Below are 54,895 nucleotides of genomic sequence, written 5' to 3' on the forward strand. Positions count from 1 at the left end.
GGTTCCGGTGGGTGCCCATGCTTCGAGACGGCCGCGTGCGCGGCCTCCTCGGCGTGAGGAGCCTTCGGATCGGCGAGGGCAAGATGACAATAACGATGGCTCTGGGGCTCGGCGTCCTGATGGTGTTCACGGCCTTCCTGTCCGGCATCTTCGGGATGGCGGGCGGCATGGTTCTCATCGGGGTGCTGCTGTTCGTGCTGCCGCTGCCCATGGCCATGGTGCTGCATGCGGTGACGCAGATGGCGTCCAACGGCTGGCGCGCCTTCCTGTGGTGGCGGCACATCCAGTGGCGGATCACCGTCTTCTACGTGATGGGCTGCTTCATCGCCGTCGGCCTCTGGTCGCTCACGCTCTACGTGCCGGAGAAGGCCATCGCGTTGCTGATGCTGGGCATCTCGCCCTTCCTCCTGCGCATCGTGCCCGCAAGGCTCATGCCCGCGACCCTGGGCCCGGTGCAGGCGCTGGGCGGCGGCGTGGCCTGCATGGCGCTGATGCTGCTCACCGGCGTCACCGGGCCGCTGATGGACCAGCTCTTCCTGCGTTCGGCCCTGAACCGGCATCAGATCGTGGCGACCAAGGCCTCGTGCCAGGTGTTCGGCCACGGTTCGAAGCTGCTCTACTTCGGCGCGCTGATCGAGGGCGCGGGCTCGGTCGAGCCCTGGGTGCTGGCGATGGCCGTCGGCGCCTCGATGCTGGGCACGTCGCTCGGCAAGACGATCCTGGAACGACTGTCCGACGGCCAGTTCCGCACCTGGGCCGGGCGACTCATCACCGTGCTGGGCCTCTACTATGTCGGCTATGGCTTGGTGCTGCTGGCCGGGATTGCCTAAGATGGCGCGTGGACATTCCGGCAGGATTTAGAGAACTCACCGAGGCGACCGGTTTCACTGCGGCCAATGGACCGTGGTTCGAGAAGGTCGAGGGCAACAGGGTCTGGCGCGGCTTCATGCCGGGCCCGCAACATGCCAATGCGCTCGGCATCGTGCATGGCGGCATGATGGCCGCCTTCATCGATGCCGCGCTGGGCTCGGTGGTCTATCGCGCCATCGACCGGCGCTGCGTCACCCTGAAGCTCACGCTCGACTATCTGACGCCGGCACGGGTCGGCGACTGGCTGGAGGCGACCGGCGAACTGCTGGGCCATGACGAGCATGTGGCGCAGGTGAGGGGCCGACTCTATGGTCCGCGCCACGATGTTCTGGCCGGGCTGGGCGATTTCGCGCTGCTGCGGCCGGGACGCCCCCTCAAAGTCCGGAGCTAGCGTGTCTTCCGAAATACCCGACAGTCCGCCCGAAGGTTTCAAGCTCGTCGATTTCGCGCGCGGCCGGCCCGAGCCGACCTTCAACACCCATGTCGGCAACATGTACGCCAAGCGCGGCGAGAAGGGCACGCGCGACGAGTTCGTGCTGGCGATCCGCGTCCAGCAGAACATGTGCAACCCGGCCGGCGGCCTGCACGGCGGCATGATGATGACGGTCGCCGACCTGGTCGGCACGATGGGTGGCGGCTATCTCGCGGGCCTGCGCAAGTTCCTGCCGACCGTCAGCATGACGTTCGACTTCGTGGCGCCCGCCCTCGTCGGCGACTGGGTGGAGGGCCGCGCAGAGCTGATCCGCCAGACGCGCACGCTTCTCTTCACCAACATCTACCTGACCGTGGGCGACCAGAAGATCCTGCGCGCCTCCTCGATCGCCAAGATCTCCTCCGGCGACGGCACCGGCTACACGAAGACCTAGACTCTTTGCGCGTCGAGTTCACCAATCCACCTCATCCTGAGGAGGCGCGCAAAGCGCGCCGTCTCGAAGGATGGGCTGCAGACGTGGTGCTCGTGCCCACCCTTCGAGACGCTCACTGCGTTCGCTCCTCAGGGTGAGGCGTTGTTTGGATGCCTGCCGTGTTCAGTTCTCGCCTGGAAAGTCGCTAGCGTCCCGGCGGCTGCGACCTGAGGGACGATTTCAGGAAGTCGACGAAGGACGTGACGCGGGCCGAGATGCCGCGTCGCGCTGGCACCAGCGCCAGGATGTCGGCGCCCTCGAACGACCACGGCGCCAGCACGCGCCTGAGCTCGCCCCGCTTCACGAAGGGCGCGGCGTCCCACTGCGAGCGCAGCATGAGGCCGAGGCCGGCCAGCGCCCAGTTGCGCACGACCTCGCCATCGTTGCTGGTGAGCGTCGGCGTGACGCGCACGGCGCCGGCGCGGCTGCCGCGGCGATGGCGCCAGAGCGTCACGTCCTCGTTGTTCTCGCGCACGCAGAGGCAGTCGTGCTGCAGCAGGTCGCGCGGATCGGCCGGAATGCCGCGCCGCTCGAGATAGGCCGGCGCGGCGCAGACCCAGCGATCGTTGCGCGCCAGCACATGCGCGACCCAGGTCGAATCGCGCACCGCGCCGATATGCACGACGACATCGGCGTCCTCGCTGTCGGTCCACGGCCGTTCGGAGAGATCGAGCGTGACGCGGATCGCCTTGTGGCGTTCGGCGAAGCGGGCGACGAGCGGTGCGACGTGCAGCCGGCCGAAGCCGAAGGGCGCCACGATCCGCAGCGGCCCCGACAGCGCGCCGCCCTCCTGTCCCAGCAGGTCGGTGAGCGCGCCGATGCGGGTCAGCATCGCCTGCGCCTCGCTCACCAGATGCTCGCCCTCACCGGTGAAGCGCACGCGGCGCGAGCTGCGCACGACGAGGCTGACGCCCAGCGCCTGTTCGAGCTTCTTGAGGCGCAGCGACAGCGCCGGCGGCGTGACGTTGAGCGACCGGGCGGCCCCGCTCAGCGAGCCGGTCCGCGCCAGGGCTTCCATGAACTGCAGGTCGGCAAGCGAGATCATTCAGTTTTCCTTAACTGAACTATTGGTTCTATTTAAGCACCGATGGCCTGCCGCCTGCTACCGTACCGGCATGACGACGACCTTTCCCAAAGCCGTGCTGTTCGACCTGCTGACGGCGCTTCTGGATTCCTGGACCCTGTGGAACGACGTGGCGGGTTCCGAGGAACGCGGTCGCGCGTGGCGGGCGGAGTATCTGCGGCTCACCTATGGCTGCGGCAGCTACGTGCCCTATGAGCAGCTGGTGCAGGAAGCGGCGGTGGCGACCGGCCTGCCGGCAGCGGCGGCCGACACGCTGGAAGCGCGCTGGCTGGAGCTGCCGCCCTGGAGCGGCGCGCAGAACGCCCTCGACGCGCTGGCCGGCCGCACCAAGCTGGCCGTCGTCACCAACTGCTCGATCCGGCTGGGCCGGCAGGCGGCAAGTCGCCTGAAGGTACGCTGGGACTGCATCGTCACGGCCGAGGAAGCGGGCTGCTACAAGCCCGATCCGCGCCCCTACCGGCTGGCGCTGGCGACGCTGGGCGTCGCGTCGGAAGAGGCTGCCTTCGTTGCGGGCTCCGGCTACGACCTGTTCGGCACCTCTGCCGTCGGCCTCAGGACCTACTGGCACAACCGCGTCGGCCTCTCGCGCCCCGCCGGCGCGCCGGTCGCTTCCCTCGAGCGGTCGACGCTCGACGATCTTCTCCCCTGGCTGGAAGGACGTCCGTCATGATCATGCGCCGACTGTTGCTCACCCTCGCGCCGCTGTTGCTGGCGGCCACCGCCGCCACGGCCCAGGGCTTTCCCGCCAAGCCACTGACGCTGATCGTGCCGTTTCCGGCCGGCGGCCCGAGCGACGCGCTGGCCCGCGCGCTGGCGCAGGGCATGGCCGCGGATCTCAAGCAGACCGTGGTGGTCGAGAATATCGGCGGCGCCAGCGGCACAATCGGGCTCGCGAAGCTGATGGCCGCCGCGCCCGACGGCTATACGATCGGCTTCGGCACGATCGGCACGCACGTCGCCAATGCCGCGCTCTTCAAGAAGCTGCCCTACGATCCGCTGACGGGCTTCGAGCCGATCGGCCTTGCCGGCACGGCGCCGCTGCTGCTGGTTGCCAAGGCGGGCCTGCCGGTCGCCAACCTCAAGGAATTCATCGCCTATGCCGAGCAGCACAAGGCCGGCATGACCTATGGCAGCGCCGGAGTCGGCTCGATCTCCCACTACGCCTGCGTCGTGCTGCTGTCGGCGCTCAAGCTCAACATCACCCACGTGCCCTATCGCGGCGTGGCGCCGGCGATGAACGACCTGATGGGCGGCCATATCGATTTCATGTGCGACCAGACGACGACGGCGCTGCCGCAGATCGCGGGCGGCAAGATCAAGGCGCTCTCGGTGCTGAGCGACCAGGCGCTGCCGCAGCTTCCGGACGTCGCCACGGCGGCGAGCCAGGGCTACGACGTCAACCTCCGCTCGTGGAACGCGCTGTTCGCGCCGAAGGGCACGCCGCAGCCCGCGATGGCCCGCCTGAACCAGGCGCTGCGGGCGGCGGTGGCCGATCCGGCGCTGGTGAAGCAGATGACCGCCGTCGGCGTCGATCTGCCGTCGCCCGAGGCGCTGCAGCCGGCTACCGTGATGGCGTTGATCGCGCGCGGGCTGGAGAAGGACGTGCCGGCGCTGAAGGCGCGCGGCGAGTATCTCGACTGAAGGGTGAACTCTTGAAGCTGATGGACATCGAGACCCCGGCGGCGCTCATCGACGAGCGCCGCATGGCGGGCAACATCGCGCGCATGCAAGACCATCTCGCCGCGCTCGGCGTGCGCCTGCGGCCGCACGTGAAGACGTCGAAGTGCGTCGAGGTCGCACGGGCGCAGCAGAAGGCGGGCGCCGCGGGCATCACGGTCTCGACCCTCAAGGAGGCCGAGCAGTTCTTCGCCGCCGGCTTCTCCGACGTGCTCTATGCGGTCTGCATCGCGCCGGACAAGCTCGACCGCGCCGTTGCGCTCGTCGCCAAGGGCTGCGCGCTCACGCTGCTCGTCGATTCGGTGACCGCCGCCCAGGCCGTCGTCGCCAAGGGCAAGGCCGCGGGCCTGACCTTCGCCGTGATGATCGAGATCGATTCCGACGGCCATCGTTCGGGCGTGCAGCCCGGAGCGCCGGAACTGCTCGACATCGGCAGGGTCCTGCAGGCGGGCGGCGCGACGGTGAAGGGCGTGCTGACCCATGCCGGCAGCTCCTACGATCTCGACACGCCGCAGGCGCTGCAGGCGCTGGCCGAGCAGGAGCGGGCGCTGTGCGTGCGCGCAGCCGAGCGGCTGCGGGCCGTAGGCATCGCTTCTCCGGAAGTCAGCATCGGCTCGACGCCGACGGCGATTGCGGCGCAGAACCTGGAAGGCGTCACAGAGGTGCGCGCGGGCGTCTATGTCTTCTTCGATCTGGTGATGTCCAATGTCGGCGTCTGCACGCCGCAGGACGTGGCGCTCTCGGTCCTGACCACGGTGATCGGCCATCAGCCCGAGAAGGGCTGGGTGATCGTCGATGCCGGCTGGATGGCGATGAGCCGCGACCGCGGCACGCAGCGCCAGAAGATCGACTATGGTTACGGCGCGGTGTGCGACGTCGCGGGAAACGTGATCGACGGGCTGATCGTGTCGGGTGCGAACCAGGAGCACGGCATCGTCTCGCGGCGCGACGGCACGGCCGACACGGGCCTCGTCGAGCGCTTCCCGATCGGCGCACGGCTGCGCATCCTGCCCAACCACGCCTGCGCGACCGGCGCGCAATACCCGTCCTACGTCGCGGTAACGCCGGCCGGCGACGCGGCGCCGTGGCCGCGCTTCCAAGGTTGGTGAGCTAGACCGTCGCGCCGAAGTGGCTGCCGAGAGCGCGGCGGCCGGAATCGGTGAGGCGCACAGTGCGGCTGCGCCGCAGTCGCTCGGCCCAGCCGCGCTTGAAGAACGTGTCGGCGATGGCCGCGCCCAGCGCGCCGGAGATGTGCGGCCGGCGTTCGCTCCAGTCGAGGCACTGGCGGGCGAAGTGGCGCGAACTCGTCCTGCGTGCCGTGTCGAGATCGACGCCCAGCCGCTCGCAGAACAGCTCGCCCGAGTTTGTCAGCTGCCAGTCGCGCGGGCCCTTGGGTTCGAGATGGCCATGCCGGGTCAGCGAATCGGTGACGGCGATGCCGACCTGCCCGGCGAGATGGTCGTAGCAGGTGCGGCAGAAGCGGAGATCCGGATCGCGCCGCCACGCCGCAGCCTTGGACGCCGGCGCCGCGCGCGTGCCGGCCAGCGCCATCAGCGATTCGATGGCGTGCGCCACGTCCGCCGATGCCAGGCGATAGAAGCGGTTGCGGCCCTCGGCGCGGGCGGCCAGCAGGTTGGCCTCGACCATGCGTGCGAGATGCCCGCTCGCGGTCTGCGCGGTGATACCGGCATTGTGCGCGAGGTCCGACGCGGTATGCGCGCGACCGTCCATCAGCAGCGACAGCATGGAGGCACGCGCCGGGTCGCCCATCAGGGCGGCGATCTCGGAAAGGGCGTTCACGGTGGTCATGGACGGAAATCTAGGCCTGCGTCCGGTGTCCCGCCACGGTCAATGGTTCGGCCAAGACCGAAGTATTAGGTGTCATCCTGAGCGCAGCGAAGGATCCTTCGCTGCGCTCAGGATGACACGGACTTAACGCCACTTCGGGTTGGCGATGGCGATCTTGTCGGCGATGGTTGCGTCGAGATGCGCCATCAGCGCCGCGTCGCTCTCGTCGCGTTCTCCGGTGCGCAACTGGCGCGCCAGCTCCTTGTTCAGTTCGTCGAGCGTCGCTTCGTGTCCAAGCAATTTGACGAGGCGCTCGTGCTCGCGTGCGTCGGCTGCCGGGCCGAGACGCACCTCGCGTTCGAGAATGGCGAGCGAGTTCACGGCAACGCGCATCTGGAAGCCGAGACGCGGCTCGGCCTTGTCGAGCGCCGGCGTCGCCTCCTCGCGCAGGAAGTCGGCGATGGCGGTCAGCAGCTCGGCGGCAGTGGGGCGGTCCTGGGCCACGGTCAGGCTCCCTGCTTCAGCAATTGCAGGAGGTCGACTTCGGTCTCGACGGCGCGGCGGCCGATGGAGGCGTGCTCCATCGACCTGATCGAACCCGAGAGATGCTTCCAGGCCTGGTTGAGGCAGATGATGCCCCAGTGGACCGTGCCGAAGACTTCCCACCAGTGCGCCCGGACCGGATCGACCTTGCCGCCGCCGGCGCGCTCGTAGGCGGCCCACAGTTCCTCCCGGGTGCCGAAGCCGCCAGCCGGCTTGTCGACCGCGCCGAAGCGCCAGCTCTTCACGCAAAGCCAGCCGAGGTCTTCGACCGGGTCGCCGAGATGGGCGAGTTCCCAATCAAGGATCGTCGTCACGCCCGTCTCGTCGACGAGATAGTTGCCGGTGCGATAGTCGCCATGCACCAGCACCGGCCGCGCGAGCGGGGCGGGCTTGCGGCGGTCGAGCCACGACAGCGCCAGCTCGAACACCGGCTGCGGGCGGCCCAGCATGTCGAGCGAGCGGCGCAGCTCGGCGATATGGTCGGCGGCTTCGCGACGCACGAGGTTCGGCAGGGTGGCGGTATCGGTCGCATGGATGCGCGCCAGGATCTCGCCGAGCTGGGATGCGATTTTGCCGCGCGCCGTCTCGTAGGGCGCGTCGCGCAGCAGCTTGCGGGCGATGGCGATGCCGCCGATGCGGCGCATCACATAGGCCTCGCCCAAGGCGTCCTGGGCGGTCAGCTCGAACAGGGGTTCGGGCGAGCGCACGCCGGCCGCATGGGCGGCCTGCAGCACGCGGAACTCGGTGGCACGGTCGATGGCGACGGCACGCTCGCGGTCTGTCTTGCCCTGGGTCGGCGGATCGCGGCGCAGGATCAGCGCGTGGCGTTCGCCGTCGACCAGCGCGTCGAAACTCCAGGTCTGGCGCGAGGCGCCGCCGGACTGGCGACTCAGTCTTTCGATTGTGGCGGGGGCGGCGAAATGGCGGCTGGTCGCTTCGGCGAGCACGCGGGCGACGTTTTCAGTCTCGGACGGCATGTGAACGGTCATTTACCGGGACTGTGGCACAGGCTCCGGCGCGTGGTAAGAGGACCGCGCCAACTGGGGAGATCAATCACGTGTCGAGCGCCTTCGCGGCCATGAATGGCCTGTTCCTGGAAGACCTCAAGCCGGGCATGTCGGCGATGTTCGGCAAGACCGTGACCGAGGCCGACATCATGGCCTTCGCGGGCGTGTCGGGCGACACCAACCCGATCCACCTGCATGACGGCTTCGCGCGCACCACGCGCTTCGGCCAACGCATCGCCCACGGCATGCTGAGCGGCAGCTTCATCTCGACCGTGGTCGGCACCAAGCTGCCCGGGCCCGGCGCCGTCTATATCTCGCAGACCATGAACTTCATGGCGCCGGTCATCATCGGCGACACGATTACGGCGGTGGCGACCATCACCGCGATCGACGACAAGCGCCGCCGCGTCACGCTCAAGACCCAGTGCCTGAACGGCGACAAGGTCGTGATCGACGGCGAGGCCGTCGTGCTGGTGCCGCGGCGCGACGCGGCCTGAGTTTTCGCATGATCCCGGTGTTCGACGCCTGGCGTTCCGTGCCGCCCGAATGGAAGGGCGGGGTGGTGGCGCTCGGCAATTTCGACGGCGTGCATCGCGGCCATCAGGCCCTGCTGGCGCGGGCGCGCGAGCAGGCGGCATCGCTGGGCGCGCCCGTGGTCGCCTTCACCTTCGAGCCGCACCCGCGCGGCTTCTTCGTGCCTGACACCGGACCGTTCCGCCTCACTCTGCTGCCGGCCAAGACGCGCCTGCTGGCCGGGCATGGCGTGCAGGCGGTGCTGGCACAGCGCTTCGACGAATCCTTCGCGGCGCTGCCTGCCGCGTCGTTCATCGAGGACGTGCTGCGGAAGGGCCTCGGCGCACGCCATGTCGTGTGCGGTTACGACTTCACCTTCGGCGCTCGGCGCAGCGGCAATGTCGAGATGCTGCGTGCCGAGGGCAAGGCGCATGGCTTCGGCGTCACGGTGCTCGACCCGGTGACGCACGAGGGCGAGATCTATTCTTCCACGCGCATCCGCGAGGCGCTGCGGCACGGCTGGGCGCGCGACGCCGCCGGTCTGCTGGGCCATGACTGGGAGATCGAAGGCACGGTCGAACTGGGCGACCAGCGCGGCCGCACGATCGGCTTCCCGACCGCCAACGTGGCGCTCGGCGAACATCTGCGCCCGCGCTTCGGCGTCTACGCGGTGCGTGCGCTGGTCGACGGGGTGTGGCGGAATGGGGTGGCGAACCTCGGCAAGCGCCCGACCTTCGGCAAGCTGCAGGAGAATTTCGAGGTCCACCTGTTCGACTTCGCGGGTGACCTCTACGGCAAGGTCCTGCGGGTCGCTCTGGTCGATTTCATCCGGGCCGAGATGAAGTTCGCGGGCCTCGATGCACTGAAGGCCCAGATCGCGGCGGACGGGCAGGCGGCGCGGCAGATACTTGCCGCAGCGCCTTGAGTCAGTCCCGCGGCGATGGCAGGTGTGCCAACAGCTCCGCGCCGGACTCGGCCAGTAATGATCTGAAAGCCGGTGAAGTCGGCCCGCGGATAAGCCACTCCGCATAGGCCTGCCAGACCTTGGCGCCTCGTCGCCGCGCGACGGCGGCGGCTTCTTCGGCCGTCTCCCGCGCACGGTCGGCGAGGCCCGCCCGCAGCTGGACATAGGCGAGGTCGCACAGGATTCGGGCTTCGTTTTCGAGGCCCGCCTGGCGCTCGCGAGCGAGACGCAGCGTGTTGCTCAGCGTCGTGGTCGCTTCGGAATATTCGCCGCGCATGGCCTGGCCGAGGCCGGCGTAGGCTCGCCCATAGACCATGAGATAGGGATTGCCGCTCTTCTCGCCCAGGCGATGGGCGGCCGCGCTGTGCTCGGTGGCGAGGGTCACGTCGCCCGTCCCCCAGGCGATATCGGCCATCGTGGCATGGGCCTGCAGCCGATGCAGAACATCGACCTGCGATTCATCACTCGCGATCAGTTCGGTGGCGAGCGCGCGGGCCTCGTCATATCTGCCCATCATGGCCAGCGTCTGGCCGCGCATGCCCTTGACCCAGACGTCGACGCGGAAACCCAGCGTCTGCTGATCCTGCTCCTCGACCTTGTCGACATTGGCGAGCGCCAGATCGTTGTCCGCGAGAGCCACGTGTAAATCGCCGGCAAGACGCAGCGCATGGCATCGGATGGTCGTCAGCACCGCGGCCAGTCCGGCATGCTTTTGTGGGTCGAGCAGGTCGCGCGCCTCGCTCACCTTGGCAACATAATCCATCGCCGAGCCGGTGCTGCCCAGCGCGCGGCCGTAGGCGGCGGTGACCAGCGTGATGGCGCGCATGTCGCCGAGCGAGCGTGCGATCTCCAGCGCCTCGTTATAGTAGGGCTCGACGTCGGCCGCAGTGAGACCTTCGCGCCACGCGAAGTTCACGATCTGGCCGCTCGCCATCAACAGAGGATAGCGCGCGGGGCCTTCCAGCGGCAGGCTGAGCAGCAAACGGCGGACGCGCTTCCAGGCTTCGAGCGCCTGCGCCGGATCGCGCGTGCCGTGCCACATCGCGGCCTTCATGTTGTACGACGCCGCCTGCGGGATGTTCCCCGCCTCCTCGAGGTGGTAGGCGATGAAGCCCGCCTGGGCGCCCCCCGGATCCGGCAGGGTCTTCTCCAGTTCGGCGGCGACCGCCGCATGCAGCGCACGCCGCTTGTCCGAGACGAGCGAGCGATAGATGACCTCCTGAAGCATCGGGTGCTTGAAGGCGAAGGTTCCGGGCGATGACCCACCGGTCTCATAGACGAGTCCGGCCGACGACAGGCGGTGCAGGGCCATGCTCACGACCGTTTCCGCCAGTCCCGCGACGTGCTCCAGGATCGGCGCCATGAATTCGCGACCGATGACCGCGGCCGTCTGGAGCAGCGTGCGCTCCATCTCCGGGCGGCTGTCGACGCGTGCCGCCACGATCGCCTGCACATTGTCCGGGACCGTTTTCAAGTCCGGCATCCGGAGGAGGCGGTAGGCACCGGCCTCGCCGGCAAGGTGGCCGCCGTCGGCGAACTTTCGCACCAGCTCCTCGATGAAGAACGGATTGCCGCGCGCCCGGTCGGCGATCAGTGGCAGCAACGGCACGACCGACTGATCGTCGCCCAGCAGATGGGACGCCAATTCATCGGCGGCGTTCTTGCGCAGCGGGGCCAGGGAGACCTGATCGTAATGGTCGCCGCGCATCCACGGCGCGGCATAGCCGGGCCGGAAGTTCACCAGCAGCAGGAGGCGGGTGCCGACCATGGCCTCCGCCAGAACCTCGATCAGCGATTCGCTGCCCGAGTCCATGAAGTGGAGGTCCTCGAGCAGGATGACGGCGGGCGTGGTCGCGCCGGCCGCGCGGACCAGGCGCCGGAAGAGCAATTCGAGCCGGTCCCGGCGGGTCCCCGGATCCATCCTCGGAAGGGGCGGAGCACCGGACCCAAGACCCAGGAAATCCACGAGCAGCGGCAGTTCGGTGCCCAACGCCGGATCGATGAGATCCAGGACTTCGGCCGCCTTGGCCCGGCCGCGCTCGGGGCTATCGTCCGGGGCGATTTCGAAGAACGCCTTGAGGATATCGATGACCGGCTCGAACGGCGTCGCGCGACTGTGCGCGAGGGCGCGACCTTCGAGCACGCGGATACCCCGCGCGCGGCAACGTTCCGCAAACTCGAATGCAAGGCGACTCTTGCCGACGCCCGCTTCCGCGACCACGCCGACGGCGCAGCCATCGCCTTCGGTCGCGCGCTCGAGGTTGCGCTCGAGAAGCGCCAGCTCCGCCTCGCGTCCCACGAAACCCGAGCGCTCCCGTTCGAGACTGAAGCGCTGGCTGGTCGGCCCGCGGCGCAGGCCGGTCAGCAGGAACACTTCCATTGGCGCCGACAGGCCGCGCACCTCCCGGTCGCCCATCGAGTCCACCGATACGAACTGGCGGGCGCCTCTCAGCGTGGCCGGCGAGATCGCGATCCCCCCCGACGGCGCCAGGCCTTCCAGGCGGCTCGCGATGTGGACGGTGATGCCGGTGGCGTCGAAGTCGGTGGAGAAATCTGTGGCGACGGTGCGGGCCAGCACTTCGCCCGAATGAATGCCGACGCGGATCGGCAACGCCTCGCCTGGCAAGGCCTTGACCGAGGCCTGCATGGCGAGGGCCGCGCAACAGGCGCGCACCGCATGATCCTCCTGTGGGGTGGGCGCCCCGAACAGCGCCATGACACCGTCGCCCTGGACCTTGACGACCGACCCCTCGAAACGCCGCACGGCCTCGTGCATGGCCTCGATGGCGGGCGAAAGGCGCCTGGCAGCCTCTTCCGGATCGAGCCGCTCGATCAGCTCGGTCGATCCGGATACGTCAGCGAACAGAACGGTGATCTGCTTCAGTTCGCCGTCGCTGGCTGGTGATTTGCTGGCGACGGTCTTCGTTGAGAGCGCCGTGCCGCACTGGCCGCAGAAGCGGGCAGCAGGCGGATTGCTCGAATGGCAAGAAAGACAGGGCTGTCCCAGCGCCGTGCCGCAGTCGATGCAGAAGCGTGCGTCAGGAGCGTTGTTCGTGTTGCAATTTGAACAGCGCAAGACAAGACCTGCTCAATTTGGAGCTATAGGGCGCCGCCTCTCAATCCTTCTTGTTCTTCGCCCTGCGTCTCGCGATGGCTTCTTGTCGCTTTTTGATTGCGGCTCTTACGGCCTTGGCTGTGGGAGTGTGTATGTAAACAGTCAAAGCATATCCGCCAGGAACGCTAACCGGTGGCTCAGTACGAATCGCAATGGGCATGCCGGCACTTAGGACCGGCACAAAATTCAGCTCTTTGCACTTTGAGGATGGATCAAGGTTTTCGAAAAAGATGTCTCTCATTCGATCGCCAGTGTCGCGTTCAAGGTCCTTAAGCCATTGCATCCAGCGCTTTTTTGCATTGGCGTCGTCCGGCTCTAATCTGACCTGAGCTGCTATGGCATGGAGCGGCTTGCCTTCGGCACCCCGTCGGAAGTGTTTTCTTTGAGCAAAGTCCTTCCAAAAATCGATCGGCGCGCCGGTGAATTGCTCATTCACCTTTTCTTGCATCGTCCGAGTCGTCTTCGTGTTGAAGTAAAGTCCCATCTCCACACTCCCCCTCGACAACAGACTTCCTAAGTATAAAAAATTATCACACAGCGTGCTTAAAGCAAGCTACTCGCATGTGCCGAGTGCTTGCAATTGCTTGCAGCCAGACGAAGCGATCCGCTGTGCCGTCCTGATGCCGAACACGGTTGGAAGGCCGATGCTTAACGCCCACTCCGTTGCGCGCTCCTCGCTGCTCAACGATCTGTTGGTTGGAAGATGTGGAGGGCCTCCGAGATGATGACCTGTCTCGTGTGCGAGTACGGTAGCGAGGCCGGCCGATCCGATGTTCCGATGACGCACTAGACCGCCATAAAGGCGCACGCGCTTTCTTCCTCCTTCAACAAAAGCTTGAGCATTTGCGACATCAACACCCAGCTCTAGGTCGTAGAGTATTCCTGGAAATGTTGCTTGAAACCGTCTCAGCACGACGAGAACTCGGCGACGCGGCCAGCGTGCCGACTTGGGCCAGAGAAGATTCTTCGAGACAGGCGGATCGAATAAGGGCAAAGCCAACACATCATCGCAGTACCTGCCTGCAATAAGCAATCTGCTAGCTGGGCGCTCCGCCTTGACCCCCCCGACCCCCATCCCTAGATTGCCCGCCCTATGTTTATCGGGGCCTTCCAGGAGCGAATTATCCGCCCGGTCCGCTGACTGCGGCCGGGTTTGTCCTGTCTGTTCGCGGCTGTTTCCGGACGGCCGCCATCGCTCCTCTCAGTGCCGGGTTTCTTGTGACAACTGATTATAAATCCAGCGTTTTTCTGCCGAAGACCGACTTCCCCATGCGCGCCGGGCTGCCCAAGAAGGAGCCCGAGCTCCTGAAGCGCTGGGCCGAGATGAAGCTCTGGGACCGGCTCAGGGCCGAGAGCCGGGGCCGGCCGAAGTTCGTGCTGCACGACGGCCCTCCCTACGCCAACGGCAACCTCCATATCGGGCACGCACTCAACAAGATCCTGAAGGACCTCGTCTCGCGCACCCAGCAGATGCTGGGCAAGGACAGCCACTACGTGCCGGGCTGGGACTGCCACGGCCTGCCGATCGAATGGAAGATCGAGGAACAGTACCGCGCCAAGAAGCAGGACAAGGACCAGGTTCCGATCGTCGAGTTCCGGCGCGAGTGCCGCGCCTTCGCCGATCACTGGATCACGGTGCAGCGCGAGGAGTTCAAGCGGCTCGGCGTCGACGGCGACTGGGAGAACTACTACTCGACGATGAAGTACGAGTCCGAGGCTGTCATCGTGAGGGAACTGGGCAAGTTCCTGATGAACGGCGGCCTCTACAAGGGCTCCAAGGCGGTGCTGTGGTCGGTGGTCGAGAAGACCGCGCTGGCCGAGGCCGAAATCGAGTATCACGACCACACGTCGGACACGATCCACGTGCGTTTCCCGGTCGTGAAGTCGAACGGCGGCAAGCTCGACGGCACCTCGATCGTGATCTGGACGACGACGCCGTGGACCATGCCGGGCAACCGCGCGCTCGCCTACGGCCGGGATATCGCCTACGCGCTGGTCGAGGTCGCGGCCGTCGGTGAGGGCAGCAAGGCCCGCGTCGGCGAGAAGCTGGTACTGGCGCGCGACTTGGTCGACGCGGTCGCGGCGGAAACGAAGTTCACGCCGAAGATCGTGGCCGAGGTGTCGGCTGAAGATCTCGACGGGCTGATCGCGGCGCATCCGTTCCGCGGCAAGGGCTTCGAGTTCGACGTGCGCCTGCTGCCCGGAGAGTTCGTGACGGCCGATGCCGGCACGGGCTTCGTGCACATCGCGCCGGGCCATGGCGCCGACGACTACGAGCTGGGTGTCGCCAACGGCGTGGAAGTGCCGGACACGGTCGCCGAGGACGGCACCTACTATCCACACGTGCCGCTGTTCGCGGGCAAGCGCGTCTATACGCAGGACGGCAAGAAGGGCGACGCCAACCGCACCGCCATCGCGCTGCTCGACGAGATGGGCAAGCTGCTCGCCTCGGGCCGCATCACGCACAGCTATCCGCATTCCTGGCGCTCCAAGGCGCCGGTCATCTTCCGCAACGCGCCACAATGGTTCATCGCCATGGACAAGCCGATCCCCGAGATCGGCGGGACCCTGCGCGAAAAGGCGCTGGCGGCGATCGACGTCACGCGCTTCGTGCCGCGCGCTGGCTACAACCGCCTGCGCTCGATGATCGAGACGCGGCCCGACTGGAACGTCTCGCGCCAGCGCGCCTGGGGCGTGCCGATCGCGGTGTTCGTCGACAAGAAGACCGGCGAGCCGCTGCGCGACGCCGAGGTGATGGGCCGCATCGTCGAGGCGTTCCGCACCGAGGGCGCCGATGCCTGGTTCGAGAGCCCGCCCGAGCGCTTCCTCGGCAACAAGTACGATGCCGCCGATTTCGAGCAGGTGACCGACATCCTCGACGTCTGGTTCGACTCGGGCTGCACGCATGCCTTCACGCTCGAAGGCAACGACCGGCTGAAGTGGCCGGCCGACCTTTATCTCGAAGGCTCGGACCAGCATCGTGGCTGGTTCCATTCCTCGCTGCTCGAGAGCTGCGGCACGCGCGGCCGCGCGCCCTATGACGGCGTGCTGACGCACGGCTTCACGCTCGACGAGCAGGGCCGCAAGATGTCGAAGTCGCTGGGCAACATCACGGCGCCCCAGTCGGTCTGCGACCAGTACGGCGCCGACATCCTGCGCCTCTGGGTGGTCGGCACCGACTACACAGAGGACCAGCGCATCGGTCCGGAGATCCTGAAGCACCAGGCTGAAGCCTATCGCCGGCTGCGCAACACGCTGCGCTACCTGCTGGGCAGCCTCGACGGCTATTCGTCGGACGAGACGGTGAGCCATGCCGAGATGCCCGAGCTGGAGCGCTGGGTGCTGCATCGCCTGGCCGAGCTGGACGGCGTGCTGCGCCGCGCGGTCGACGATTACGACTTCCACACGATCGCGACGGAGCTGCACAATTTCTGCGCCGTCGACCTCTCGGCCTTCTACTTCGACATCCGCAAGGACTCGATCTACTGCGACGCGTCCGGCACGCCGCGCCGTCGCGCCGCGCGCACCGTCATGGCCGAGGTCTTTTCGTTCCTGACGGCGTGGCTGGCGCCGATCACCTGCTTCACGGCCGAAGAGGCCTGGCTCGCGCGGCCGAACGACATTCCGGACGGCAAGGCCGATAGCGTCCATCTGCGCCTCTATCCCATCATCCCCCCCGCATGGCTCGATGCGGCGCTGGGAGAGAAGTGGAAGACCGTTCGCGCCCTGCGCCGCGTCGTCACTGGCGCGCTGGAACTGGAGCGAGCGGAGAAACGTATCGGCTCGAGCCTGCAGGCCGGGCCGCACGTCCATGTCGCGCCGGAATACCTGAAGGCGCTGGAAGGTCTCGACCTCAGCGAGATCTGCATCACGTCGGGTGGCCATCTCGTCGAGGGCGAGGCGCCGGCTGGGGCCTTCACCCTGCCGGACGTGGCCGGCGTCGCCGTCGTGCCGAGCGCGGCCGAAGGCACCAAGTGCGCGCGCTGCTGGCAGGTGCTGGAAGAGGTGGGCAAGTCGACCGCCCATCCGCTGCTCTGCCTGCGCTGCGAGGATGCAGTTTCAGCATGAGGCCCATCGATCGGCAGGCCATGGTGCTTCTGGCCGTCACGCTCGTGGCGGACCAGGCTTCCAAGCAGCTGCTGCTGGGGTTCCTGCTCAAGGCCGGCGCCATCGTGCCGGTGATCGACGGTTTCTTCCGGCTGGTGATCGTGTGGAACCGGGGGATCAGCTTCGGTCTGCTGGGCGGCGACCAGGCGGTGCCGCCCTGGGTTCTTTCCGGCGTGGCGATTGCCGTCTGCATCGGGCTTTTCGTCTGGCTGCGGCGCACCGACCGTCCCCTGACAGGATGGGGCATCGGCCTTGTCATGGGGGGAGCCATCGGCAATGTTATCGACCGTGCCCGATGGGGAGCGGTATTCGATTTCGCCGATTTCCACATAGGGCGCTGGCACTGGCCGGCGTTCAACGTGGCCGACGCGGCGATTGTCGTCGGCGTTGGACTCATGCTCGTCGACTCGCTGCTCGTCGAGAAGAAGCAGGCGCCCTGAAGCGGCCATGATCGGCGCACAAAAGCTCATTACCAAGGACGGACGATGAAACCGATTCTCCTCCCGATTCCATTGGCCCTCATGGCCTGCAGCGCGCTCGCCCTCGGCGGCTGCGGCGCCTTGGAGAACTTTGGCGGCGCCAAGAAGGTGTCGCCCGACGAGTTCAAGATCGTCTCCCATTCGCCGCTCACCATGCCGCCGAACGCCGAACTGCGGCCGCCGCGGCCGGGCGAGCCGCGCCCGCAGGAAGTGACCCCGGCCGACCAGGCCAAGGAGGCGCTGTCGCCGGCCCTTGCCGGCCGCACCCAGGCCCGCGTCAACGCCGGTCCCGACGCGGCACGGTCGGGCAGCAACTCCGAACAGGCGCTGGTTGCCCGCGCCGGGCAGGGCGGCATCGATCCCAACATCCGCGGCCAGGTCAACAAGGACACCAAGACGCTGGGCGAGAGCGACAAGTCTTTCCTCGACAGCCTGATCTTCTGGCAGAGCTCGCCGCCGTCCGGCGTGGTCGTGGATCCCAGCCTGGAACAGCAGCGCATCCGCGATTCGCAGGCAGCCGGCCAGCCGGCCTCGGGGCCGACGCCGACGATCACGCGCCGCAAGCGCGGGCTCCTCGAAGGCATCTTCTGAGTTCGATGCCGCTCCTCGGCCGCCGCGCCCTGCTCGGCGGCCTTCTTGCCGGCGCGGCGATCCCGCCCGCCCCGGCGCTTGCGAAGCTCTTCGCCGTGGGCCGACGCGACGCCGAGACGTTCACCCTCGCGAACGGCCTCCAGGCCATCGTCCTGCCGTCGCGCCGCGCGCCGATCGTCACCCAGGTCGTGGTCTACAAGGTCGGCAGCGCCGACGAGACCTTCGGCCATACGGGCGCCGCGCACTTCCTCGAGCACATGATGTTCAAGGGCACCGACAAGGTGCCGGGCGGCGAGTTCTCGCGAATCGTCTCGCGCAACGGCGGCCGCGACAACGCCTACACCACGTTCGATTCCACGGGCTATCACCAGACCATTGCGGCCGCGCAGCTCGAGCTGGTGATGCGCATGGAAGCCGACCGCATGGTCAACGTGCACGTCACCGAGCGCGAGATCGTGCCCGAGCGGCAGGTCATCCTCGAGGAACGCCGCATGCGCACCGACAACGTGCCGGCGTCGCTGCTCGACGAGGCGGTGCGCGAGCAACTCTACGGCCGCCACAAGCCCTATGCCATGCCGGTCATTGGCTATGCCGACGACATCAAGAAACTCGGCGTCAACGACCTGCTGGCCTTCTATCGCCGCCACTACGCGCCCAATAACGCGGTCCTGATCGTGGCCGGCGACACCACGGCAGAGCACGTCCGCAAGCTGGCGGAGCGATATTACGGCCCGATCGCGAGGCGTAAGACCGAACCGCGGACGCGCCCCTCTCGGGGGGGCACCGATCTGCCGCAGAAGGTGGTCCGCGCCGATGCGCGTGTCGCCGAGCCGCGCTGGTCGAGGCTGTGGCTGGCGCCGTCCTACCGTATGGGCGAGACGAAGTACGCCTATGCGCTGCAGGTGCTGGCGCGGCTGTTCGGCGGCACCGAGACCAGCCGGTTGTCGAGAGTCCTCGTGAACGAGCGCAAGGTCGGCCTGTCGGCCTATGCATCGTATGGCCCGTCGAGCCTCGGCCTGACGTCTTTCGATATCGGCGTGCATCCCGCGAAGTCGAGCAGCCTGGCCGACGTCGAGGAAGCGGTGACGTCCGAGATGAAGAAGCTGCTCGATGGCGGCGTCACGGCGGAGGAAGTCGAGCGCGCACAGAACCAGCTCCTGGCGGCCGCTATCTACTCGCAGGACTCGCTCGCCAGCGGCCCGCGCATCTACGGCACGGCACTGAGCACGGGCAGCACCGTGGCCGATGTCGATGCGTGGCCCGAGCGCATTGCCGCCGTCACGCCGGCCGATGTCGTGGCGGCCGCCCGCCATGTCTGGCGCGACGATGGCGCGGTCACCGCGCTGCTCACGCCGGCCGAGGGCAGTCGATGAAGCGGCTGCGCCCGCTCGCGGCGGCCTTCGCCGCCTGGCTCGTCCTCGTTCCGGGGATGGCGTTCGCCATCGACATCAAGCAGATCACGACGCCGCTCGGCATCAAGGCGTGGCTGGTCGAGGACAAGAGCACGCCCGTGGTGGCGCTCTCCTTCTCCTTTTCGGGCGGTACGGCCACCGATCCGGCGGGCCAGGCGGGCATCACCGAACTGATGGCGGGGCTGCTGACCGACGGCGCCGGCCCGATGGACGCCCAGGCTTTTCGCCAGCGCCAGGAAAGTGCCGCCGCGTCGCTGGGCTTCAACGCCTCGCTGGACCGGCTGACCGGCTCGCTGCGCGTGCTGTCGGCCAGCCGCGACGAGGGGTTCGAACTGCTGCGGCTGGCGCTCACCGAGCCGCGCTTCGATCCCGACATGCTGAACCAGCGCCGCGCGCAGACGCTCGCAAGCCTGAACCAGGCCGCGCAGCGTCCAGGCTCGGTGGCGAGCCGCACGCTGATGCAGACGCTGTTCGCCGGCCATCCCTATGCCGCGGATCCAGATGGCACGCCGCAGGGGCTCGCGGCGGTGACGCCCGAACTGTTGAAGAAGCGCGTCGCCGAACTCCTGCTGCGCAACAGCCTCGTCGTTGCGGCGGTGGGCGATATCGGCGAGGCGGAACTGGCACGCCAGATCGACCGCTCGTTCGGCGTGCTGCCGACCGGGACGCCACCGGCACTGCCACCGGAATGGGTGCCGCCGACGAAGCCGCGCACCGTCGTCGTCGAGCGCCCGGTGCCGCAGAGCACCGCCGTGATGGCGCTGCCCGGCATCCCGCGTGACGATCCCGAGTGGTACGCGGCGCTGGTGATGAACCACATTCTGGGCGGCGGCGGCCAGCAGTCGCGCCTGTTCAACGAGGTACGCGAGAAGCGCGGCCTGGCCTACAGCGTGTCGAGCGGCCTGCGCACCTACAAGCGCGCCGCGCTGCTGGTCATGTCGACCGGCTCGGCGAACGAGCGCGTCGCCGAGGCGCTCAAGGTGATTCGCGCCGAGATGGCGCGGATGCGCACCGACGGCGTCACCGAAGCCGAGCTCAACGACGCCAAGACCTATCTGACCGGTGCGCTGGCCCTGTCGCTCGATTCCTCGGGTTCGATCGCGGGCCTGCTCCATTCCATGCAGATCGACGGCCTCTCGCCCGATCACCTGACGCGCCGCGCGTCGTTGATCGCGGCCGTCAAGCTCGCGGACGTTCGCAAGGTTGCGCAACGTCTGCTGCGTGACGAGACACTGACCACGGTCGTGGTCGGCAAGCCGGTCGGCGTCACGCCTGAACCCTAGGGAGTTCAAATGTTCTACAGCCACGTGATCGACGATGCCCTGGAAAGCAAGGTGGGCAAGAGCGGCCTGCCGCAGGCCTCGCTCGACCGCGAACTGGCACGCGCTTCGGCTGCGCTCGACAGGTTCCGCCAGTGGAAGGCGGACGGCACCCTGCCGCTGCTCAGCCTGCCCGGCGCGCGCGACGATCTCGCGCTCCTGAAGCCGCACGCCGAGCGCTTCGCCAGGTTCGAGCACGTGATCGTGCTGGGCACCGGCGGGTCGAGCCTCGGCGGCCAGACGCTGGTCGCGCTCAAGGACCTGGGATTCGGCCCTCAGGGCGGACGCCCGAAGCTCTGGTTCATGGACAATGTCGATCCCTCGACTTTCACCGAACTGGCCGCCCGGCTGCCGCTGGCGCGCACCGGCCTGATCGTGATCTCCAAGTCCGGCACCACCGCCGAGACGCTGACGCAGTTCCTGACGCTGCTGCCTGAGTTCGAGGCGAAGGTCGGCAAGGAAAAGCTCGCCGAGCACATCGTTGCCATCACCGAGCCCAGCGACAACGCGCTCGGCCGGCTGGCCGCGCGCATCGGTTGCCCGATCCTCGACCACGATCCCAAGGTGGGCGGCCGCTTCTCCGTGCTGTCGCTGGTCGGCCTGTTGCCCGCGATGATCGCCGGCCTCGATGTCGGTGCGATCCGTGAAGGTGCGGCAAGCGTCCTCGATCCGGTGCTCGAAGCCAGCGACGCCAAGGACCTCGCGCCGGCCGTCGGTGCGGCCCTGTCGATCGGATTGGCGAAGGAACGCGGTATCGGCACGACGGTGCTGATGCCCTATTGCGACCGGCTGGGCTATTTCGGCTTCTGGTACCGCCAGCTCTGGGCGGAGAGCCTTGGCAAGGGCGGCAACGGCTCCACGCCGGTGCGCGCCATGGGCACCGTCGACCAGCACAGCCAGCTCCAGCTCTATCTCGGCGGCCCGGCGGACAAGATGTTTACGGTGCTGATCCTCGACACGGCAGGCAAGGGCACTCCGATCGCGCCGGCATCGCTGGGCGGCGACAAGACGCTCGCCTATCTCGAGAACCAGTCGCTGGGTGATCTCCTGCTGGCAGAGGCCGAGGCCACGGCCGTGACCCTGGTGAAGAACGGCCGGCCGACGCGCATCATGCGGATCGCCACACTCGACGAGCGGGTGATGGGTGCCCTGATGATGCACTACATGCTGGAGACGATGTTCGCCGCCCAGCTGCTGGGCGTCGACGCCTTCGACCAGCCGGCGGTCGAGGAGGGCAAGATCCTGACCCGCCAGTATCTCGCCGCCCGCGTATCTTCCCCGGGCGCCCGGTCGTAAAATGACGGCGCCATGAGCGCCCCCCGCACCCCGCCCAGAGCGCTGCGACGCCTTCCCTCGACGCTGGTCAACCGCATCGCCGCCGGCGAGGTGGTCGAGCGCCCGGCCAGCGCCGTGAAGGAGCTGGTTGAGAACGCGCTCGACGCCGGCGCGCGGCGCATCGCCGTGACCCTGAAGGAAGGCGGCCGCACCTTCATCTCGGTGGTCGACGACGGGATCGGCATGTCGCCCGACGAGCTGCGCCTCGCGGTCGAACGGCACTGCACCTCCAAGCTGCCCGACGACGACCTGACCGACATCCGCACGCTGGGCTTCCGCGGCGAGGCGCTGCCGTCGATCGCCTCGGTGAGCCGCTTCACCATCACCTCGCGTCCGGCCGGTGCCGATACGGCCTGGAGTCTCGAGATCGACGGCGGCGCCAAGGCCGAGCCGCGGCCCGCCGCGCATCCGCAGGGCACGCGCGTGGAGGTGCGCGAGCTGTTCTTTGCGACCCCCGCGCGGCTCAAGTTCCTGAAGGAGCCGCGCACCGAATCCGGCCACGTCGCCGACGCGATGCGCCGGCTTGCCATGGCCCATCCCGGCGTCGCCTTCCGGCTGGAAAGCGAGGAGCGTGCGCTGATCGACCTGGCGGCCGCCAGCCCGTCGCTCCTGTCGGGCGACGCCGCGCGGCTCGAACGGCTGGCCGCCATCATGGGGCGCGAGTTCGCCGACAATGCCGTGGCGATCGACGCCAACCGCGAGGGCTTCCGGCTCACCGGCTTTGCAGGGTTGCCGACGCTCAATCGCCCGACGAGCCAGCATCAGTATCTCTTCGTCAACGGCCGCCCGGTGCGCGACAAGCTGCTGGCCGGCGCGGTGCGCGGCGCCTACCAGGATTTCCTGGCGCGCGACCGCCATCCGATGGTGGCGCTGTTCCTCGAAGCGCCGCCCGAGATGGTCGACGTCAACGTCCATCCGGCCAAGACCGAGGTGCGCTTCCGCGATGCCGGCATCGTGCGCGGCATGATCGTCGGTGCCCTGCGCACCGCGCTCTCGGCGGCCGGCCATCGCGCCAGCACGACCGTGTCCGACGCGGCGCTCGGCGCGTTCCGTCCGCATACGGGTTTTGCGACGCCTCTGCCGATGGGTGGAGGCGGTTACGGCGCGGGCAATGGATATTCATCGGTGCCGCGCGGCCTGGCCGAAGCGGCGATGCAGTTCATGGCACCGCTCGATGGCCTGTCGGCGCGCGTCGAGGAGCCAGCGTCGAACATCGCTCCGGGCAACTATCCGCTGGGTGTCGCGCGCGCGCAGCTCCACGAGACCTACATCGTGGCCCAGACCGAACAGGGCGTGGTGATCGTCGACCAGCACGCCGCGCACGAGCGTCTGGTGCATGAGCGGCTGAAGACGCAGCTCGAGGCCGAGGGCGTGAAGCGGCAGGCGCTGCTGCTGCCGGAGGTCGTCGAGATCGGCGAGGATGGCGCGCGGCGCCTGACCCAGCGCGCTGCCGAACTGGCCGACATGGGGCTGGTGCTGGAGCCGTTCGGGCTCGGTGCGGTCGTGGTCCGCGAGACGCCGGCCGTGCTGGGCGAGGTCGACATCCAGGGATTGGTTCGCGATCTGGCCGACGAACTGGCCGAGATGGGCGATCATCTGTCGCTCAAGGAGAAAGTCGAGGAAGTCTGCGGGACGCTGGCCTGCCATACATCGGTGCGGGCGGGCCGCCGGCTCACGGTCGAGGAGATGAATGCCCTGCTGCGCCAGATGGAGGCGACACCGCACTCCGGGCAGTGCAATCATGGCCGACCGACCTATGTCGAACTCAAGCTGGCCGACATCGAGCGGCTGTTCGGAAGACGATGAAGAAGCTTCTCGCGCTGCTCATGATTGCCGGAACCGTCGCCACTGGGGCGTCGGCTCAGAACCGCGCCGCACCGCCGCCCTCGGTCGCGCCGCCGTCCGGCACGCCGACGCCCGCACCGGCCTCGCCGCTCGACGGGACTTGGCGCGGCACCAGCGACGGAGGCTCGTGCAATGCGCCGCTCGACTATGTGCTCACCATCGAATCGGGCTTCGTCGACGGCTCGGCCTACGACACGACCGCGCGCGGGCCGGTGCCCAATCCCAACAAATCCGCTCCGCCGCCACCCACTCCCGGCCTGTGGCAGATCCACGGCGTGGCCAAGGCGGGTGCCGCGTTCAATCTCCTGAGCCTCGCGTCGGTGAAGGGCCCCACGCACCAGCGCATGCAGCTCACCGCGCGCGGCGACGGCCAGAGCCTGGTCATAAGCGAGAACAGCGGCTGCCGCCGGACGGCGCGGCTCACCCGAAGCTGACGAGTCCCAGCCGCTCGCGTCGCAGCCAGCGGCCGATCAGCAGCAGGGCCACGACGGTGAGGCCCGTCGCCAGGCCGATCCACAGGCCGAGGCCGCCCAGCCCGCCCTGGAACGCCAGCACCACGCCCAGCAACAGGCCGATGCACCAGTAGCCGATGCCGGCATAGACCATCGGCACGCGCGTATCGTGCAGGCCGCGCAGCATGCCGGCCGCCACCGCCTGGCCGCCATCGGCCACCTGGAACAGGGCGGCGATCATCAGGAAGCCGACCGCCAGTTCGATGACGGGCGCGTTGGCCGGCGTGTCGAGATCGAGGAACACGCCGACCAGCAGGCGTGGCGCCAGCACCATCGCCAGCGCCGTCAGCGCCATGAAGCCCACGCCCATGACATACGCCGTCCAGCCGGCGCGACGGATGCTTTCCCGGTCGTGCGCGCCGAAGGCACGGCCGACGCGCACGGTCGCGGCCTGGGCGAGGCCGAGCGGCACCATGAAGGAGAGCGACGCGAGCTGCATGGCGATCGAGTGGGCGGCGAGCGCCGCCGCGCCGATCAGGCCCATCAGGAACGTCGCGCCGTTGAACACCGCTACCTCGAAGACCAGCGTCGCGCCGATCGGCAGGCCGAGATGCCACAGCTCGCGGAAGCGCGGCCAGTCGGCGCGCCAGAAGCGGCCGAACAGGTGATAGCGGCGGAACTTCCGGTCGGTGACGAGCACCGTCGCGAGAATCGCGAACATCAGGATGTCGGCGAAGGTCGTGGCGTAGCCGGCGCCCACCAGGCCGAGATTGGGGAATCCGAAATGGCCGAAGATCAGCAGCCACGCCGCCGCGGCATTGGCGACGACGCCGGCCACGCCGGCGGCGAGCGCCCACAGGGGCCGTTCCAGCGCCGAGACGAAGGCGCGCAGCACGAGGAAGAAGAAGAACGGCAGCAGCGACCATTGCAGCGCGCGGACATACTCGCTCGCCGCCTTCGCCAGCGCCGGCTCCTGGCCCAGCGCCAGCAGGATCGCCTCGCTCTGCCACAGCACGATCCAGATCGGCAGCGTGACGACCGCCGCCATCCACAGGCCCTGGCGCACCGTGCGGCGCACATCGCGCACCGAATGGCCCTTGCGGCCGAGCTCGCGCGCGATCATCGGCGCGGTGGCCGTGGTGAGGCCAAGGCCGAAGATCATCGTCGCGAAGTAGAGATTGGAGCCAAGCGCGCCGGCGGCGAGCGCGTCGGGGCCGAGCCAGCCCATCATCACCACGTCGGTCGCGGTCATCAGCGTCTGCGCGAGATTGGTGAGGATCAGCGGCCAGGCGAGCACGAGCGTCGCGCGCGCTTCGCCGCGCCATGTCGCGCGTTCCGTGCTTTCCGTCTGTGCCGTCGTTTCCATGCCGGCGCTTATAGCCGGCACACCGTTACGGTCACAGGTACGTTCAAGGCTACGTTGGAGCCTGTCCGACCGGGAAAACATCGCCCGCTCACCAACAACCACCTCACCCTGAGGAGCGCTCCGGAGGAGCGCGTCTCGAAGGGTGGGCACACGCACCGCGTCCGTTGCCCATCCTTCGAGACGGTCGCTGCGCGACCTCCTCAGGATGAGGTCGTGCGTGTCGATTTGAGACCGAAAGGCACTACAGATCGCAGGCGATGCGTTCTTCCTGACCGGCCATCAACCGGAAGAAGGCATCCTGCGGCTTCTCGAGAACGAACATGGCGCGTGCATCGAGACCGAGATTGAGGCCGCGCACGACGGCGCCGCTGACGCCATGACTCACCACCACGGTGCGCGTGCCCGACGTCGCGATCTCCGTCAGCACCGCCTCGCAGCGTCGGCGCAGATCGATATGCGTCTCGCCGCCGGGTGGGCAGTAGCCGTGCGGATCGGCGCGCCAGTCGGCGAGCGCCGTCGGATGATCGATCTCGATCTCGGCCCAGGAGAAGCCTTCCCAGGTGCCATAGGAGAGTTCGGCCAACCGGATGTCTTCCCGCCATTCGCCGAAGGCGATACCGAGTTCGCGGCCGACGATCTCCGACGTCTCGCGGGTTCGGCCGAGCGGGCTGCGCAGGAAGATCGTGGGACCGGGTTCGCGCTCGAGTTCGGCCTTCAGGGTGCGGCCCATCGCCAGCGCCTGGACGCGGCCGCGCGGCGTCAGGTCGGAATTCTTGCTGCCCTGCATGCGGCGTTCGGTGTTCCACGCGGTCTCGCCGTGCCGCAGCATGTAGAGAGGGGCCGTCAGCTTCACGGGCGCGCGCCTCACGGACCCCGCTTCAGGATCACGATCTTGGCGGCGCCATAGCGCCGCTCGTCGATCGTCTCGAAGCCGTCGGGCGCGATCATGTCCTCGTTGTGCGCGAGTTCGACCGTGACGACGCAGCCCGGCGTCATCCAGCCCGCGGCGGCCAGCGCCGCGATGGCGAGGGGCGCCTGGCCCGAGCGATAGGGCGGATCGAGGAAGACGAGATCGCAGGGCTCGCGGCAGGGCGGCGGCCGCGTCGCATCCGCGCGCACGACCTTGGCCGCGCCGGCCTCGCCCAGCTTGCGCAGGTTCTCGCCGATCGCCTTGATCGCATTGGCCTCGTTGTCGAGGAACGTCACATGGGCGGCGCCGCGCGACAGCGCCTCCAGCCCCAGCGCGCCGGAGCCGGCATAGGCGTCGAGCACGCGCGCGTCGATCAGCGGCGAGGTGCCGCCATCGTCTTCGCCGTCGCGCCAGCGCGCATGCATCAGCACGTTGAACAGCGATTCCCGGGCGCGATTGGAGGTCGGGCGCGTCGCGTCGCCCGGCGGTGTTTCGAGCATGCGCCCGCGATGCCTGCCACCGATGATCCTGATCATCAGGTCCGCCGGCGCTTGGCGTGGGGCGGGGCCGGCCGCGGTTTGGGCTTGGCCCAGCCTTCCTTGCGCGGCGGACGCTTGACGCCCAGCAGGTTCTCGAGCGCCTGCGGCGGAACCTCGTCGACGAGGCCGCGCTCCAGCTCGCCGAGATGGAAAGGCCCGAAGGCCACGCGGATCAGGCGCACCACCGGCAGTTCGAGATGGGCCAGCACGCGGCGCACCTCGCGGTTCTTGCCCTCGGTCAGCGCGATGTCGATCCAGGCGTTGGAGCGCTGCTGGCGGTCGAGGCTGGCCTGGATCGAGCCGTAGCGCACGCCCTCGATGGTGATGCCGTTGGCGAGATCGGCGAGCTTGGCCTCGTCGACATTGCCGTGCACGCGGGCGCGGTAGCGGCGCGTCCAGCCATTGGCCGGCAGTTCGAGCTGGCGCGCCAGGCCGCCGTCGTTGGTCAGCAGCAGCAGCCCTTCGGAGAAATAGTCGAGGCGGCCGATCGTGACGACGCGCGGCAGGCTCTTGGGCAGCGAGTCGAAGATGGTGCGCCGTCCCTCGGGATCGCGCGCCGTCACCATCTCGCTCGGCGGCTTGTGATAGCGCCACATGCGCGCCCGCTCGGGGGCGCCCAGCAGCTTGCCATCGACTTCGATGACGCTCTTTTCGGTGACGACGCAGGCCGGGGTCTCCAGCACCTTGCCGTCGACCTTCACGCGACCGGCCTCGATCCAGCGCTCGGCATCGCGGCGCGAGCACAGGCCGGCGCGCGCGAGGCGCTTGGCGATGCGCTCGCCTTCCTTGACGGGTGCTTCGGTCATCGTGCGGCCGCCGCTCCCAGGAAGGCGCGGAACAGTTTCGCGTCGCCTTCGGAGATCAGGAACTCGGGATGCCACTGCACGCCGATGCAGAAACGGTAGGCCGGGGCCTCGATGCCCTCGATCACGCCGTCCGGCGCGGTGGCGTTCACCACGATGCCTTCCGGCGAATCGGCGGCGGCCTGGTGATGGGCGCTGTTCACCTGCAGCTCCTCGGCGCCGACGATGCCGTGCAGCTGCGTGCCCCGGGCAACCTTCACGACATGGCCGGGCTCGTTGCGCGGATTGGGCTGCTCGTGGGCCAGCGGATCGGCGATCGTGTCAGGGATGTGCTGGATCAGCTTGCCGCCCAGCACGACGTGCAGGAGCTGCTGGCCACCGCAGATGCCCAGCACCGGCTTGTTCTGCTCGAGCGCGCCCTTGGTGACGCCGAACTCGAAGGCGGTGCGGCGGTCCTTGGTGATCACCGTCGCGTGGCGCGCGCCGCCGCCATAGTAGGAGGGATCGACGTCGAAGGCGCCGCCGGTCACGACCAGCGCATCGATGCGCTCGAGATAGTCGGCGACCCGGTCGGGCTCGTGCGGCAGCGCTATGGGCAGGCCACCCGCCGCGTCGATCGCGTCGAGGTAGTTTTGGCGCAGCGCATACCAGGGAAACTTGGAGTATCCGCCTGGCTTTTCAGCATCCAGGGTGACTCCGATCAGGGGACGGGGCATGGGGGCCAAGATACGCGCGTGCGCCGTCGCGCGCTATAGTGCGGCCACGATGCCGGATTCAGCCAAGTCGACGCCCATGGAAAGAGCCCTCGCCGCCGCCCGTGCGGCCGGCGCGCGTGGCGAGGTCCCGATCGGTTGCGTGATCGTCGGACCCGGCGGCGCGGTGCTGGCCGAGGCGGGCAATCGTACCGAGGAGCTTAAGGACCCGACCGCCCATGCCGAGCTGCTGGCGATCCGGGCCGCGGCTGCCGCGCTGGGCTCGCCGCGGCTGGTCGACTGCGATCTCTACGTCACGCTGGAGCCGTGCCCGATGTGCGCCCAGGCGATTTCCTTCGCCCGGCTGCGCCGCGTCTACTGGGGCGCGGCCGATCCCAAGGGTGGCGGCATCGAGCAGGGCCCGCGCATCTTCGACCAGCCCACCTGCCACCACCGCCCCGACCTATATCCCGGCCTCGGTGAGCGCGAGGCGGCCGAGCTGCTGCGCGCCTTCTTCCGAGAGCGGCGCTAGCCGCCTCATGTTCCTCTCCCCCTAGCGGGGGCGAGGAGTCTGAAACGGGTCAGCCCACTCCGCGCGGACGTCGGGGTCGGGCTCATCGACGCTCTGGCTACGCCGCGCCGCTTCGTCCGGCGCGAGCTGCGACAGCGCCCAGACGGCGGCGCCGCGCACCAGGGGCTGCTCGTCCTGCAGCAGCCGTTCGACCGCGGGCAGCGACTGGGCCGGCGTGCCGCTGTTGCCCAGCGCATAGGCGACGTTGCGCAGGAAGCGGTTGCGGCCGATGCGCTTCACCGCGGTGCCGGAGAAGCGTGCGCGGAAGGTCGCGTCGTCGAGCGTCGCCAGCTCGGACAGGAGCGGCGCCTGAAGCTCGGCGCGCGGCACGAACGCCGCCTCGCGCGACTGGCGGGCAAACTTGTTCCACGGGCAGGCGGCGAGGCAGTCGTCGCAGCCATAGATGCGGTTGCCCAGCGCCGCCCTGAACTCGCGATCGATCGGGCCGGCATGTTCGATGGTGAGATAGGAGATGCAGCGCCGCGCATCGAGCTGGTACGGGGCGGGGAAGGCGTCGGTCGGACACGACTCGAGGCAGGCGCGGCACTGGCCGCAATGATCGGTCTCCGGCGCGTCGGGCGGCAGTTCGACCGACAGGAGCAGTTCGCCGAGGAACAGCCAGGAGCCGAAGCGGCGCGACACCAGGTTGGTGTGCTTGCCCTGCCAGCCATGGCCCGCCTGCTGCGCGGCGAGCTTTTCCATCAGCGGCGCGGTGTCGACGAAGACTTTCAGGCTCTGGTGATAGGTGTCCCAGATGAAGCGGCCGAGCTGCTTCAGCCGGCTCTTCATCACGTCGTGATAGTCGCGGCCCTGCGCATAGACCGAGACCGCGCCGCGTTCGCGCTCCTGCAACACGTCGCGCGGATCGCTCGCCGGCCCGTAGTTCAGCGCCACGGACACGACGGTGCGCGCTTCGGGCCACAGGGTCGCGGGATCGATGCGCTGCTCGGCGCGGTCGACCAGCCAGCCCATGTCGCCCTGGAAGCCGCGTTCGAGGAACGTGGCCATCCGCTCCCTGCGCTGCTGCCGCGCCTCGGGCGACAGCTGCGCGGGCGCGAAGGCCACGGCGTCGAAGCCGAGTTCCAGCGCCTTGGCCGCGATCGCGTCCCGCAACTCGCGCGCCGTCGCCGGCTTGGGCGGCCGCTTGGGGCGGGGCGGCAGCTTGGCCATTATCCCCGGCCGCGATAGGACGCGACGCCGGTGTCGGGAAGCCACAGGCCTTTGGGCGGCAGGGCGGTCTGCCAGAACACGTCGATCGGCATGCCGCCGCGCGGATACCAGTAGCCCGCGATCCTGAGCCAGCGCGGCGCCAGCTCCTTCACCAGCCGCTTGCCGATGCCCACGGTGCAATCCTCGTGGAAAGCCGCCTCGTTGCGGAAGCTGTTGAGATAGAGCTTCAGCGACTTGCTCTCGACCAGCTTGGCGCGCGGCACGTAGTCGATCACGAGGTGCGCGAAATCGGGCTGGCCCGTCACCGGGCAGAGCGAGGTGAACTCGGGCTGCGTGAAGCGTGCGAGATAGAGCGTGCCCGGATGCGGGTTGGGCACCGTCTCGAGGAGGGCCTCGGCGGGCGAGGCGGGGAGGGGCGTCTCATGCCCGAGCTGTCGGAGTTTTGCATATTTAGCCATGCGCCCATCATATGCTAAGCGGGCCGCCATGACTCACAGGGTTGCCATTGTCGGCGCCGGCCCGTCCGGCTTCTATGCCGCGGACGGGCTGCTGCGCGGCCGGCCGGACCTCCGCATCGACATCATCGACCGCCTGCCCACGCCCTTCGGGCTGGTCCGGGCCGGCGTCGCGCCCGACCACCAGGGCACCAAGGCCGTGGTCCGCCAGTTCGACAAGCTGCTCGACCAGCCAGACGTGCGCTTCGCCGGCAATCTCGACATCGGCCGCGACCTCACCTGGGACGAGCTGGTCGAGGCCTACGACGCGGTGATCGTCGCCACCGGCATGGTGATCGACCGCAAGCTCGGCATCCCGGGCGAGGAGCTGCCGCAGGTCTGGGGCTCGTGGCGCTTCGTGGGCTGGCTGAACGGCCATCCCGATTTCCGCGAGGGCCCGGACCTCTCGGCCGTGAAATCCGTGGCGGTGATCGGCAACGGCAACGTGGCGCTCGACGTGGCGCGTCTGCTGGCCAAGACGCCGGACGAGATGGCCAAGTCCGACATCGTGCCCGAGGCGGCGGCGGCGATCGCGGCGGCGCCTCTCACGGATATCCATGTGATCGGACGGCGCGGCGCCGAACAGGCCTCCTTCACGACCAACGAGCTGGCCGAAATGGGCCGGCTGGCCCGCGCCGTGTCGGTGGCCGATGCCAGCGTGCTCGATGCCGTGGCGCCGGCCGCCGATCCCACGCCGGAGAGGCTGCGCAAGGCCAAGAACATCGAGACGCTGAAGGGCTTCGCCGCGCACAGGCCGGGCGAGAAGCCGGTGACGGTGCACTTCCGTTTCCACGCCACGCCGCTGGCGATCCGTCCGGGCGAGATCGAACTGTCGACCGGAACCATCCCCGCCGACCTCGTCGTCACCTGCATCGGCTATACCGGCGAGGCCTTTCCGGAGGCGGACGGTGTCTTCGCCGTCGGCTGGGCGCGTCGCGGTCCCAGCGGCACCATCCCGACCAACCGTGCCGACAGCCATGCCGTGGCGAAGGACGTCATCGCCTGGCTCGAGGACCGCGACCCCAAGAGTGGCCCCGACATTCTGCCGCTCGCCGTCGACGCCGAGGGCTGGCGCCGCATCGACAAGGCCGAGGTCGCCGCCGGCGCGGCGCAGGGACGGCCGCGCCTCAAGCTGGTCGACCGCCAGGCGCTTCTCGACATCGCGCAGGGCGACTGACGTTTCTTCGAGTCGACGGGGCGTCGCGCGTAGTGGCCGCGCGCCTTATTGTCGGTTCACCGGGTAAGGCAAAGGGTAAGGAGTTTTCATGCTGAACATGGGTCGTCGTTTCATCTGCGCGCTCGCCGCCGCGGCCGCGGTGGTGCCGTTCGCCGTGCCTGCGCCCGCTTCGGCGCAAGCCCCGCAGTCCGCCCTCAAGGTGGCGCTTCATTCGGATCTCAAGATCATCGATCCGATCTGGACGACGGCGCTGATCACCCAGCATCACGGCTATCTGGTCTATGACACGCTGTTCGCGCTCGACGACAAGCTGCAGGTCAAGCCGCAGATGGTCGAGAAGTGGGACACCTCGCCCGACAAGCTCACCTGGACCTTCACCCTGCGCGACGGGCTGGCCTGGCATGACGGCAAGCCGGTCACCGCAGAGGATTGCGTCGCCTCGCTCAAGCGTTGGGGCGCCAAGGATGCGATGGGCCAGAAGCTGATGTCGTACGTGTCCGAACTGTCGGCGCCCGACGACAGGACGATCAAGATGGTGCTGAAGGAGCCCTACGGTCTCGTGCTGAGCACGCTCGGCAAGCCTGGTTCCAACGTGCCGTTCATGATGCCGGCGCGGGTTGCAAGCACCGATCCCAACACGCAGATCACCGACGCCACCGGCTCCGGTCCTTTCATCTTCAAGAAGGACGAGTGGAAGCCCGGCGAGAAGGCGGTCTACGTCAAGAACACGAACTACAAGCCGCGCGCCGAACCGTCGGCCGGCCTCTCGGGCGGCAAGGTCGCCAAGGTCGACAGGATCGAATGGGTCTGGATCCCCGACACCCAGACGCAGGTCAACGCGCTGCTGAACGACGAAGTCGACATGATCGAGATCGTGCCGCCGGACCTGCTGCCGCTGATCCAGAAGGAGAAGGGCATCAAGGTCCAGGTCGTGAACCAGGCCGGCCGCCAGTACTCGATGCGCTTCAATGTGCTGCACAAGCCGTTCGACAACGCCAAGGTCCGGCAGGCCGTCCTCTACGCGCTGAACCAGAAGGACTTCCTCGACGCCAACGTCGGCAATCCCGAGTTCTACCGGGAGTGCAAGTCGCTGTTCCCCTGCGGCTCGCCGAGCGAGACGACGAAGGGCTGGGAAGACAAGCTCTCGGGCAACGCCGCCAAGGCGAAGCAGCTCCTGACCGAGGCGGGCTACGACGGCACGCCGGTCGTGCTGATGCACCAGACCGACATCGCCGGCCACAACAACCTGGCCACCGTGGCCAAGCCGCAGCTCGAGAAGGCCGGCTTCAAGGTCGACCTGCAGTCGATGGACTGGCAGACGCTGGTCGGCCGCCGCGCCAAGAAGGATGCGCTGAACGCCGGCGGCTGGAGCGCGTTCTTCACGTCCTGGGCCGCCGTCGACGTGCTCGATCCGGTGGCTGCAGCGTTCCTCAACGCGTCCTGCGAGAAGGCGACGTTCGGCTGGCCGTGCGATCCGGAACTGGAGAAGCTGCGCGACGCCTACGCCAAGGAGACCGATCCGGCGAAGCAGAAGGAGATCGCCGCGCAGGTCCAGGCCCGCGCCGCCGAGTATCCCACGCACGCGCCGCTCGGCCAGTTCACGACCCCCACCGCCGTAGGCCGCAAGGCCTCGGGCCTGCTGCCGTCGCCTGCGCTCGCGTTGTGGAACGTCGAGAAGAAGTAATGCGAGGTCACGTTGCCAGCCTTTGGGCCGGCAATTATGGTTTTGGCGTTCTCAGGGCAGGGTGAAACTCCCTACCGGCGGTATGCGGCGCGAGCCGCGAGCCCGCGAGCGCCTTCCGCAAGGAAGGGTCAGCAGATCAGGTGCGAGGCCTGAGCCGACGGTCACAGTCCGGATGAAAGAGAACGTGTGTCCCGCTGCTTCAGCAGAGCAGCGGGTCCGCGCGTGATCGCCTTGGGTGACGTGTCGTTCGCCAAAGGAGATTGCCATGACACAAGCCCGCTACGCCTTCGTCAAAGCCAGGTGGCACGCCGACATCGTCGATCGTGCGCTCGACGGATTCCTCGAATTGATTCCCCCCGCGCAGGTCGACGTGTTCGACGTGCCGGGCGCGTTCGAGCTGCCGCTGTTCTCGCGCGACCTGGCGGCGACGGGAAAGTATGCGGCTGTTGCCGCCGCCGCCTTCGTGGTCGATGGCGGGATCTATCGCCACGACTTCGTCGCCCAGGCCGTCGTCGACGGGTTGATGCGCGCCGGCATGGACACCGGTGTGCCCGTCCTGTCGGTGTCGCTGACGCCGCATCACTATCAGGAGACCGAACACCACAACGCGATCTTCCGCGCGCACTTCGTCGAGAAGGGTCGCGAAGCCGCCCGCGCGGCGCTGATGATCGGCAAGGCCCGCGCTTCCATCGCGGCCTAAGCCACCATTGTCATCCCGAACGAAGTGAGGGACCTTTCGCGGTGCCGGGCAAAGGTCCCTCGCTCACGCTCGGGATGACAATCTCCTCTCGTCAGCGGTCGCTGCGGAAGACCGCCAGATCGGCGCGGGTATCGGCGATCGAGAACCAGCGATGCTGGGTGGCGCGGAACTGGCGCCAGTTGGCCAGGATCTTCTTGAACTGCTCGTTCTGCGCCGCCTCCTCGTCGAGCACGGCTTCCAGCGCGACCCGCAGCGCCTTGATCACCTCGTCCGGCAGCACCGAGAGCTGCGTCCCGGCGGCGACCAGGCGGGCGATCGCCACGGCGTTCTTGGCGTCGTAGGAGGCCAGCATCTCGGTCATCGAGTAGCTGCAGGCGTATTTGAGGATCATCTGGTAGCGCGGCGGCAGGCTCGACCAGGCGGCCTTGCTGATCATCAGCTGGTTGACGGCCTCCAGCTCCATGACACCCGGCGTATAGTAATATTTGGCAACCTTGTTGAAGCCGAGTTTCTCGTCGTCGTAGGGGCCGACCCATTCGCAGGCGTCGAGCGTGCCACGTTCCATCGCCGGATAGATGTCGCCGCCGGCGATCTGCTGCGGCACGGCCCCGAGCTTGGCGAAGACCTTGCCGCCGAAGCCAGCGGTGCGGATCTTGAGGCCGGAGAAATCGGCCGGCGTCTTCAGCTCCTTGCGGAACCAGCCGAACATCTGGCCGCCGGTCTGGCCGGCCGGCAGGGCCACGACGTTGAAGCCGTCATAGACCTCGTCCATCAGCTTGCGGCCGTCGCCGAACATCATCCAGGCATTGTGCATGCGCGGCGTCAGGCCGAACGGCACCGAGCCGTCGAAGATGAAGCTCGGATTCTTGCCGATGTAGTAGCCGGTATAGGTGTGGCCGCATTCGACCGTGCCGTTCGACACCGCATCCAGCACCTGCAGGCCGGGCACGATTTCGCCGGCGGCGAACGGCGTCAGCGTGAACTTGCCGTCGGTCATTTCGCCCACGACCCGCGCGATCGTCGCCGAGGCGCCGAACAGCGTATCGAGGCTTTTGGGGAAGCTCGAGGTGAGTCGCCATCTCACCACCTCGTTGGTCTGCTGGCCGAAGGCCGGCGAGGCCGCCGCGACCGCAGCCAGAGAGGCTGCGACGGGGCCGAATTGTCGACGCGTGACGCTCATGGGTTTCCTCCTGTTTTTGCCTTGTTGCGCAAATTCTAGGACGGAGTCTTTGGTACCGCTACCATAAAAAACAGAAAGACGATCAGCTCGCGCTCCACCCGCCGTCGACCGGCAGCGCCGCCCCGGTGATGTCGGCGGCGCCGGGGCTGCACAGGAAGGCGGCCAGGGCGGCGACGCTTTCCATGGCCACGAAGCGGCCCGACGGCTGACGGCCGGCCATGAACCTCTCCATTGCCTGGTCGCGCGCCAGCCCCTCGGCGGCCATGAAGTCTTGCAGCCGCTGCTCGATCGCCGGGCTGGGCGAGGAGCCTGGGCAGATGGCGTTGCAGGTGATGTTGTCGCGCGCCGTCTCCAGCGCCACGGCACGGGTGAGGCCGATCAGCGCCGTCTTGGTCGTGATGTAGTCGACCCGGTTCACGCCGCCGAACAGGCCATAGACGGACGAGATGTTGAGGATGCGACCGAAGCCGCGCGCGCGCATGCCGGCGAGCACCAGGCGCGTCGTGTGGAACGCCGCCGACAGGTTCACCGCCAGGGCCCGGTCCCAGTCTTCCGGCTGGAATTTCTCGACCGGCGCGAAGTGACGGACGACCGCGTTGTTGATCAGGATGTCGACGCCACCGAATTCCCGTCCGGCGGTTTCGATCAGATCGGCGATCTGGCGCGACTCGGCGAGGTCGGCACCGTGATGCAGCGCACGGATGCCATGCTCCGCCTCGAGCGCGCTGCGCTGCGCCTCGATCTCAGCCGGATCGCCGAACCCGTTCAGCACGATGTTGCAGCCCTCGGCGGCGAGCCGCCGGGCCATTGCCTGGCCGAGCCCCTGCGTCGAGCCGGTGATGAGCGCGCATCTGCCCTTCAGCATGCCTCAATCCTCAGCTGCTCTCGCGTTGCACGATCTCGAATCCGAGATCGACCTTGATTGGTTCGGCCGGCGCGCCCTGCAGGCGGCGGACCAGCAGCTCGGCGCTGCGCTTTCCGATCTCAGGTCGTGGAATACGCAGCGTTGTCACGCTCGGAACCGCGTGCCGCAGCAGATCCACGTCGTCGAAGCTCGCGATGGCGATGCGCCCCGGCACTGCCCAGCCACGGCGCTGGCACTCGAACAGCGCCCCCACTGCCAGTACCTCGCCGGCGAAGAAACCGGCGTCGAGATCGGGATGGGCGTTTACCAGCCGCACCAGCGCATCGGCGCCCTCGCTGAAGCCGCCGGCGGCTTCGAGGACGAGACTGTCGTCCGCCGGCCGCCCGAGTTCTTTAAGCGCCGCGAAGTAGCCGCGGCGGCGCTCCTCGGAGCGGTCGTTGTCGCGCACCGGCAGGGTCACGAAGCCGATCCGGCGGTAGCCGAGACGCGCCAGGTGGAGCGTCATGGCGCGCGCGGCCTCGAAGTTCGAGTAGCTGACCGCCATGTCGAGCGGTTCGTCGGGCAGGTTGCCGGTCTCGATCACCGGCACGCCGCTGGTCTCGACCAGCTTGCGCATCCGCTTGCTGTGGACCGTGTTGTGCAGGATCAGGCCGCAGACGCGCTGGGCCAGGAAGGCCGAGACCAGCGCCTCCTCGTCCTCGAGCCGGTGGCCGCTGTCGGCGATCATCAGGTGCAGCCCGTTGGCGCGCAGCACGTCGGACGCCGCCTGGATCATGCTGGCGTAGAGCGAGTTGCGGATGCTGGGCACGACCAGCCCGACGGTGTTGGAGCGGCTCGACGAGAGGCTGCCGGCGATGCGGTTGGGCAGGTAGCCGAATTCGCGCACCGCGGCATCGACCTTGCGCCGCATCTCCTCCGACACCGCCGACGGCTGGCGCAGCGCGCGCGACACCGTCATCGGCGACACGCCGGCATGCCGGGCGATGTCGCGCATCTTCAGAGCGCTGCCCTCGCCGCGCCGTGCCTTACCACTCATCCTGCCTGCCCGTTGATGCTCTCACGCCGTAATCATATGCTGGTAACGATACCAGAAAAACGAAAGAGTGGCCGACGGCCGGAGGAAATGAGCATGACGGGTCAATTGCTGGGCTTCGTGGGCGTGGGCCGGATGGGCGGGCCGATGGCGCACCGTCTGCTCGATGCGGGCTACCGGCTCTGCGTCTACGACGTGTCGGAGGAGGCGACCGGGCCGCTGGTCGCACGCGGCGCCCAGCTCGCGGCCTCGCCGGCCGAGGTCGCGTCGATCGCCGAGGTGGTGCTGATGAGCCTGCCCACCCCCGCCATCGTGCGCGAGGTGGTGCTGGGCGGCAATGCGGGCATCATCAACGGCTCATCGATCCGCACCCTGATCGATCTCTCGACGACCGGCCCCGGTGTCGCCAGCGAAGTCGCGGCGAGACTTGCCGAACGCGACATCGGCTGGGTCGATGCCCCGGTAAGCGGCGGCGTCACGGGCGCGAAAGCCGGCACGCTCGCCGTCATGGTGTCGTGCCCGACGCCGACCTATCAGGCGCTGCAGCCGGTGCTGAAGACCTTCGGCAAGCTCTTCCATACCGGCGAGAAGCCCGGCCTCGCGCAGACGGCGAAGCTCGCCAACAACATGCTGGCCGCGACCGCGCTGGTGGCCACCTCCGAGGCGATGGCGATGGGCGTGAAGGCCGGCCTCGATCCGAAGGTGCTGATCGACATCATCAACGTGTCGAGCGGGCGCAACAGCGCCAGCCAGGACAAGTTCCCGCGCGCCGTGCTGCCGGGCACCTTCGACTTCGGCTTCGCCACCGCGCTGTCGCACAAGGATGTGCGCCTCTGCCTCGACGAGGCGCAGAACATGGGCGTGCCCATGCTGGTGGGCGCGGCGGTGCTCGAAATGCTCGCCGTCACCAAGGCGCGGTTCGGTCCCGACTCCGACTTCACCATGGTGGCGAAGGTTCTCGAGGAGTGGGCCGGCGTCGAGATCCGCGGCTGACCTGCGGCGGTCCGAAATCAAGCCGGAACGTAGGTCAGCCTGATCACGTCCTCGTCGATACGGTCATGGGACACGAGACGGAGCGGCGGGCGCGGGCCTGCGAAGTAGGGCGTGCCGTGGCCCAGCACCACGGGGTGCAGGTAGATCCGGTACTCGTCGATCAGGCCGAGTTCGGTGAGGCTCTTCGCCAGGGTCGGGCCGGCGACCTCGATGTCGCCGTCGCGCTCGTCCTTCAGCCTGCGGATGGTGCGTTCCAGATCGTCGCGGATGAGCGTGGCGTTGGGACCGACCGATTCCAGCGAGCGCGAGACGACCCATTTCGGCTGCCGCCGCCACGCCGCAGCAAAGGCGCGGCGCTCGTCGTCCCAGTCGGGCTGATCGTCGTCCCAGTACCGCATCAGCTCATAGACGTGGCGGCCGTAGAGACTGCCGGCCTGCCCTTCCGCCTCCTCGATGAAATGGCGGAAGAGCGCGGCACTCGGCCCGAACGACAGGTGGTCGACATAGCCGTCCAGAGAGTTGTTCATGCCGAAGACGAGCCGCGCCATCCTGCTTCCTCTCCTCAAGTGATTCAGCTCTTCGAGCGTCTGCGAGTCGACAATTGTGAAAATGTGCTCCGCAGGGCCCCCAGGATCGGGTCGGCAAGTCGCAAGAAGTTGCCGGACGAATCGCCGGCGTCCTGGCCGCCGAGAGACGGCTGGAAACGCGACAGGAATTCCCGAATGACGATCCTGCCGTAGGCGTCGTTCAAATGAATCCAGTCGGGCTTCGTCCAGGTCGGATGACGATACTTGTCCTTCGACAGAAGCGGCGAGGCGAGAGTAGCCTTGGGTTGCTCGAGGAGGATCAGATTTCCAGTGGCCAGTCGGCGGCAGGCCTCATCATAGGCCGCGCGAAGAGCCGGCGCATCGATCGCTTGGGCGGCCATTTCAATGTCCTCCGGCGGCTTGTCCAACGTCAGGACGACCTCGGCGGGGGCAGGGGTGGGCGCCAGCCAGATCGACTTGTCAGTGATCTGACGGAGCTTGCCGACGAGGGCCATTGCCGCCGAGGCCTTCAGCCGGTCGCAAACGACATCCAGGAAACAGGCATCGGAAACCAGTAGAAACCTGCCTTGCTCCCCCTTGTGAGAGTCGGCCCGCCATCCTGAGTAGAGCGAGGTGGCGGCCCTCACCTCGCATCCCAGGCCCACGACGCAAAACGCGTCGTAGTCGGCAACGACCATCTCACGTCGGCCGCCAGAGGTCCTCTTGACCCATCGCGCGACGTCCTCGTTCGTGAACACGAGTCTGTCGCCTTGCGGTTCGCAGTGCGCAAATGGCGCTCCCGGTGCGGCGAAAAAAATGAACTCGACGCCCGGATAGGCCTTGCCGAGCGATGTCCAGGCGCGCTTCCAGTTAAAGATATGAGAATTGCCCAGCAGGGCAACGCGGATCATCGGGAGAACGCATCGAGGAGGATGTCCTCGCAAACCGCCTCGGCAGCCCGATCCTCGGGCGTACGGCCCGCCGCACGGCCCTCGTCCTGCTCGCCCGCTGCGACAGGAGCCGATGCTTGCGCAAGGGCTGGTTGCGCGTCGAAGAAGATCCGCATGACCGCCTCCACGCCCGGCTCGGTGATCTGTCGGGCGTCATCCGAATGGAACACGCCTCGCGTCGAGGCGCTGGAGAGGAGGTCGAAGGACGGGAAGTAGTCGACGTTCTCGAATGTCTCGGCCAGCTTCCCGGCCACCGCACGCAGCACCGATTTCGAATAGGTCGTCGCGACGAGAACGTGCTTGTCGCTGGCCGTGGCCGCGAGCGGAACCGGCGAGACGGTGAGCAGGAACTTCAGCCCGGGGTTCCGCTTCGTCGCGATCCGGTGGAACTTGACGAAGTCCTTGTACACATCGAGGAAATCGAAGTTCCGGAAGGCGTGCACTTCGGGTCGATAGGAGCCGGCGATCGTACCTGGTGCGGTGGGATACACCGTGCCCGACTCCGCGTGGGTCCAGGCTTCCGTCAGGCCGAGGGTGAAGACGAAGACATCTGTCTTGGCGAACAGGCGTCGCACCTGGGCGAGATGCTGCTGGCGGTGTCGCTGCACGGCCTTGGCGGAAGGCAATCCCCCGGGTTCGACCCCGATCCGCATCGCATCGAAGAAGCGGCCGTTCCGTTCCCAGACGGCATCGGACGGCGCGAACCGGCCAAGGGCTTCCTCGGTGAGCTGCAGGAGATGGCGAACCGTGTAGATGTTGCCATATCGCGCCGAATAGATGCCGTAGCCATACTTCATGGCGTTGGCCGCAGACAGCCCGAGGGGGGGCGGCTCGAGGTCGACGACGGCGGCGTTCCTCGCGCGCAGATATCGGGAGATATGCTGGGCGAAGCAGCTGCCCGCTGTCGCAATGCGCGTATCGGGGGCGAAATGGAACTTCGGCTGCCACAACCCGGAGACGGTCTCGGGAGACCGCCCGGAGACGGCTCCCTTCCAGAAGCTTCGGGAAGGGAGGTCGGAGTATGGTGAAATCATCGGGCGACTCGAGCTCGTTCGGATTGCACCTTGTTCGTCGCCCCGGGGCCCTAGTCCAGCCGGACGCTGATGCCTTCCAGTCCCTTACCCGAGGCGGGATAGCGCGTCATCACCTCGGCATCGTGGCCGGGAATCACCATCTCCACGCGGCCATCGGCCAGCTTCTTGAGTTTGTCGTAGCCCGCCAGCATGTCGGCGACCGAGTAGACGATCGAGAATAGCTTGTCGTTGTTGACGCCCCAGAAATAGTGGCTGGCGTCGGAGGCCAGCACGAGCCAGCCGTTGCGCGTGTTGATGCGCACCGACTGGATGCCGGCGGTGTGGCCGCCGATCAGGTGCAGCGAGATGCCGGGCTGCAGCTCCTCGTCGCCGTCGTGGAACACCAGCCGGCCGCCGTAGAGCGCGCGCACCATGCCCACGATGTCCTCGCACTCGTAGGCGTGGCGGAACGGTCCCTTGCACATGTGCCGGCCGGTCGCGAAGTTCATCTCCTTGTCCTGGAGATGGAAGCGCGCCTTGGGGAAGCGGTCCCAGTTGCCGATATGGTCGTAGTGGAGATGGGTGACGATGACGTCCTCGACGTCCTTCGCGTCGACCCCGACCTCGCCGAGGAGATCGGCCGGGTTCTTCTTCACCTCGCGGCCGCGCTGCTTGCCGACCGTGGCATTGAAGCCGGTGTCGATCACGATGGGCTTGCCGCCGATCGTGCGATGACCGTTCTCGTCCAGCGGGATCGCCACCCAGACGAAATAGTCCATCGGGAAGTCGGCATCGTGCGGGTCGGGATTGATCTGTACTTCCCATGCCTTGCGCGGCAGGTGGGCATACTTGACCGCATGCACCTCGTAGATGGGCGTCGAACGCATCTTTGTTTCCTTCCCGGCGGGTTCGTTGCCGGACCCTAGCGCGCCGGCCGGCTCGGGCGCTATAGTCGCGTCATGGCCCGCACGGACCTCCTTGTCGTCATGAAGGCACGGCGAATTAGCACCGCGGTTTGCACTGCAAACCGTTGCGTTGCCGCGTTCGCCAGTCTCTCGTCCAAGGAATCGTCCGATGTCCGCCGTTCTCTCCCTGAAGCGCAGTAATTCCGCCGTCCGTTATTGTTTCGAGGCCGACGCCGAGCCCGGCGTGTTGCCGCGCGCGCTCGAACTGATCGCCAAGCGCGGTCTCGTCCCCGCCCGTGTCTTCGCGCAGGCCGACGGCGATGGACTCAACGTCGAGATCGAAGTCGAAGGGCTGGAGCCCGCGGTCGCCGAACATGTCGGCCGCTCGCTCGGCCAGATCGTCGGCGTGCGGCAGGTGTTCTGATCAATCCCGCCTCCCCCGTCAGCGGGGGAGGTGTCGACGTCTTACATCGACGGAGGGGTCATGCGCGGCGCGGGTCATATGACCCCTCCGCCCGCGCAGACGCGGGCACCTCCCCATTTGAATGGGGAGGTGAGTCTTCACTTCATTCCGTGAAGGTGATCTTGTTGTCGCGGATCACCTTGCCCCAGGTCTCGACCTCGCCCTTGGCGAAGGTGTCCATCTGGGCGGGCGTCCAGTCCTTCAGCACGACGCCGAGCTGGTTGGCGCGGGCGACGATGGCTTCCATCTTGCCAACCTTGCGCATCGCGGCGTTGAGCTTGTCGACGATCGGCTGCGGCGTGCCGGCCGGCGCGAACAGCGCGAACCAGCCGTCGAGGATGAAGCCCGGCAGGCCCGCTTCGGCGGTCGTGGGAATGTCGGGGAACGCTGGCAGGCGCTTCTCGCTGGCCAGCGCCAGCGCCTTGAGGTTGCCGTTGCGGATGTGGCCGGACACGGCGGGCGGCGTCACGATCAGCAGCTCGACCTGGCCTGCCACGGTGTCGGCGGTGGCGGGGCCAGCGCCCTTGTAGGGGACGTGGATCAGGTCGAGGCCCGCCGCCTTGTTCAGCAGCACGCCGCCGAGATGCGGCACCGAGCCCGCGCCCACCGAGGCGTAGTTCAGCTTGCCGGGATTGGCCTTGGCGTAGGCGATGAAGCTCTTGAGATCGTCGACCGGCACCTTCTTGGCGACGACGATGACGTGCGGCGCCACCGCGCCCATCGCGACGCCCACGAAATCGTCGGGCTTCCAGTTGAGGTCCTTGATCAGCGCCGGGTTGGCCGAGTGATAGGCCGAATACTGCATCAGCAGCGTGTAGCCGTCGGGCTTGGCGCGGGCGACGATGGCCGTGCCGATGTTGCCGTTGCCGCCGCCCTTGTTGTCGACGATCACCTGCACGCCCAGCTCCTGGCTCAGCAGGTCGGAATAGAGACGCGTGACGAGATCGGTGCCGCCGCCCGGCGGGGCCGGCACCACCATGGTGATCGGCTTGTCGGGATAGGTCGAGGCCTGCGCGAACGCGGGGGCACGGGCGGCCCCGGCGAGGGCGGTGGTGGCGGTCGTGGCGGATGCGAGAGCGACGAAGCTGCGGCGTTTCATGGGTAGTTCCTCCTCCAGGTTTCTGTCAGTTCCGGCCGTGCATCGGCCTTGCGCGCGATGGCGAATAGTTTGGGCGTCTCGATCTCGAACCAGCCGCGACGCGGGCGCCAGCGGGTCATGACGTCGAGATAGATGTCGAGGGCGGAGAAGCGCTCGCCCAGGAACCATGGCGCGCCGGCCTGGCTCTCGATCTGGCGCCACAGCCGCTGGGCATAGGCGTCGGTGGCGGCGCGGAACGGATCGCGCGCGTTGTTGACCGAGACGAAGCGCGACGGATCGTCGGCGTAGGTGAAGGTGGGATAGATGTTGGCCACCAGGAACACCAGCCAGCGCAGGAACTTCGCGCGTTCCGCGCTGCCCGCGGCCGGCACCAGCGAGTCGGTGCCGGTGATGTCGGCCAGCAGCAGCGTGATGGCGGCGCTCTCGCTCATGACCGTGCCGTCGGGCAGGACCAGGGTCGGCACCTGTGCCAGCGGGTTCACCTTCTCGAGCTTCGCCTTCGCGCCCGGCGTCTTGAACAGGTCCTCGACCGGCTCGAAGGTGAAGGGCAGTCCGTACCAGTCGAGCTGCGCCTCCACGATGGCCGAGCCCCAGCCGGGCCGGCCCCAGAGTGTGTACCCGCCGCTCATGCCGCGCGCCCCCGACCGGCTTACGGCTTCTGCAGCGGCTGGATCAGGCTCGACGTGTCCCAGCGCCCGCCGCCGCGCGCCTGCACGCGCTCGTAGAACTGGTCGACCAGCGCGACCAGCGGCATGGCGGCCTTCTGGCGCTTGCCCTCGGCCAGCGCGATGCCGAGATCCTTGCGCATCCAGTCGACCGCGAAGCCGTAGTCGAACTTGCCGTTCACCATGTTCTGCCAGCGGTTCTCCATCTGCCAGCTCTGCGCCGCGCCCTTGGAGATGGCGCCCAGCGCCTTCTCCATGTCGAGCCCGGCGCGCTGGCCGAGGTTCAGCGCTTCGGCCAGGCCCTGCACGATGCCGGCGATGCACATCTGGTTCATCATCTTGGTGACCTGGCCGGCGCCCGGCGGGCCGATCAGCGTGACCGCCTTCGAGAAGGCGTCGGCCACCGGCTTGGCCTTGTCGAACGGGCCCTGCTCGCCGCCGCACATCACGGTGAGCTGGCCGTTCTCGGCGCCCGCCTGGCCGCCCGAGACCGGCGCGTCGATGAAGTCGATGCCGAGCTTCTTGCCCTCGGCATGGAGCTCGCGGGCGATGTCGGCCGAGGCGGTGGTGTTGTCGAAGAAGATCGTGCCCTTGCCCATGCCGGCAAAGGCGCCGTCCGGACCCAGCACGACCGAGCGCAGGTCGTCGTCGTTGCCGACGCAGCAGAACACGATCTCCTGGCCGGCGGCGGCCTCGCGCGGCGTCTTCGCGGCCTTGCCCTTGTGCTTCTGCGTCCAGGCCTCGGCCTTGGCGAAGGTGCGGTTATAGACGGTGACCTCGTGACCCTTGGCGGCGAGATGCCCCGCCATCGGGAAGCCCATCACGCCCAGTCCCAGAAATGCCACCTTGGCCATCGTTCTCTCCCGCGAAATTCCGTCCCTGTCCTGCAGGGCGGCGGCGATCATAGAGGCAAAATGGGACTGTGCCAGCCGGTGTGAAGTGGTTCGGGGTCAGCCCCGTGCTACTTCGCGTCCTCCGCCAGCGTGTGTGCCACGATGGCATTGGCATGCCCATGTCCCATTCCGTGGTCGCTCTTCAGCATCGCGACCAGTTCCATGTGTTTCGCCGGAAGGGCCTTCCGCACCAGGGCCTGCCACTCGCGGACGGGACGCCCGTACTTCTTCTCGATCGACGGAAAGTAGGAGGCCGGTCCCTTGACGACTTTATCGGTCACGATTGTTCTTCCTCCACTTTCGCTTTCCGGGGCAGGCGCCTTCGCGCGGCGATCCTCTGCCAAATCCCATCCACGCCGGCTTCTCAGTTCGGGCCCGGGCCGAGCTTCAGGTTGCGTTTCTCGATCTCGGGCCGGAGCTTGATCATCACCTCCGTCGCCGCCTTGAGCGCCATCGTCTGCGTCACGCTCATGGTCTCGGACAGGAGGGTCGGCATTTCCCGGATCACCTTGCGTCCCACCGGTGTGTCGTAGAAAGCGGCGATCTAAGCCAGGTCCTCGGCCGTGAAGCGCTGCGCATGGAGCGTGACGATGGCATCCATAAGCGCCGGCAGATACTTGGCGTACTCCGCGCGGATGAGATCGATCACTTCGCCGATCTGCGCCGCACGGGCGGGATTGAACCTCTCCAGGGCGGGCCTTTGCGAATCCTCGACGGCCTTCGCGACCTGTAGGCCCAACTCGGCGGCGTTGGACCTTTCGAAGACGATCCGGGCCTGGGCCAGCGCGGCCGGATCGACGGGCTTCGCCTCCTGGGCCAGGGCGGTCGTCGCGAACGAAAAGGCGAGGGAGAGAAGCAGGGCGAGTCGACGCATGGTTTCCTTCAATTCCAGAGGGCCCGCACGACGGTTCAGGGTGTCCGCGTACACCGCATCGGCGGAGCGCCGTATCCCCACGTCACCACGGCCGTGCCCTCCTTCTCGGTGAAGGTTTCGTTCCGGCCGACATATTTCGTATCCGGTCCGCCATGCTCGCGGACCATCAGCGACGTCGAGTCGCCGCGCTCGGCGATCAGCGTCCTTGGGTCCGTCGGGAAGAACGTCACGACGAGTTCGTTGCGGCGGTCGCCGTCGCAGAAGAAGGTTGCGGGACCGGTGCCGGTCACCAGTCGATAGCGTGCCTGGAGCGAGACGATCCGCTGCCGGTATTCGGCTTCGACGCAGGACCGCTTGTCGTCGCTCTTCCAGCAGTCGTTGCGCCCCCGGATCCAGCCGATCTGCTCGGCCTTCAGGGTGGGCGGGTGTTCGTTGACGGCCTTCCGGGTCGCCGCCTCATAGACCTCGGCCAGCTTGCGATCGAGGGATGAAAGGGCGGCATCCCCGCAGATCAACGTCTCGATGCTGCCGTCGCGCGCCTTGGCACAATCGAAGGACGGGCTGTCCGCCTGGGCCTGGGCAGTTGTCGCGAAGGAAAAGGCGAGGGAGAGAGGCAGGGCGAATCGGCGCATGGTTTCCTTCACGTTCCGAGGGCCAGCAGGACCAGCACCGCCGCAAAACCCGTCAGCAGCGGCGGCAGCGCGAGCGGCCAGGCGCGGCGGTAGAGGACGGCGTCGGAGGTCGAGAGGGCGAGGATCGCGGCGCCCATCGAGACGCGGATCGGCGACAGCATGGTGAGGTTCGTGGTGACGCTGTTCTGGACGGCGGCGATCCAGGCGGGATCGACGGCGACAGCGCGTGCAAGCGCGATCTCCATCGGCATCAGCATGGCGTTGGCCGCCGCACCGCTGCCGGTCAGGAAGCCGCCCACGGCCGCGAACAGCGGCACGCCCAGTGCCGCGCCTCTGCCCGCGACGGCGCGCAGCGCCTCGGCGATCGAGGTCGCCATGCCGGAGCCTACATAGAATTCGGCCATCACCACGAAGGCCAGCGTCACGGCGCAGGCGCGCCAGGCGCCGGTGAGCGCCTCCTTCGCGACCCTGCCCAGCGGCGCGCGCGCCAGCGCCACGACCGCGAGGCCGATCGCCAGCAGCCAGAAGCCCGGCGCGTAGAAAGGCGCGAAGGCCGGCTGGTTGTCGAACGGGCGCATCGCCCCCAGGGGCTTCAGCAGGTCGCGCAGCGGCGCCACCAGCCGCGTGGCGCACAGGACCAGGGTCAGCGCGACATAGGGCGCGGCCGTGCGCAGCGTGGCGCGCAGCTGCGCGCCGTCGGGCCGTTCGTCGCGCCAGAAGCGCACCGCGAGCAGGAAGGCGGTGGGCGCTGCAGCGGCGATCTCGACGTCGCTGTGGCGGTTGGCCAGCCAGATCAGCGCCAGCAGCAGCGCCGTCCACAGCACATCGTCGAGCTTCTGCCGCGCCGGCACGGGCACACCGGCCTCGCGGGCGAAGCGCCAGTAGAGGGCGAGATAGAGGAAGTGGATCGGCACCTGCAGCACCGCCGAGCCGAGACCCAGCTCGTTGGGCGTAAGGCCGGCCAGGGTCGCGCCGACGGTGGTGCCGATGGCCAGTGCGCCCCACGGCACCAGCGACTGGCTGTAGAGGCCGAGCAGCAGGGCGGGCATGCCGCCGATGCCCAGCCGCCGCAGCGCCGCCAGCGCGATGATGTAGCCGACGCCGAAGCCCGTCACCGATTCGGCGAAGGGCGCCAGCAGGAAGCAGACCGAGAACAGGCGGCGCGGCGTCGCCTCGAGCGCGGCCCCGCCGATCCCCCCGCCGCGCGCGAGGTTGGCGCGGTGGAAGAAGACGCCGGTGACGATGATCGCGATGACGTGCCAGGAGAGCCAAAGGCCCGCCGGCACCTCGCGGCGGAACAGCAGCGCCACGGCGGCCGGGCCCTCCGCCTGCATCACCAGCGCGGCCGAGGCGGCCAGGGTCGCGGCGAGCCCGGCCAGCCCCGCCACGAGGGCGCTGGCGCGGCCCGAGGCGAGGAGGCCCAGGACGAGGAGGAGGGGCAGCAGCGAGAGGAGCGTCGTCATGCCGGCGTTCTATAGCCTTACCGCACGCCGCATGCTTCGGTTTCGGCCGAAGCGGGGGCGCCGGAAGGGGCCGAAAACGCCGCCTTGCGCCCGCGCCGGCTTTCCCTTACACCCGCCTCCGCGCCCCGATAGCTCAGCTGGTAGAGCACGTCATTCGTAATGATGGGGTCGGCGGTTCGATTCCGTCTCGGGGCACCACTACCCAGCCTAAGTTATTGATATTAGTCAGTTCCTGTGCCGGTGGGACAGGCTGTCGAAATGCGGTGGGATACTAGCTGCCCCCCTGCGTTCTCCTCGGCATCAAGAGATGCATCGCATCGGCGGTCAATCTCGTCCGATTTGCCTTCCTCGTGTAGATCGCTGCCTGCCGTGCACTAGCCCATCCGAATATCGCCATTAGCTGATGCTCCGTGGCCCCGTTCTCTGCGGCAACTGTAGCTCCGGCTTTGCGCAGGCCGTGAGCGGTGCACTCTTCGGGAAGCCCAGCCTCGCGGCACCACTTCTTCATTCGATTGCCGAAGCCGTTAGACCCGTATGGCTCGCCGAAACTCGTTACCAAGCAGGTGTCCAGGCCTGAAGGCGTGGCGTCGATACTCGCCTGTAGCCGACCGTGATTAGGAGCGCTCAAGAGTGCGACAGGCCGGTCTGGCCCGAGCTTCCATCAGGAACGCCCACGAAATCCGTTGCAAATTGCAAAGGAAGGGGGTGGCTAGTCCAGAGTTGCGTCGCAAATTGCAACGCCAGTAGCGTTCACGACCCTTGGCTCCTCCTCTCAGATAGCGAAAACCCAGGTTTTCGGCGAAGGTTCGCATGGCGCCGCTTTTGCAACCTGCGCCGCTTGGGCTCCCGTTGGACCAGGACAGATGACCGAAGTTGCCGCAGCTACGTCCCCGCTTCGATATCGGCTTAGCCCGCGCGGCCGCGTGGCGATCGCCGGAGGCGTCCTGACGGTCTGCCTGGTGGTGATAGGCGCAACCCTGATGCTGTGGCAGGCCCGCAAGACCACGATCGAGGAGTGGAAGGTCAATCTCTCCAACATGTCGACCATCCTGGCGGCCTCGACCAACCAGACCATGAAGGCCGCCGACCTGGTGCTCAAGAGCATCAGCGACCGCGTGCATGACGCCGACATCGCCAATGAAGGCGAGCTGCGGCGCGAGATGGGCACGCAGGAGATCTTCGACATGCTGCGCAACAAGGCGAGCAGCGTGCCCCAGGTCGACGTGGCCACCATCGTGGCGTTGAATGGCGATGTCATCAGTTTCACGCGATCCTATCCGCCGCCCCGGATCAACCTGGCGGACCGTGACTACTTCAAGGCCCACATGGCCGATCCGCGGCTCGACGTCTTTCTCAGCGCTCCGGTCAAGAACCGGGGAACCGGCACATGGACCTTCTATCTCGCCCGCAAGATCCGGAGCCGGACCGGAGAGGTGCTGGGGTTGGTCCTGACGGGCATCGAGAGCAGCTTCTTCCAGGATTTCTTCAAGGCGGTGAACATCAGTGAAGAGAGCGCGATCTCCCTGTTCCGCAGCGACGGCATCCTGCTCGCCCGCTATCCGACCCGGGAAGACCTGATCGGCAAGTCGTTTCGCGAGCAGCCCGTGTTCAGCGACATCATCGGGCGCGGCAATGAAGCCGGCGCCACTGTCACGACCGGACCGCGCCTCGCCGACAACTCGGCCAGCCAGATGCGGATCGTGGCGCCGCGCACGCTGAAGGACTACCCGCTGGTCGTGAACGTGACGGCGAACGAGGGGCTGATCCTCGAACTCTGGTACACCACGGCGTGGTTCGTCGGCATCGGGACCGCTCTGTTCTCGCTGCTGCTGCTCGGCCTGACCGGCTGGATCGCGACGCTTCTGACCCGCCAGGAGGCGACCATGGCCGACCTCAGGCGGGCCCGCGGCCACGCCGAAGAGGCGACGCAGGCAAAAACCGACTTCCTCGCGATGATGAGCCACGAAATCCGCACGCCGATGAACGCCGTCATCGGCATGTCGAACCTGCTGGCCGATACCCCGCTCGAGCAAACGCAAAAGCGTTATGTCCGCATCATCGAGGACTCGGCGGCGCACCTGCTGCAGATCATCAACGACATTCTCGATTTCTCGCGCCTCGAGGCCAGGCGTCTAATGGTCGAGAAATCGGACTTCGACCTGCATCGCCTCGCCGAGAGCGCCGTCGACATCGCTCGTGGCCTGCCGGGCGCCGAGCGGGTCGACATCGTGATGGCGTTTGCCGGGAACATCCCGACCTTCGTTTCGGGGGACGGCGACCGGCTGAACCAGATCTTCCTGAACCTGCTGGGCAACGCCGTGAAATACACAGAGCGGGGCGCGATCACCCTGTCGGCCGCGGTCGTCGAGGGCGCCGCGACCCTGCGAATCCGTTTTTCCGTCACGGACACCGGTGTTGGCATCGCGCCGGAGGTTCAGGGCCGGCTGTTCCAGCCGTTCGAGCAGGGAGACCTCCGTCTGGCGCGTCGGAAGGGCGGCACCGGCCTGGGGTTGGCGATCTGCAAGCGGCTGGTCGATCTCATGGATGGGGAGATCGGTGTCGTAAGCAATCTGGGGCAGGGCTCGACCTTCTGGTTCGAGCTGCCGTTCGGTCGGGCGATCGATCCCGCGGGTGGTGCCAGGAGCGTCCAGCAGGTCCGGCCGCACGTCCGCAGGAGCCTCCGAATCCTGGTCGCCGAAGACACGCCGGCGAACCAGATCGTCGCCCGCGCCATGCTCGAGAAGCTTGGCCATCGCGTGCAGGTCGTGTCCGACGGCGGCGAAGCGGTGGCCGCGGCGCGCAACGGGGCCTTCGACCTGATCCTGATGGACATCCAGATGCCGGGCATGGATGGCTACGAGGCGACCCGGCGCATCAGGAGCCTGGGTGCGTCGGTCGCGGCGATACCGATCATCGCGCTTACCGCGTTTGCCCAGCCGAGTGATCGGGAAAAGGCCATCGCCACGGGGATGAGCGACCACATCAGCAAGCCGATTCGCGTCGATGAGCTCAACGCGGCGATTGAGCGAAACGTGATGCCCGGCGGCGACGCCGCACCGATGGCTGCCGGCGCGCTGGACCGAGCCGCGCTCGACGAGCTGCGCGATGCGGTTGGCCCGGAGTCATTCAGCCGGTTGATCGACGCCTTGATGCGGGACGCCACCCAGTCCCTCGACGAACTGCGCGCCGCCGGGAGCGACCCAGTCCGGTCGCGCAAGGCCGCCCATCGCCTCGCCGGCCTGTTCGGCCAGTTCGGCGCGACGGATGCCGCCGATGCCGCCGTCGCGGTCGAGCGCGCCAGCGACGACCAAGTGCGGGCACAGACGGATGTTCTCCTGTCCGCCGGCGACGCTGCCGTCCGGGCGGTCCGTTCGGCCCGACCCGGCGCCGCATGAGCGACGCGAACAAATCCCCGGGCGGACAAGTCGACGACCAGCCCGACACGATATCCGTGCCGCGAGTCGTGCCGCAGGACCCTGCGCTGCTGCTCGCGGCCCTCGAAGCCTTGCCCGACGGGTTCGTGCTGTTCGACGCCGACGACCACATCGCCCTGTACAACGAACGCTATCGCGAGATGTATCGCGACAGCGCCGACCTGATTGCCGTCGGCACCTCCTACGAGCACGGACTCCGGGAAGGCGTGCGGCGCGGGCAGTATCCGGAGGCGCGGGGCCGCGAGGAGGCATGGATAGCGGAGCGGCTGCGTCAGCATCGTGATCCTCACGCTCCCATCGAACAGCGCACCGCGGACGGCCGTTGGGTGCGCATTCTCGAGCGCCGGACGCCCACGGGCGAGACGGTCGGCCTGCGTGTCGACATCACCCAGATCAAGGAACGCGAAGAGGCACTACAGCGGAGCGAGGAGCGGCTGCGCGCGATCATGGATGCCACCCCGGACTGCATATTCTGCGTCGACGGGACAGGCCGGGCCGTGGACGTCAATCAAGCGGTCGAAACCGTGCTCGGCTACCGGCGCGACGATATCATCGGCCGCCGGCCGGTCGACATCGTGATCCCCGAGCGCTTCCGACCCGGCCTCGAAGTGGGGCTGCGGCGTTACATCGAGGCCGGCGAGGTGCCCGACGGCAAGGCCCGCCACGAAATGAGGGCGATACGGGCCGACGGCAGCGAGTTCTTCTGCGAGGTCACCATCGCGGCCGCGCGATCGTCGGGACGGCATATGATCGTTGCGTGCCTGCGCGACGTCACCGCCCGCAAGCAGCGGGAATACGAGCTTCGTCAGGCCAAGGAATCCGCCGACATCGCCAACCGTGCCAAGTCCGACTTCATCGCCCGCATGAGCCACGAGATCCGGACGCCGATGAACGCCGTCATCGGTCTGTCGAGCCTGCTGGTCCACACACCGCTGGATGCCGTGCAGAAGCAGCACGTCGACCTGATCGAGAAGTCGGCGACTCATCTGCTCTCGCTGATCAACGACATCCTCGATTTTTCCCGCCTCGATGCCGGGCATTCGGAACTCAAGATCCGCCCTCTCGACGTGCAGGACCTGGTGCAAGGCGCCGTCGCGGTGGCGCGCAGCCTGCCCGGCGCGCCACGGCTCAAGATCTCATCGAATTTGGCGCCCGATATCCCGGCCCGACTGAAAGGCGATGCGCGACGGTTGAACCAGATCCTGCTCAATCTGCTGGGGAATGCGGTGAAGTTCACCGATGGCGGTGCCGTGACCCTGTCCTGCAGATTGGTCGAACGTCATGGTGGCGCGGCGCGCTTGCGTTTCGCCGTGGAGGATACCGGGATCGGCATCTCGCCGGAGATGCGAAGCCGCCTCTTCATGCCGTTCGAACAAGGCGCAGAGGCCGCCGCCCGGCAGGCCGGCGGGACCGGGCTGGGACTGGCGATCTGCCGGCAACTCGTCGAAAGCATGGACGGAGCCATCGGCGTCGACAGTGCCCCCGGTGCGGGGTCGACATTCTGGTTCGAGCTCGACTTCGATGTCGCTGCCGCCGACGTGGCGGCGGCTGACCTCCCGGAAGCCCGCGGGCAAAGGCAACTTTTGGTTCTGATGGCGGAGGATGTGCCATCCGGTCAGATCCTGGCCCGTGCGCTGCTGGAGAAGATGGGACATCGGGTTGAGATCGAAGCCGACGGTTCCGCCGCGCTCGCCGCTGCGAAGACCGGCCGCTTCGATCTCGTGATGATGAATGTCCGGATGCCGGGCATGGACGGGCTGGCGGCGAGCCGGGCGATCCGCGCCCTCGAAGGGCCGGCGGCTGCGGTTCCCATCATCGCGCTGACGGCATTCGGCCAGCCCGAGGACAAAGCACGCGCCCTGGCGGCCGGAGCCGATGACTGTCTTGCCAAGCCGATACGTCCGCACGAGCTTGCGGCCGTGATCGAGCGCGTGACGGCGCGGACGATGCCGGTCATGCCGCCGGTGGAGGAAGACGTCGATCGCGTCGCCCTGGAAGAGTTGCGCCAGTCGGTGGGGGTGGAGGCCTTTGAGAGGCTTCTGATGCGGTTTCGGCAGGATGTAGATGAATCGCTGGACGAACTGGATTCTGCCGCCCAGGCGCGCGATCCGGCACGCCTGCGCAGGGCCGCGCATCGGCTCGCTGGCCTGTTCGGTCAGTTCGGTGCCATGCGTGCAGCCGAGGCGGCGGCCGCCGTGGAACTGGCCTCCGACGATGACATCGCAGGGCACGTGATGCTCCTGCTCACGAGCGGCCGACGGGCGCTTGCCGCGATGGAGCGGCCATAGCGCGTCGCAATTCGCGAAGACCGGGTGGCCTCGTTGCAAAAAGCGATGGCTTGATTCCGGGGCACTCCACCAATTGTCATTTGTTTTCAACGTCCTGACGAATTGCGGTCCGCTGGCCCGGCCGTTGCAGTTTGGCACCTCGCCACATCTCGCGAGGAAACCATGCAATTCAGCGCCGTTGAACATCGCTCCATCGCCACGCCGGTCGTGCGGCCCTGGGGAGCCTACGAATCGATTGCCGCCGATCCTGGCTACCAGGTGAAACGGATCGTCGTCGCCCCGGGCGGCAGCCTTTCGCGCCAGCGCCATTCGCAGCGCGCCGAGCACTGGGTCGTGGTCCAGGGTACCGCGATCGTCGAGGTCGACGGCGTGGAGCGTGAACTGCATCCGGACCAGTCGGTCTACATCCCGTTGCGGGCGATCCATCGCCTGACCAATCGCACGGATCGGCCGCTCGTGCTGATCGAGGTCCAGTGCGGGGACTATGTCGGCGAAGACGACATCGAGCGCTTCGACGACGTCTACGGCCGGGTCTGATCCAGCCCTCGGCCATCGCCCCATTCGTTCCTGAACCGCGCGCGCTCCTCTCGGGGCGGGAAAACGGCGCGCGCCCGTTTGAAAGAGACAGATAGTGTCAGAGTTCATGCAGAGCCCCGTCGTCGGGACGACAAAGGACGACACCCTCAAAGGAGGCTCGATCGACGAGCTGTTCCTCGCCCGACAGGGCAACGACACGGTCTATGCCAATAGCGGCAACGATGTCGCCTATGGCGGCCGCGGCAACGACACGCTGTCGGGCCAGACCGGCAACGACGTCCTGTACGGTGGCGGCTCCGGCCCCTCCATCGCCCGGCTCGACCGCTTGGTGGTCGATCAGGATTACAAGGGCGCAGTGACATTCAATGGCGAGACCGCGGGCTACCTGAACACGCTCGGCTGGTACAAGGTCGTCGACGGCAAGATCGCCGAGGTGCAGGTGCTGTGGGCGAACGCCAGCCTCAAGGGCAGCGGCGGCAACCTGTCGTCCGGTGACAGCCAAGCGCTCGATCTGCGGGCCGGCGACCAGATCGGCTTCTTCGTCGTGTCCAACGGCGCGTCGCAGAATGACTTCTCGAAGATGACCAACGGCCACTTCGAGTTCCGCGATGCCGACGGCAAGGTCGCAGGGCTGACTTCCGTCAATCCCAAGCTCTGGTTCGTGGGCCTTGACGGCAAGGCCTTTCAGGTCAAGGGCGACCCGTATCACAGCGCCGCCTACGCCAAGACGCTGCCGCTGAACAACGACGGCATCCTGCACACGGCCGGCACGGTCGATGCCGCCAAGGGCGTCGTGCGCATCGGCTTCGAGGACCTCAAGGGCGGCGGTGACCGCGACTTCGACGACTCGGTCATCACCATCGACATCGGCACAGCCAACGTGAAGGTCCTGAACGCGCACGGCAAGACGGGCTCGCCGGAAGGCGATTCGCAGTCGGCGGGGAGCGGTTCGCCCAAGCTCTACGTGCC

56 protein-coding genes, 1 tRNA gene and 1 riboswitch (1 of these 58 running past the window's edge) are annotated in these 54,895 nt (G+C 67.7%); of the genes, 27 read left to right on the plus strand and 30 right to left on the minus strand.

Annotated elements, in window-relative coordinates; translation table 11 throughout:
* Window positions 1-83 precede the first annotated feature (83 nt).
* From KQ910_RS09595 to KQ910_RS27195, 3 genes are read left to right on the plus strand one after another with little or no spacing between them, the layout of a single operon-like run.
* Window positions 84-830 carry a sulfite exporter TauE/SafE family protein gene (locus KQ910_RS09595; protein WP_229600365.1) on the plus strand — a complete coding sequence of 249 codons (747 nt, stop codon included), beginning with the start codon at window positions 84-86 and terminating at the stop codon, window positions 828-830.
* 8 nt (window positions 831-838) lie between these two features.
* On the plus strand, window positions 839-1,261 hold the full coding sequence (locus KQ910_RS26720) for a PaaI family thioesterase (protein ID WP_068196149.1): 423 nt from the start codon (window positions 839-841) through the stop codon (window positions 1,259-1,261).
* Window position 1,262: 1 nt separating this feature from the next.
* Window positions 1,263-1,736: a PaaI family thioesterase gene (locus tag KQ910_RS27195; RefSeq protein WP_216958825.1), complete on the plus strand. Its 474-nt coding sequence runs from the start codon at window positions 1,263-1,265 to the stop codon at window positions 1,734-1,736.
* A gap of 184 nt (window positions 1,737-1,920) precedes the next feature.
* Here the strand turns inward: KQ910_RS27195 and KQ910_RS09610 are convergent, their stop codons facing one another.
* Window positions 1,921-2,820, minus strand: coding sequence for a LysR family transcriptional regulator (locus tag KQ910_RS09610; protein ID WP_216958828.1), 900 nt, complete (start codon window positions 2,818-2,820; stop codon window positions 1,921-1,923).
* 70 nt (window positions 2,821-2,890) lie between these two features.
* Here KQ910_RS09610 and KQ910_RS09615 point away from each other — a divergent pair, with 70 nt between their 5' ends.
* The 3 genes from KQ910_RS09615 to KQ910_RS09625 are packed head-to-tail and all read left to right on the plus strand — an operon-like array spanning window position 2,891 to window position 5,645.
* Window positions 2,891-3,529, plus strand: coding sequence for an HAD-IA family hydrolase (locus tag KQ910_RS09615; protein ID WP_216958832.1), 639 nt, complete (start codon window positions 2,891-2,893; stop codon window positions 3,527-3,529).
* Window positions 3,526-4,500 carry a tripartite tricarboxylate transporter substrate-binding protein gene (locus tag KQ910_RS09620; RefSeq protein WP_216958835.1) on the plus strand — a complete coding sequence of 325 codons (975 nt, stop codon included), beginning with the start codon at window positions 3,526-3,528 and terminating at the stop codon, window positions 4,498-4,500. The genes KQ910_RS09615 and KQ910_RS09620 overlap by 4 nt, the downstream gene beginning before the upstream one ends.
* Window positions 4,501-4,520: 20 nt before the next feature.
* A complete protein-coding gene (locus KQ910_RS09625) occupies window positions 4,521-5,645 on the plus strand; it encodes a DSD1 family PLP-dependent enzyme (protein ID WP_216958838.1) in 1,125 nt (374 codons plus the stop codon).
* Window position 5,646: 1 nt separating this feature from the next.
* On the opposite strand, the gene KQ910_RS09630 is transcribed toward KQ910_RS09625, so the two are convergent.
* The 3 genes from KQ910_RS09630 to KQ910_RS09640 all read right to left on the minus strand — a co-directional run bounded on the left by KQ910_RS09630 (window position 5,647) and on the right by KQ910_RS09640 (window position 7,844).
* Window positions 5,647-6,345: an ArsR/SmtB family transcription factor gene (locus KQ910_RS09630; RefSeq protein WP_216958841.1), complete on the minus strand. Its 699-nt coding sequence runs from the start codon at window positions 6,343-6,345 to the stop codon at window positions 5,647-5,649.
* A 123-nt stretch (window positions 6,346-6,468) separates the two neighbouring features.
* Entirely contained in the window at window positions 6,469-6,828 is a 360-nt protein-coding gene (locus KQ910_RS26940; RefSeq protein WP_216958844.1) for a DUF6285 domain-containing protein, read from the minus strand.
* Between the two features lie 2 nt (window positions 6,829-6,830).
* Window positions 6,831-7,844 carry a phosphotransferase family protein gene (locus tag KQ910_RS09640; protein WP_216958848.1) on the minus strand — a complete coding sequence of 338 codons (1,014 nt, stop codon included), beginning with the start codon at window positions 7,842-7,844 and terminating at the stop codon, window positions 6,831-6,833.
* A gap of 80 nt (window positions 7,845-7,924) precedes the next feature.
* On the opposite strand from KQ910_RS09640, the gene KQ910_RS09645 reads away from it, so the two are divergent.
* Window positions 7,925-8,371 carry a MaoC family dehydratase gene (locus KQ910_RS09645; RefSeq protein ID WP_369408315.1) on the plus strand — a complete coding sequence of 149 codons (447 nt, stop codon included), beginning with the start codon at window positions 7,925-7,927 and terminating at the stop codon, window positions 8,369-8,371.
* 8 nt (window positions 8,372-8,379) lie between these two features.
* Entirely contained in the window at window positions 8,380-9,312 is a 933-nt protein-coding gene (locus KQ910_RS09650) for a bifunctional riboflavin kinase/FAD synthetase (protein WP_216958850.1), read from the plus strand.
* 1 nt (window position 9,313) lies between these two features.
* Here the strand turns inward: KQ910_RS09650 and KQ910_RS09655 are convergent, their stop codons facing one another.
* The 3 genes from KQ910_RS09655 to KQ910_RS27200 all read right to left on the minus strand — a co-directional run bounded on the left by KQ910_RS09655 (window position 9,314) and on the right by KQ910_RS27200 (window position 13,541).
* The gene (locus KQ910_RS09655) at window positions 9,314-12,427 is read right to left on the minus strand and encodes an adenylate/guanylate cyclase domain-containing protein (protein ID WP_216958853.1); all 3,114 of its coding nucleotides are present in this window, start codon (window positions 12,425-12,427) and stop codon (window positions 9,314-9,316) included.
* A 40-nt stretch (window positions 12,428-12,467) separates the two neighbouring features.
* Window positions 12,468-12,950, minus strand: coding sequence for a hypothetical protein (locus KQ910_RS09660; protein WP_216958856.1), 483 nt, complete (start codon window positions 12,948-12,950; stop codon window positions 12,468-12,470).
* A gap of 69 nt (window positions 12,951-13,019) precedes the next feature.
* A complete protein-coding gene (locus KQ910_RS27200; RefSeq protein WP_369408316.1) occupies window positions 13,020-13,541 on the minus strand; it encodes a M48 family metalloprotease in 522 nt (173 codons plus the stop codon).
* Between the two features lie 194 nt (window positions 13,542-13,735).
* Between KQ910_RS27200 and ileS the strand changes: the two genes are divergently transcribed.
* From ileS to KQ910_RS09705, 8 genes are read left to right on the plus strand one after another with little or no spacing between them, the layout of a single operon-like run.
* A complete protein-coding gene (gene ileS / locus KQ910_RS09670) occupies window positions 13,736-16,534 on the plus strand; it encodes an isoleucine--tRNA ligase (protein WP_216958862.1) in 2,799 nt (932 codons plus the stop codon).
* Window positions 16,531-17,013, plus strand: coding sequence for a signal peptidase II (gene lspA, locus KQ910_RS09675; RefSeq protein WP_229600366.1), 483 nt, complete (start codon window positions 16,531-16,533; stop codon window positions 17,011-17,013). Before ileS ends, lspA begins: the two co-directional genes overlap by 4 nt.
* A 45-nt stretch (window positions 17,014-17,058) precedes the next feature.
* Window positions 17,059-17,643 carry a DUF3035 domain-containing protein gene (locus tag KQ910_RS09680; RefSeq protein ID WP_216958865.1) on the plus strand — a complete coding sequence of 195 codons (585 nt, stop codon included), beginning with the start codon at window positions 17,059-17,061 and terminating at the stop codon, window positions 17,641-17,643.
* Window positions 17,644-17,648: 5 nt separating this feature from the next.
* A complete protein-coding gene (locus KQ910_RS09685) occupies window positions 17,649-19,016 on the plus strand; it encodes a M16 family metallopeptidase (RefSeq protein WP_216958868.1) in 1,368 nt (455 codons plus the stop codon).
* On the plus strand, window positions 19,013-20,338 hold the full coding sequence (locus KQ910_RS09690; RefSeq protein ID WP_216958871.1) for a M16 family metallopeptidase: 1,326 nt from the start codon (window positions 19,013-19,015) through the stop codon (window positions 20,336-20,338). The genes KQ910_RS09685 and KQ910_RS09690 overlap by 4 nt, the downstream gene beginning before the upstream one ends.
* A gap of 9 nt (window positions 20,339-20,347) precedes the next feature.
* Window positions 20,348-21,670, plus strand: a complete 1,323-nt coding sequence (locus KQ910_RS09695) for a phosphoglucose isomerase-related protein (protein WP_216958874.1) — start codon at window positions 20,348-20,350, stop codon at window positions 21,668-21,670.
* Window positions 21,671-21,682: 12 nt separating this feature from the next.
* Window positions 21,683-23,515: a DNA mismatch repair endonuclease MutL gene (gene mutL, locus KQ910_RS09700; protein ID WP_216958877.1), complete on the plus strand. Its 1,833-nt coding sequence runs from the start codon at window positions 21,683-21,685 to the stop codon at window positions 23,513-23,515.
* Window positions 23,512-23,988, plus strand: coding sequence for a hypothetical protein (locus KQ910_RS09705; RefSeq protein ID WP_216958881.1), 477 nt, complete (start codon window positions 23,512-23,514; stop codon window positions 23,986-23,988). Before mutL ends, KQ910_RS09705 begins: the two co-directional genes overlap by 4 nt.
* On the opposite strand, the gene KQ910_RS09710 is transcribed toward KQ910_RS09705, so the two are convergent.
* The 5 genes from KQ910_RS09710 to KQ910_RS09730 form a co-directional block, all read right to left on the minus strand.
* Window positions 23,975-25,372, minus strand: a complete 1,398-nt coding sequence (locus KQ910_RS09710) for an MATE family efflux transporter (RefSeq protein ID WP_216958883.1) — start codon at window positions 25,370-25,372, stop codon at window positions 23,975-23,977. The genes KQ910_RS09705 and KQ910_RS09710 overlap by 14 nt on opposite strands.
* Window positions 25,373-25,613: 241 nt before the next feature.
* Entirely contained in the window at window positions 25,614-26,225 is a 612-nt protein-coding gene (locus KQ910_RS09715) for a histidine phosphatase family protein (RefSeq protein ID WP_216958886.1), read from the minus strand.
* 11 nt (window positions 26,226-26,236) lie between these two features.
* Entirely contained in the window at window positions 26,237-26,818 is a 582-nt protein-coding gene (gene rsmD, locus KQ910_RS09720; RefSeq protein WP_229600367.1) for a 16S rRNA (guanine(966)-N(2))-methyltransferase RsmD, read from the minus strand.
* Window positions 26,818-27,627, minus strand: a complete 810-nt coding sequence (locus tag KQ910_RS09725) for a pseudouridine synthase (protein ID WP_216958889.1) — start codon at window positions 27,625-27,627, stop codon at window positions 26,818-26,820. Before KQ910_RS09725 ends, rsmD begins: the two co-directional genes overlap by 1 nt.
* Window positions 27,624-28,340: a gamma-glutamyl-gamma-aminobutyrate hydrolase family protein gene (locus KQ910_RS09730; RefSeq protein ID WP_216958892.1), complete on the minus strand. Its 717-nt coding sequence runs from the start codon at window positions 28,338-28,340 to the stop codon at window positions 27,624-27,626. The genes KQ910_RS09725 and KQ910_RS09730 overlap by 4 nt, the downstream gene beginning before the upstream one ends.
* Window positions 28,341-28,416: 76 nt before the next feature.
* Between KQ910_RS09730 and KQ910_RS09735 the strand changes: the two genes are divergently transcribed.
* A complete protein-coding gene (locus KQ910_RS09735; RefSeq protein ID WP_216958895.1) occupies window positions 28,417-28,848 on the plus strand; it encodes a nucleoside deaminase in 432 nt (143 codons plus the stop codon).
* 21 nt (window positions 28,849-28,869) lie between these two features.
* On the opposite strand, the gene queG is transcribed toward KQ910_RS09735, so the two are convergent.
* Entirely contained in the window at window positions 28,870-30,057 is a 1,188-nt protein-coding gene (queG, locus tag KQ910_RS09740; protein WP_216958898.1) for a tRNA epoxyqueuosine(34) reductase QueG, read from the minus strand.
* The gene (queF, locus tag KQ910_RS09745) at window positions 30,057-30,515 is read right to left on the minus strand and encodes a preQ(1) synthase (RefSeq protein ID WP_216958901.1); all 459 of its coding nucleotides are present in this window, start codon (window positions 30,513-30,515) and stop codon (window positions 30,057-30,059) included. The genes queG and queF overlap by 1 nt, the downstream gene beginning before the upstream one ends.
* A 28-nt stretch (window positions 30,516-30,543) precedes the next feature.
* Here queF and KQ910_RS09750 point away from each other — a divergent pair, with 28 nt between their 5' ends.
* From KQ910_RS09750 to KQ910_RS09760, 3 genes are all read left to right on the plus strand, one after another.
* Window positions 30,544-31,728, plus strand: coding sequence for an FAD-dependent oxidoreductase (locus KQ910_RS09750; RefSeq protein WP_216958904.1), 1,185 nt, complete (start codon window positions 30,544-30,546; stop codon window positions 31,726-31,728).
* An 88-nt stretch (window positions 31,729-31,816) separates the two neighbouring features.
* On the plus strand, window positions 31,817-33,412 hold the full coding sequence (locus KQ910_RS09755) for an ABC transporter substrate-binding protein (protein ID WP_216958908.1): 1,596 nt from the start codon (window positions 31,817-31,819) through the stop codon (window positions 33,410-33,412).
* Between the two features lie 43 nt (window positions 33,413-33,455).
* A riboswitch (FMN riboswitch) is annotated at window positions 33,456-33,600 on the plus strand.
* 77 nt (window positions 33,601-33,677) lie between these two features.
* Window positions 33,678-34,112 carry a 6,7-dimethyl-8-ribityllumazine synthase gene (locus KQ910_RS09760; RefSeq protein ID WP_216958911.1) on the plus strand — a complete coding sequence of 145 codons (435 nt, stop codon included), beginning with the start codon at window positions 33,678-33,680 and terminating at the stop codon, window positions 34,110-34,112.
* Window positions 34,113-34,203: 91 nt separating this feature from the next.
* Here KQ910_RS09760 and KQ910_RS09765 read toward each other — a convergent pair whose 3' ends face one another.
* The 3 genes from KQ910_RS09765 to KQ910_RS09775 form a co-directional block, all read right to left on the minus strand.
* Window positions 34,204-35,292: a TRAP transporter substrate-binding protein gene (locus KQ910_RS09765; RefSeq protein WP_216958913.1), complete on the minus strand. Its 1,089-nt coding sequence runs from the start codon at window positions 35,290-35,292 to the stop codon at window positions 34,204-34,206.
* An 82-nt stretch (window positions 35,293-35,374) separates the two neighbouring features.
* Entirely contained in the window at window positions 35,375-36,157 is a 783-nt protein-coding gene (locus tag KQ910_RS09770) for a 3-hydroxybutyrate dehydrogenase (RefSeq protein ID WP_216958916.1), read from the minus strand.
* Window positions 36,158-36,167: 10 nt separating this feature from the next.
* The gene (locus KQ910_RS09775; protein WP_216958918.1) at window positions 36,168-37,193 is read right to left on the minus strand and encodes a LacI family DNA-binding transcriptional regulator; all 1,026 of its coding nucleotides are present in this window, start codon (window positions 37,191-37,193) and stop codon (window positions 36,168-36,170) included.
* Window positions 37,194-37,286: 93 nt separating this feature from the next.
* Between KQ910_RS09775 and KQ910_RS09780 the strand changes: the two genes are divergently transcribed.
* Window positions 37,287-38,183, plus strand: coding sequence for an NAD(P)-dependent oxidoreductase (locus KQ910_RS09780; protein WP_216958921.1), 897 nt, complete (start codon window positions 37,287-37,289; stop codon window positions 38,181-38,183).
* A 17-nt stretch (window positions 38,184-38,200) separates the two neighbouring features.
* Here the strand turns inward: KQ910_RS09780 and KQ910_RS09785 are convergent, their stop codons facing one another.
* From KQ910_RS09785 to KQ910_RS09800, 4 genes are all read right to left on the minus strand, one after another.
* Window positions 38,201-38,731 (minus strand): dihydrofolate reductase family protein, encoded by a 531-nt coding sequence (locus KQ910_RS09785; RefSeq protein ID WP_216958924.1) that lies wholly within the window; start codon window positions 38,729-38,731, stop codon window positions 38,201-38,203.
* A gap of 23 nt (window positions 38,732-38,754) precedes the next feature.
* A complete protein-coding gene (locus tag KQ910_RS09790; protein ID WP_216958926.1) occupies window positions 38,755-39,621 on the minus strand; it encodes a hypothetical protein in 867 nt (288 codons plus the stop codon).
* Window positions 39,618-40,610: a GSCFA domain-containing protein gene (locus KQ910_RS09795; protein WP_216958928.1), complete on the minus strand. Its 993-nt coding sequence runs from the start codon at window positions 40,608-40,610 to the stop codon at window positions 39,618-39,620. The genes KQ910_RS09790 and KQ910_RS09795 overlap by 4 nt, the downstream gene beginning before the upstream one ends.
* Window positions 40,611-40,744: 134 nt before the next feature.
* Complete coding sequence (locus tag KQ910_RS09800; protein WP_216958932.1) at window positions 40,745-41,560, minus strand: N-acyl homoserine lactonase family protein; 816 nt, start codon at window positions 41,558-41,560, stop codon at window positions 40,745-40,747.
* 187 nt (window positions 41,561-41,747) lie between these two features.
* On the opposite strand from KQ910_RS09800, the gene KQ910_RS09805 reads away from it, so the two are divergent.
* Window positions 41,748-42,002 (plus strand): ACT-like domain-containing protein, encoded by a 255-nt coding sequence (locus KQ910_RS09805; RefSeq protein WP_216958935.1) that lies wholly within the window; start codon window positions 41,748-41,750, stop codon window positions 42,000-42,002.
* 142 nt (window positions 42,003-42,144) lie between these two features.
* Here KQ910_RS09805 and KQ910_RS09810 read toward each other — a convergent pair whose 3' ends face one another.
* From KQ910_RS09810 to KQ910_RS09845, 8 genes are all read right to left on the minus strand, one after another.
* The gene (locus KQ910_RS09810; RefSeq protein WP_216958937.1) at window positions 42,145-43,140 is read right to left on the minus strand and encodes a Bug family tripartite tricarboxylate transporter substrate binding protein; all 996 of its coding nucleotides are present in this window, start codon (window positions 43,138-43,140) and stop codon (window positions 42,145-42,147) included.
* A complete protein-coding gene (locus KQ910_RS09815; protein ID WP_216958940.1) occupies window positions 43,137-43,769 on the minus strand; it encodes a glutathione S-transferase family protein in 633 nt (210 codons plus the stop codon). Before KQ910_RS09815 ends, KQ910_RS09810 begins: the two co-directional genes overlap by 4 nt.
* A gap of 20 nt (window positions 43,770-43,789) precedes the next feature.
* Window positions 43,790-44,659: an NAD(P)-dependent oxidoreductase gene (locus tag KQ910_RS09820; RefSeq protein WP_216958943.1), complete on the minus strand. Its 870-nt coding sequence runs from the start codon at window positions 44,657-44,659 to the stop codon at window positions 43,790-43,792.
* 107 nt (window positions 44,660-44,766) lie between these two features.
* Entirely contained in the window at window positions 44,767-44,979 is a 213-nt protein-coding gene (locus KQ910_RS09825; protein ID WP_216958946.1) for a DUF4287 domain-containing protein, read from the minus strand.
* 83 nt (window positions 44,980-45,062) lie between these two features.
* Window positions 45,063-45,242 (minus strand): DUF2059 domain-containing protein, encoded by a 180-nt coding sequence (locus KQ910_RS09830; RefSeq protein ID WP_369408376.1) that lies wholly within the window; start codon window positions 45,240-45,242, stop codon window positions 45,063-45,065.
* Window positions 45,243-45,572: a DUF2059 domain-containing protein gene (locus tag KQ910_RS09835; RefSeq protein ID WP_216958952.1), complete on the minus strand. Its 330-nt coding sequence runs from the start codon at window positions 45,570-45,572 to the stop codon at window positions 45,243-45,245.
* Window positions 45,573-45,607: 35 nt separating this feature from the next.
* Window positions 45,608-46,204, minus strand: coding sequence for a lysozyme inhibitor LprI family protein (locus KQ910_RS09840; RefSeq protein WP_216958955.1), 597 nt, complete (start codon window positions 46,202-46,204; stop codon window positions 45,608-45,610).
* Window positions 46,205-46,212: 8 nt separating this feature from the next.
* The gene (locus KQ910_RS09845) at window positions 46,213-47,667 is read right to left on the minus strand and encodes an L-lactate permease (protein WP_216958958.1); all 1,455 of its coding nucleotides are present in this window, start codon (window positions 47,665-47,667) and stop codon (window positions 46,213-46,215) included.
* A 122-nt stretch (window positions 47,668-47,789) separates the two neighbouring features.
* Here KQ910_RS09845 and KQ910_RS09850 point away from each other — a divergent pair.
* Window positions 47,790-47,865 (plus strand) — tRNA-Thr (locus KQ910_RS09850).
* Between the two features lie 73 nt (window positions 47,866-47,938).
* Here KQ910_RS09850 and KQ910_RS09855 read toward each other — a convergent pair.
* On the minus strand, window positions 47,939-48,295 hold the full coding sequence (locus KQ910_RS09855; RefSeq protein ID WP_369408317.1) for a tyrosine-type recombinase/integrase: 357 nt from the start codon (window positions 48,293-48,295) through the stop codon (window positions 47,939-47,941).
* Between the two features lie 295 nt (window positions 48,296-48,590).
* Here KQ910_RS09855 and KQ910_RS09860 point away from each other — a divergent pair, with 295 nt between their 5' ends.
* From KQ910_RS09860 to KQ910_RS27105, 4 genes are all read left to right on the plus strand, one after another.
* Window positions 48,591-51,062: a hybrid sensor histidine kinase/response regulator gene (locus tag KQ910_RS09860; RefSeq protein ID WP_216958963.1), complete on the plus strand. Its 2,472-nt coding sequence runs from the start codon at window positions 48,591-48,593 to the stop codon at window positions 51,060-51,062.
* On the plus strand, window positions 51,059-53,389 hold the full coding sequence (locus tag KQ910_RS09865; protein ID WP_216958966.1) for an ATP-binding protein: 2,331 nt from the start codon (window positions 51,059-51,061) through the stop codon (window positions 53,387-53,389). Before KQ910_RS09860 ends, KQ910_RS09865 begins: the two co-directional genes overlap by 4 nt.
* 162 nt (window positions 53,390-53,551) lie before the next feature.
* The gene (locus KQ910_RS09870; protein WP_216958969.1) at window positions 53,552-53,926 is read left to right on the plus strand and encodes a phosphomannose isomerase type II C-terminal cupin domain; all 375 of its coding nucleotides are present in this window, start codon (window positions 53,552-53,554) and stop codon (window positions 53,924-53,926) included.
* A 94-nt stretch (window positions 53,927-54,020) separates the two neighbouring features.
* Window positions 54,021-54,895 carry the beginning of a DUF4114 domain-containing protein gene (locus KQ910_RS27105; RefSeq protein WP_216958971.1) on the plus strand. Its footprint extends 1,024 nt past the window's final position, so the window shows 875 of its 1,899 coding nt (coding positions 1-875); the start codon lies at window positions 54,021-54,023; its stop codon lies off the right edge, out of view.

The organism is Reyranella humidisoli (assembly GCF_019039055.1).
In the GTDB taxonomy this organism is placed as follows: Bacteria; Pseudomonadota; Alphaproteobacteria; order Reyranellales; family Reyranellaceae; genus Reyranella; species Reyranella humidisoli.

Excerpts from the sequence above, each read along its gene's own strand:
- KQ910_RS09595 (WP_229600365.1), top strand. The coding sequence starts at position 84 with ATGACAATAACGATGGCTCTGGGGCTCGGCGTCCTGATGGTGTTCACG.
- KQ910_RS09610 (WP_216958828.1), bottom strand. The coding sequence starts at position 2,820 with ATGATCTCGCTTGCCGACCTGCAGTTCATGGAAGCCCTGGCGCGGACC.
- KQ910_RS09615 (WP_216958832.1), top strand. The coding sequence starts at position 2,891 with ATGACGACGACCTTTCCCAAAGCCGTGCTGTTCGACCTGCTGACGGCG.
- KQ910_RS09620 (WP_216958835.1), top strand. The coding sequence starts at position 3,526 with ATGATCATGCGCCGACTGTTGCTCACCCTCGCGCCGCTGTTGCTGGCG.
- KQ910_RS09625 (WP_216958838.1), top strand. The coding sequence starts at position 4,521 with ATGGACATCGAGACCCCGGCGGCGCTCATCGACGAGCGCCGCATGGCG.
- KQ910_RS09630 (WP_216958841.1), bottom strand. The coding sequence starts at position 6,345 with ATGACCACCGTGAACGCCCTTTCCGAGATCGCCGCCCTGATGGGCGAC.
- KQ910_RS09640 (WP_216958848.1), bottom strand. The coding sequence starts at position 7,844 with ATGCCGTCCGAGACTGAAAACGTCGCCCGCGTGCTCGCCGAAGCGACC.
- KQ910_RS09650 (WP_216958850.1), top strand. The coding sequence starts at position 8,380 with ATGATCCCGGTGTTCGACGCCTGGCGTTCCGTGCCGCCCGAATGGAAG.
- KQ910_RS09660 (WP_216958856.1), bottom strand. The coding sequence starts at position 12,950 with ATGGGACTTTACTTCAACACGAAGACGACTCGGACGATGCAAGAAAAG.
- KQ910_RS27200 (WP_369408316.1), bottom strand. The coding sequence starts at position 13,541 with ATGGGGGTCGGGGGGGTCAAGGCGGAGCGCCCAGCTAGCAGATTGCTT.
- ileS (WP_216958862.1), top strand. The coding sequence starts at position 13,736 with ATGCGCGCCGGGCTGCCCAAGAAGGAGCCCGAGCTCCTGAAGCGCTGG.
- lspA (WP_229600366.1), top strand. The coding sequence starts at position 16,531 with ATGAGGCCCATCGATCGGCAGGCCATGGTGCTTCTGGCCGTCACGCTC.
- KQ910_RS09680 (WP_216958865.1), top strand. The coding sequence starts at position 17,059 with ATGAAACCGATTCTCCTCCCGATTCCATTGGCCCTCATGGCCTGCAGC.
- KQ910_RS09685 (WP_216958868.1), top strand. The coding sequence starts at position 17,649 with ATGCCGCTCCTCGGCCGCCGCGCCCTGCTCGGCGGCCTTCTTGCCGGC.
- KQ910_RS09690 (WP_216958871.1), top strand. The coding sequence starts at position 19,013 with ATGAAGCGGCTGCGCCCGCTCGCGGCGGCCTTCGCCGCCTGGCTCGTC.
- KQ910_RS09695 (WP_216958874.1), top strand. The coding sequence starts at position 20,348 with ATGTTCTACAGCCACGTGATCGACGATGCCCTGGAAAGCAAGGTGGGC.
- mutL (WP_216958877.1), top strand. The coding sequence starts at position 21,683 with ATGAGCGCCCCCCGCACCCCGCCCAGAGCGCTGCGACGCCTTCCCTCG.
- KQ910_RS09705 (WP_216958881.1), top strand. The coding sequence starts at position 23,512 with ATGAAGAAGCTTCTCGCGCTGCTCATGATTGCCGGAACCGTCGCCACT.
- KQ910_RS09710 (WP_216958883.1), bottom strand. The coding sequence starts at position 25,372 with ATGGAAACGACGGCACAGACGGAAAGCACGGAACGCGCGACATGGCGC.
- rsmD (WP_229600367.1), bottom strand. The coding sequence starts at position 26,818 with ATGATCAGGATCATCGGTGGCAGGCATCGCGGGCGCATGCTCGAAACA.
- KQ910_RS09725 (WP_216958889.1), bottom strand. The coding sequence starts at position 27,627 with ATGACCGAAGCACCCGTCAAGGAAGGCGAGCGCATCGCCAAGCGCCTC.
- KQ910_RS09730 (WP_216958892.1), bottom strand. The coding sequence starts at position 28,340 with ATGCCCCGTCCCCTGATCGGAGTCACCCTGGATGCTGAAAAGCCAGGC.
- KQ910_RS09735 (WP_216958895.1), top strand. The coding sequence starts at position 28,417 with ATGGAAAGAGCCCTCGCCGCCGCCCGTGCGGCCGGCGCGCGTGGCGAG.
- queG (WP_216958898.1), bottom strand. The coding sequence starts at position 30,057 with ATGGCCAAGCTGCCGCCCCGCCCCAAGCGGCCGCCCAAGCCGGCGACG.
- queF (WP_216958901.1), bottom strand. The coding sequence starts at position 30,515 with ATGGCTAAATATGCAAAACTCCGACAGCTCGGGCATGAGACGCCCCTC.
- KQ910_RS09750 (WP_216958904.1), top strand. The coding sequence starts at position 30,544 with ATGACTCACAGGGTTGCCATTGTCGGCGCCGGCCCGTCCGGCTTCTAT.
- KQ910_RS09755 (WP_216958908.1), top strand. The coding sequence starts at position 31,817 with ATGCTGAACATGGGTCGTCGTTTCATCTGCGCGCTCGCCGCCGCGGCC.
- KQ910_RS09760 (WP_216958911.1), top strand. The coding sequence starts at position 33,678 with ATGACACAAGCCCGCTACGCCTTCGTCAAAGCCAGGTGGCACGCCGAC.
- KQ910_RS09765 (WP_216958913.1), bottom strand. The coding sequence starts at position 35,292 with ATGAGCGTCACGCGTCGACAATTCGGCCCCGTCGCAGCCTCTCTGGCT.
- KQ910_RS09770 (WP_216958916.1), bottom strand. The coding sequence starts at position 36,157 with ATGCTGAAGGGCAGATGCGCGCTCATCACCGGCTCGACGCAGGGGCTC.
- KQ910_RS09775 (WP_216958918.1), bottom strand. The coding sequence starts at position 37,193 with ATGAGTGGTAAGGCACGGCGCGGCGAGGGCAGCGCTCTGAAGATGCGC.
- KQ910_RS09780 (WP_216958921.1), top strand. The coding sequence starts at position 37,287 with ATGACGGGTCAATTGCTGGGCTTCGTGGGCGTGGGCCGGATGGGCGGG.
- KQ910_RS09785 (WP_216958924.1), bottom strand. The coding sequence starts at position 38,731 with ATGGCGCGGCTCGTCTTCGGCATGAACAACTCTCTGGACGGCTATGTC.
- KQ910_RS09790 (WP_216958926.1), bottom strand. The coding sequence starts at position 39,621 with ATGATCCGCGTTGCCCTGCTGGGCAATTCTCATATCTTTAACTGGAAG.
- KQ910_RS09800 (WP_216958932.1), bottom strand. The coding sequence starts at position 41,560 with ATGCGTTCGACGCCCATCTACGAGGTGCATGCGGTCAAGTATGCCCAC.
- KQ910_RS09805 (WP_216958935.1), top strand. The coding sequence starts at position 41,748 with ATGTCCGCCGTTCTCTCCCTGAAGCGCAGTAATTCCGCCGTCCGTTAT.
- KQ910_RS09810 (WP_216958937.1), bottom strand. The coding sequence starts at position 43,140 with ATGAAACGCCGCAGCTTCGTCGCTCTCGCATCCGCCACGACCGCCACC.
- KQ910_RS09815 (WP_216958940.1), bottom strand. The coding sequence starts at position 43,769 with ATGAGCGGCGGGTACACACTCTGGGGCCGGCCCGGCTGGGGCTCGGCC.
- KQ910_RS09820 (WP_216958943.1), bottom strand. The coding sequence starts at position 44,659 with ATGGCCAAGGTGGCATTTCTGGGACTGGGCGTGATGGGCTTCCCGATG.
- KQ910_RS09835 (WP_216958952.1), bottom strand. The coding sequence starts at position 45,572 with ATGCGTCGACTCGCCCTGCTTCTCTCCCTCGCCTTTTCGTTCGCGACG.
- KQ910_RS09840 (WP_216958955.1), bottom strand. The coding sequence starts at position 46,204 with ATGCGCCGATTCGCCCTGCCTCTCTCCCTCGCCTTTTCCTTCGCGACA.
- KQ910_RS09845 (WP_216958958.1), bottom strand. The coding sequence starts at position 47,667 with ATGACGACGCTCCTCTCGCTGCTGCCCCTCCTCCTCGTCCTGGGCCTC.
- KQ910_RS09865 (WP_216958966.1), top strand. The coding sequence starts at position 51,059 with ATGAGCGACGCGAACAAATCCCCGGGCGGACAAGTCGACGACCAGCCC.
- KQ910_RS09870 (WP_216958969.1), top strand. The coding sequence starts at position 53,552 with ATGCAATTCAGCGCCGTTGAACATCGCTCCATCGCCACGCCGGTCGTG.